General features: G+C 56.4%; 55 protein-coding genes (1 of these 55 running past the window's edge). 35 read left to right on the top strand and 20 right to left on the bottom strand.

What is annotated here, in order from left to right:
- Positions 1–113: 113 nt before the first annotated feature.
- The 7 genes from IPH75_13375 to IPH75_13405 all read right to left on the bottom strand — a co-directional run bounded on the left by IPH75_13375 (position 114) and on the right by IPH75_13405 (position 3,921).
- Positions 114–269 carry a T9SS type A sorting domain-containing protein gene (locus IPH75_13375; protein ID MBK7143058.1) on the bottom strand — a complete coding sequence of 52 codons (156 nt, stop codon included), beginning with the start codon at positions 267–269 and terminating at the stop codon, positions 114–116.
- A complete protein-coding gene (locus IPH75_13380; protein MBK7143059.1) occupies positions 241–564 on the bottom strand; it encodes a hypothetical protein in 324 nt (107 codons plus the stop codon). The genes IPH75_13375 and IPH75_13380 overlap by 29 nt, the downstream gene beginning before the upstream one ends.
- Positions 565–680: 116 nt before the next feature.
- The gene (locus IPH75_13385) at positions 681–935 is read right to left on the bottom strand and encodes a hypothetical protein (protein MBK7143060.1); all 255 of its coding nucleotides are present in this window, start codon (positions 933–935) and stop codon (positions 681–683) included.
- A 57-nt stretch (positions 936–992) separates the two neighbouring features.
- Positions 993–1,175, bottom strand: a complete 183-nt coding sequence (locus tag IPH75_13390) for a hypothetical protein (protein ID MBK7143061.1) — start codon at positions 1,173–1,175, stop codon at positions 993–995.
- 238 nt (positions 1,176–1,413) lie between these two features.
- Positions 1,414–2,136 (bottom strand): hypothetical protein, encoded by a 723-nt coding sequence (locus tag IPH75_13395; GenBank protein ID MBK7143062.1) that lies wholly within the window; start codon positions 2,134–2,136, stop codon positions 1,414–1,416.
- An 841-nt stretch (positions 2,137–2,977) separates the two neighbouring features.
- Positions 2,978–3,271, bottom strand: coding sequence for a hypothetical protein (locus tag IPH75_13400; GenBank protein MBK7143063.1), 294 nt, complete (start codon positions 3,269–3,271; stop codon positions 2,978–2,980).
- Between the two features lie 338 nt (positions 3,272–3,609).
- Positions 3,610–3,921, bottom strand: coding sequence for a hypothetical protein (locus IPH75_13405; protein ID MBK7143064.1), 312 nt, complete (start codon positions 3,919–3,921; stop codon positions 3,610–3,612).
- A 51-nt stretch (positions 3,922–3,972) separates the two neighbouring features.
- Here IPH75_13405 and IPH75_13410 point away from each other — a divergent pair, with 51 nt between their 5' ends.
- Together IPH75_13410 and IPH75_13415 are read left to right on the top strand one after the other, a co-directional pair.
- Positions 3,973–4,431: a hypothetical protein gene (locus tag IPH75_13410; protein MBK7143065.1), complete on the top strand. Its 459-nt coding sequence runs from the start codon at positions 3,973–3,975 to the stop codon at positions 4,429–4,431.
- 78 nt (positions 4,432–4,509) lie between these two features.
- On the top strand, positions 4,510–4,671 hold the full coding sequence (locus IPH75_13415) for a hypothetical protein (GenBank protein ID MBK7143066.1): 162 nt from the start codon (positions 4,510–4,512) through the stop codon (positions 4,669–4,671).
- 83 nt (positions 4,672–4,754) lie between these two features.
- Here IPH75_13415 and IPH75_13420 read toward each other — a convergent pair whose 3' ends face one another.
- On the bottom strand, positions 4,755–5,036 hold the full coding sequence (locus tag IPH75_13420; protein MBK7143067.1) for a hypothetical protein: 282 nt from the start codon (positions 5,034–5,036) through the stop codon (positions 4,755–4,757).
- A 32-nt stretch (positions 5,037–5,068) separates the two neighbouring features.
- Here IPH75_13420 and IPH75_13425 point away from each other — a divergent pair, with 32 nt between their 5' ends.
- Positions 5,069–5,293 (top strand): hypothetical protein, encoded by a 225-nt coding sequence (locus IPH75_13425; protein MBK7143068.1) that lies wholly within the window; start codon positions 5,069–5,071, stop codon positions 5,291–5,293.
- Positions 5,294–5,357: 64 nt separating this feature from the next.
- Here the strand turns inward: IPH75_13425 and IPH75_13430 are convergent, their stop codons facing one another.
- The 4 genes from IPH75_13430 to IPH75_13445 form a co-directional block, all read right to left on the bottom strand.
- Positions 5,358–5,939 (bottom strand): HDOD domain-containing protein, encoded by a 582-nt coding sequence (locus IPH75_13430; GenBank protein ID MBK7143069.1) that lies wholly within the window; start codon positions 5,937–5,939, stop codon positions 5,358–5,360.
- 188 nt (positions 5,940–6,127) lie between these two features.
- The gene (locus IPH75_13435; GenBank protein ID MBK7143070.1) at positions 6,128–7,369 is read right to left on the bottom strand and encodes a ribonuclease H-like domain-containing protein; all 1,242 of its coding nucleotides are present in this window, start codon (positions 7,367–7,369) and stop codon (positions 6,128–6,130) included.
- Complete coding sequence (locus tag IPH75_13440) at positions 7,344–8,288, bottom strand: HEAT repeat domain-containing protein (GenBank protein ID MBK7143071.1); 945 nt, start codon at positions 8,286–8,288, stop codon at positions 7,344–7,346. Before IPH75_13440 ends, IPH75_13435 begins: the two co-directional genes overlap by 26 nt.
- Positions 8,285–10,240, bottom strand: coding sequence for a hypothetical protein (locus tag IPH75_13445; protein ID MBK7143072.1), 1,956 nt, complete (start codon positions 10,238–10,240; stop codon positions 8,285–8,287). Before IPH75_13445 ends, IPH75_13440 begins: the two co-directional genes overlap by 4 nt.
- A 242-nt stretch (positions 10,241–10,482) precedes the next feature.
- On the opposite strand from IPH75_13445, the gene accC reads away from it, so the two are divergent.
- The 5 genes from accC to mce are packed head-to-tail and all read left to right on the top strand — an operon-like array spanning position 10,483 to position 15,018.
- Positions 10,483–12,009 carry an acetyl-CoA carboxylase biotin carboxylase subunit gene (gene accC / locus IPH75_13450; protein MBK7143073.1) on the top strand — a complete coding sequence of 509 codons (1,527 nt, stop codon included), beginning with the start codon at positions 10,483–10,485 and terminating at the stop codon, positions 12,007–12,009.
- Positions 12,009–12,521 (top strand): biotin/lipoyl-binding protein, encoded by a 513-nt coding sequence (locus tag IPH75_13455; protein ID MBK7143074.1) that lies wholly within the window; start codon positions 12,009–12,011, stop codon positions 12,519–12,521. The genes accC and IPH75_13455 overlap by 1 nt, the downstream gene beginning before the upstream one ends.
- Positions 12,521–14,089: a methylmalonyl-CoA mutase gene (locus IPH75_13460; GenBank protein MBK7143075.1), complete on the top strand. Its 1,569-nt coding sequence runs from the start codon at positions 12,521–12,523 to the stop codon at positions 14,087–14,089. The genes IPH75_13455 and IPH75_13460 overlap by 1 nt, the downstream gene beginning before the upstream one ends.
- Entirely contained in the window at positions 14,076–14,591 is a 516-nt protein-coding gene (locus IPH75_13465; GenBank protein MBK7143076.1) for a hypothetical protein, read from the top strand. Before IPH75_13460 ends, IPH75_13465 begins: the two co-directional genes overlap by 14 nt.
- A gap of 1 nt (position 14,592) precedes the next feature.
- Entirely contained in the window at positions 14,593–15,018 is a 426-nt protein-coding gene (gene mce / locus IPH75_13470) for a methylmalonyl-CoA epimerase (protein ID MBK7143077.1), read from the top strand.
- On the opposite strand, the gene IPH75_13475 is transcribed toward mce, so the two are convergent.
- The 4 genes from IPH75_13475 to IPH75_13490 all read right to left on the bottom strand — a co-directional run bounded on the left by IPH75_13475 (position 15,011) and on the right by IPH75_13490 (position 16,967).
- Entirely contained in the window at positions 15,011–15,778 is a 768-nt protein-coding gene (locus IPH75_13475) for a hypothetical protein (protein MBK7143078.1), read from the bottom strand. The two genes, mce and IPH75_13475, sit on opposite strands and share 8 nt — an antisense overlap.
- A 225-nt stretch (positions 15,779–16,003) precedes the next feature.
- A complete protein-coding gene (locus IPH75_13480) occupies positions 16,004–16,315 on the bottom strand; it encodes a BlaI/MecI/CopY family transcriptional regulator (GenBank protein MBK7143079.1) in 312 nt (103 codons plus the stop codon).
- Between the two features lie 17 nt (positions 16,316–16,332).
- Positions 16,333–16,494, bottom strand: a complete 162-nt coding sequence (locus tag IPH75_13485; protein ID MBK7143080.1) for a hypothetical protein — start codon at positions 16,492–16,494, stop codon at positions 16,333–16,335.
- 164 nt (positions 16,495–16,658) lie between these two features.
- Positions 16,659–16,967, bottom strand: a complete 309-nt coding sequence (locus IPH75_13490; protein ID MBK7143081.1) for a PEP-CTERM sorting domain-containing protein — start codon at positions 16,965–16,967, stop codon at positions 16,659–16,661.
- 269 nt (positions 16,968–17,236) lie between these two features.
- On the opposite strand from IPH75_13490, the gene IPH75_13495 reads away from it, so the two are divergent.
- The 12 genes from IPH75_13495 to IPH75_13550 all read left to right on the top strand — a co-directional run bounded on the left by IPH75_13495 (position 17,237) and on the right by IPH75_13550 (position 27,860).
- Positions 17,237–18,736 carry a hypothetical protein gene (locus IPH75_13495; protein ID MBK7143082.1) on the top strand — a complete coding sequence of 500 codons (1,500 nt, stop codon included), beginning with the start codon at positions 17,237–17,239 and terminating at the stop codon, positions 18,734–18,736.
- A complete protein-coding gene (locus tag IPH75_13500; GenBank protein MBK7143083.1) occupies positions 18,733–19,098 on the top strand; it encodes a hypothetical protein in 366 nt (121 codons plus the stop codon). The genes IPH75_13495 and IPH75_13500 overlap by 4 nt, the downstream gene beginning before the upstream one ends.
- A complete protein-coding gene (locus IPH75_13505) occupies positions 19,079–19,498 on the top strand; it encodes a hypothetical protein (GenBank protein MBK7143084.1) in 420 nt (139 codons plus the stop codon). The genes IPH75_13500 and IPH75_13505 overlap by 20 nt, the downstream gene beginning before the upstream one ends.
- A gap of 142 nt (positions 19,499–19,640) precedes the next feature.
- Positions 19,641–20,063 (top strand): hypothetical protein, encoded by a 423-nt coding sequence (locus tag IPH75_13510; GenBank protein ID MBK7143085.1) that lies wholly within the window; start codon positions 19,641–19,643, stop codon positions 20,061–20,063.
- Between the two features lie 190 nt (positions 20,064–20,253).
- Positions 20,254–21,354, top strand: a complete 1,101-nt coding sequence (locus tag IPH75_13515) for a hypothetical protein (GenBank protein MBK7143086.1) — start codon at positions 20,254–20,256, stop codon at positions 21,352–21,354.
- A gap of 255 nt (positions 21,355–21,609) precedes the next feature.
- Entirely contained in the window at positions 21,610–23,025 is a 1,416-nt protein-coding gene (locus IPH75_13520) for a hypothetical protein (GenBank protein ID MBK7143087.1), read from the top strand.
- Between the two features lie 3 nt (positions 23,026–23,028).
- Positions 23,029–23,841 (top strand): hypothetical protein, encoded by an 813-nt coding sequence (locus IPH75_13525; GenBank protein MBK7143088.1) that lies wholly within the window; start codon positions 23,029–23,031, stop codon positions 23,839–23,841.
- A gap of 11 nt (positions 23,842–23,852) precedes the next feature.
- Positions 23,853–24,224: a hypothetical protein gene (locus IPH75_13530; protein MBK7143089.1), complete on the top strand. Its 372-nt coding sequence runs from the start codon at positions 23,853–23,855 to the stop codon at positions 24,222–24,224.
- Between the two features lies 1 nt (position 24,225).
- Positions 24,226–24,492: a hypothetical protein gene (locus IPH75_13535; GenBank protein ID MBK7143090.1), complete on the top strand. Its 267-nt coding sequence runs from the start codon at positions 24,226–24,228 to the stop codon at positions 24,490–24,492.
- Positions 24,489–25,676 carry a hypothetical protein gene (locus tag IPH75_13540; protein MBK7143091.1) on the top strand — a complete coding sequence of 396 codons (1,188 nt, stop codon included), beginning with the start codon at positions 24,489–24,491 and terminating at the stop codon, positions 25,674–25,676. Before IPH75_13535 ends, IPH75_13540 begins: the two co-directional genes overlap by 4 nt.
- Positions 25,677–25,802: 126 nt before the next feature.
- The gene (locus tag IPH75_13545) at positions 25,803–27,269 is read left to right on the top strand and encodes a hypothetical protein (protein MBK7143092.1); all 1,467 of its coding nucleotides are present in this window, start codon (positions 25,803–25,805) and stop codon (positions 27,267–27,269) included.
- Between the two features lie 288 nt (positions 27,270–27,557).
- Positions 27,558–27,860 (top strand): hypothetical protein, encoded by a 303-nt coding sequence (locus IPH75_13550; GenBank protein MBK7143093.1) that lies wholly within the window; start codon positions 27,558–27,560, stop codon positions 27,858–27,860.
- A gap of 215 nt (positions 27,861–28,075) precedes the next feature.
- On the opposite strand, the gene IPH75_13555 is transcribed toward IPH75_13550, so the two are convergent.
- Positions 28,076–30,238 carry a hypothetical protein gene (locus IPH75_13555; protein ID MBK7143094.1) on the bottom strand — a complete coding sequence of 721 codons (2,163 nt, stop codon included), beginning with the start codon at positions 30,236–30,238 and terminating at the stop codon, positions 28,076–28,078.
- 122 nt (positions 30,239–30,360) lie between these two features.
- Between IPH75_13555 and lipA the strand changes: the two genes are divergently transcribed.
- A complete protein-coding gene (gene lipA / locus IPH75_13560; protein MBK7143095.1) occupies positions 30,361–31,242 on the top strand; it encodes a lipoyl synthase in 882 nt (293 codons plus the stop codon).
- A 105-nt stretch (positions 31,243–31,347) separates the two neighbouring features.
- Positions 31,348–32,862: a response regulator gene (locus IPH75_13565; protein MBK7143096.1), complete on the top strand. Its 1,515-nt coding sequence runs from the start codon at positions 31,348–31,350 to the stop codon at positions 32,860–32,862.
- Here the strand turns inward: IPH75_13565 and IPH75_13570 are convergent.
- Both IPH75_13570 and IPH75_13575 read right to left on the bottom strand, forming a co-directional pair.
- On the bottom strand, positions 32,837–33,931 hold the full coding sequence (locus IPH75_13570; GenBank protein MBK7143097.1) for a site-2 protease family protein: 1,095 nt from the start codon (positions 33,929–33,931) through the stop codon (positions 32,837–32,839). The genes IPH75_13565 and IPH75_13570 overlap by 26 nt on opposite strands.
- A 473-nt stretch (positions 33,932–34,404) precedes the next feature.
- Positions 34,405–39,219 carry a PQQ-binding-like beta-propeller repeat protein gene (locus IPH75_13575; GenBank protein ID MBK7143098.1) on the bottom strand — a complete coding sequence of 1,605 codons (4,815 nt, stop codon included), beginning with the start codon at positions 39,217–39,219 and terminating at the stop codon, positions 34,405–34,407.
- A gap of 1,810 nt (positions 39,220–41,029) precedes the next feature.
- Here IPH75_13575 and IPH75_13580 point away from each other — a divergent pair.
- The 7 genes from IPH75_13580 (at position 41,030) to IPH75_13610 (ending at position 50,420) form a co-directional block, all read left to right on the top strand.
- Complete coding sequence (locus tag IPH75_13580; protein ID MBK7143099.1) at positions 41,030–43,441, top strand: SMC family ATPase; 2,412 nt, start codon at positions 41,030–41,032, stop codon at positions 43,439–43,441.
- Complete coding sequence (locus IPH75_13585) at positions 43,425–44,099, top strand: thermonuclease family protein (GenBank protein ID MBK7143100.1); 675 nt, start codon at positions 43,425–43,427, stop codon at positions 44,097–44,099. The genes IPH75_13580 and IPH75_13585 overlap by 17 nt, the downstream gene beginning before the upstream one ends.
- A 185-nt stretch (positions 44,100–44,284) precedes the next feature.
- Positions 44,285–46,597: a hypothetical protein gene (locus tag IPH75_13590; protein ID MBK7143101.1), complete on the top strand. Its 2,313-nt coding sequence runs from the start codon at positions 44,285–44,287 to the stop codon at positions 46,595–46,597.
- A 401-nt stretch (positions 46,598–46,998) separates the two neighbouring features.
- The gene (trpS, locus tag IPH75_13595) at positions 46,999–48,030 is read left to right on the top strand and encodes a tryptophan--tRNA ligase (GenBank protein ID MBK7143102.1); all 1,032 of its coding nucleotides are present in this window, start codon (positions 46,999–47,001) and stop codon (positions 48,028–48,030) included.
- Positions 48,031–48,837: a segregation/condensation protein A gene (locus IPH75_13600; GenBank protein MBK7143103.1), complete on the top strand. Its 807-nt coding sequence runs from the start codon at positions 48,031–48,033 to the stop codon at positions 48,835–48,837.
- Entirely contained in the window at positions 48,834–49,652 is an 819-nt protein-coding gene (gene scpB / locus IPH75_13605; protein MBK7143104.1) for an SMC-Scp complex subunit ScpB, read from the top strand. The genes IPH75_13600 and scpB overlap by 4 nt, the downstream gene beginning before the upstream one ends.
- Before the next feature lie 51 nt (positions 49,653–49,703).
- Entirely contained in the window at positions 49,704–50,420 is a 717-nt protein-coding gene (locus IPH75_13610) for an rRNA pseudouridine synthase (GenBank protein ID MBK7143105.1), read from the top strand.
- Positions 50,421–50,559: 139 nt separating this feature from the next.
- Here the strand turns inward: IPH75_13610 and IPH75_13615 are convergent, their stop codons facing one another.
- A complete protein-coding gene (locus IPH75_13615; protein ID MBK7143106.1) occupies positions 50,560–51,531 on the bottom strand; it encodes a hypothetical protein in 972 nt (323 codons plus the stop codon).
- A gap of 102 nt (positions 51,532–51,633) precedes the next feature.
- Here IPH75_13615 and IPH75_13620 point away from each other — a divergent pair, with 102 nt between their 5' ends.
- The 6 genes in view from IPH75_13620 to metG are tightly spaced (at most 39 nt apart) and all read left to right on the top strand, a layout consistent with a single transcriptional unit that may run on beyond the window.
- A complete protein-coding gene (locus IPH75_13620; GenBank protein ID MBK7143107.1) occupies positions 51,634–52,296 on the top strand; it encodes an ATP-binding cassette domain-containing protein in 663 nt (220 codons plus the stop codon).
- A complete protein-coding gene (locus IPH75_13625; GenBank protein MBK7143108.1) occupies positions 52,293–53,150 on the top strand; it encodes a hypothetical protein in 858 nt (285 codons plus the stop codon). The genes IPH75_13620 and IPH75_13625 overlap by 4 nt, the downstream gene beginning before the upstream one ends.
- Positions 53,147–54,322 (top strand): peptidoglycan DD-metalloendopeptidase family protein, encoded by a 1,176-nt coding sequence (locus IPH75_13630; protein ID MBK7143109.1) that lies wholly within the window; start codon positions 53,147–53,149, stop codon positions 54,320–54,322. Before IPH75_13625 ends, IPH75_13630 begins: the two co-directional genes overlap by 4 nt.
- Positions 54,309–55,427 (top strand): hypothetical protein, encoded by a 1,119-nt coding sequence (locus IPH75_13635; GenBank protein ID MBK7143110.1) that lies wholly within the window; start codon positions 54,309–54,311, stop codon positions 55,425–55,427. The genes IPH75_13630 and IPH75_13635 overlap by 14 nt, the downstream gene beginning before the upstream one ends.
- 39 nt (positions 55,428–55,466) lie before the next feature.
- The gene (locus tag IPH75_13640) at positions 55,467–56,381 is read left to right on the top strand and encodes a hypothetical protein (GenBank protein ID MBK7143111.1); all 915 of its coding nucleotides are present in this window, start codon (positions 55,467–55,469) and stop codon (positions 56,379–56,381) included.
- 18 nt (positions 56,382–56,399) lie between these two features.
- On the top strand, positions 56,400–57,671 hold the 5' portion of the coding sequence (gene metG / locus IPH75_13645; GenBank protein MBK7143112.1) for a methionine--tRNA ligase. The gene runs 675 nt beyond the window's last position; the window shows 1,272 of its 1,947 coding nt (coding positions 1–1,272); it begins with the start codon at positions 56,400–56,402; the stop codon falls past the right edge of the window.

Below are 57,671 nucleotides of genomic sequence, written 5' to 3' on the forward strand. Positions count from 1 at the left end.
CCTACCTCACCTAGCACCATCTTCTTCGTCGGACTGAGATTCCCCCGGATCCAAGGCGATACGAAGTAGATTCCAATACTGACGCCGTTACAGTTCATCCCGCGGCCATCACGTCACCCGATGTTCCCCGCTGACATCATCTCATCAACCAGTCGCGTCACCTGCTGACCAAGCAGATTGTAAACTGTCAGGCGAACATCGGTTCGACTCGGTAATGTGAACGATATCTCAGTCGAGGGATTAAACGGATTTGGATAATTCTGTCTCAGCGCAAAACCAGCAGCCGCGGATCGTCATCATCGACATCAGTCGGCAGATAGAGATAAACATTCCCCAAATCGCCGCGCCGGTCGCGCTCGGGTCAACCAGGTCGCCCGGGCCGTCATGCGAGGCCGCCATCGATGGTGCGCTCATATACTCCGGCGTCGTCACCGAAAACGGCTGACTCGCGGCAAGCGGCGCATACAGATTACTATATATCCGATACCGTAGTTTGACTCCACTCCACTGCGGGCGGTCAGACCATCCGGCCGCCAACTTTGACCCCTGTTCATCGAGAATCAACCGTCGGCTGGAGCTTCGCGGCGGTATTATCGGGAAACCAATGTCGCCACCTGAAGTATCGCGCTCGCGCGGCTGGTGGCCGTCAAATAAAGCTCCTTGGTCACAGTCCGGAGTAGTCAGGCAAACCGATCGCGCTTACGAGTCATTGATTGCCGCCGCCATCTCATCGATATTCGCGCCACCGACGGTCGATGACCGAATTTGGTCCCACCGGCGGTTTTGTCGGCATTTATACCATACCACGGGCGCGTGGCGTGGTGCACGACCATTGTCAGCCAGCAGACATAAAACCGATTCTGCGCATCCCGCCCGACGTGACGTTTGACGATCTGACTATCCGAGGCCGAGGTTGATATCAAAACTCCCGCCATCAATCTGACCGGTGGAGGTCAGCCATCGACCATACGCTTTGCGGCGATGATCCCCGGCTATCTATCCGGGCGACCAAAGCACCGACCGTTTTTCGCCAGCGCGGCGCGCGGCGTCATTTCCATCACCTGTAGAGTTGAATCAGAGATCGTGAACTCATCCGATTTCCGGAATCCCGTAATCAGACAGATATCGAGCAAATACTCGCTGCCCGGCACACCGGAGACCGCGCGCCCGTCCACTAGACAGCTTGATATTCTGCTGCACCGTATCGCCGTCCGCCGCGGAGGTTTCCGACTGGAATTAACGCCGGTCACCATTCAACTTTCGTTTGGCCCCACCGGGTCGCGGTATGCGCGACCAGTTGCGCAATATCGCCCCCATCGTTCCGTCGATCCGCAAACGGAACCAGGTCCGCGCCGATCGGTAACCGAACCACCACCGAGGGTGAACTTGCCGGCACCCCTTGCGTATCGTCATTCAATGTGCGCGGCGAAACCAACGTACATCACCCAGCAAATCAAACTGATGGAAAAGTAGATATCGCATCATCGCGCTGAAGAACTGCAGCGAATCAGCCGCGGAGGGTGGGACGATCGTAAACTCGGCGGCGACAGCAGTCCCCGCGCCGGTATACTGACGAACATAAACATCAGCATCGACCGACCGGTAATCTTCCCACGCGATCAGGTAGCCGGAGTTCGGTTGCACTGCAACCTCTGGCGCCCAATGCGCATTGCTGGCGGCATCAGAATTGACAATCGTCGGCGCGATAACCGAAACACCAGTATTGGAATATATCCGCATCTGAATTGTGTTGCCGCTGATATCGTAATTCTCCCAGACGATCACTAGTCGGCCATCGGGGTAGATATCAACATCATACAGTCCGGCGAACGCACCATTGGTCGTATCATTGACCAGAAACGGCGCCAGATCAACTGCAAGCGCGCTGGTGTAGCGCGAACCATAAAGCAATCCATTGGTGCGATCGCGATAGCATAGAAAAACGCGCCCCGATGTATCTACCGCTATTTTCGGATCAACCGTTTCTGCGCCGACCGTCGACCCGTCATCATCTGATTGACGCCGAGAGTGAACCAAGCGAATCAGGCCAACTGCAGGAATATCTTTCGCCCCATCTCGTTCATCCTGCCAGACCGTCACCCACTGACCGTTTTCATTTTGGCACCGAGACAACATCCTGGGTAAAATGAGCCGGGAGAGCTGATCTCGGAGATCCGAAGGTCAACTGCCGCAGGGAGACGAGACTGGACTGTCCGATTGCGGTAAGGGTGGCGCGACTGTCCGGATTCGGGACGGTGACCTGTTCCCTGATATTTGCCTCGCCCGTTCTGCCGATGAAAGCGCGGCCTGCGTAACCGAGGTATAACCAGAAGAAAGAGGATCAGTTTTCTCCAACCGACATTGACCACCACACCTTTTGCGCCTGGATAATTGTCGTAGGGCACATGCCCCGCTCCCGAAACTCCCGAGGTTTGGCACCAAGCCGTAACTTATTGCGAGGCATCACATAATGGGCTCCAGAACCTCTTCGAGCAAGCTAATAATAGTATCGGCATTGCGGGAGTAAGTTGCAGCGCAATTACTTGGACCCACCTAATTGAATGCCGCGCAAATCTTTGGCGCAACTTTGGCCCCGCCCTGTCGTACTCTAACCTAAAAAGGATAACAGGCGGCTTGCTTTGGCGGCCGCTGGGAAAGTCGATTTGAAACTATGTCGCTGACGGAAAATGTACCATCCTCCGGACCGGAGCAACCCTGGGAGCGGGTCCGGTGATGGAAGAAGGAATAGTCCAGGCATACTGTGAGCATGCGTATTCAAAATCGAGTTGCAGGACAGGGAGTGATTCTGGTTCTCCTCTTCGCGCTGGTAACGCCGGTCGCGATCTGGGCACAACCCGCTCACCGCCGGCCCCTCATTTGAGGAACGCGCTCTAGAAAACTACGCTCGACCGCAGATCGAAAGAGGTCTGCGGATGAATACGCCGATATCCTGGTTGAACTCGACTTTGATCGCCGATTATCTCGAATATCTCTCGGAATCAGATTCCAAAACGATCGCAAGTATCTCGCCAAGCTGGATAATCTCAATGACAATCTCGATCGTCGTCTGTATGAAAGATCGCGACCAGTTGGTGATCGATCTGACGCGCATGTCGAGATCTGGAAAGATCGAGCAGTATATCGAGGAATCGGAGAGATCTTCCCGATTCGCATTCTCCAAACTGGTCAGCAGTTTGGGCGTGATTTCTCCAACATCAATGATCTGTTGCAGGATGATCTGGTGGACCGCCTGGCCGAAGTGCGAAACCAACCAGAGAGATCTCAGGCCACGATCGACGAGTTGCTCGATGGAATGATGGGGAAGAACGCGGCGGCCACCCCGTCGTTGTGACTGTCCCGAGAATCAACGAAAAAGGCGATCCAGGAGATGCGGGAGCAGGCCGAGGCAATGGCGGATCAGGCGGCCAAACTGGCCGAAGAAATCAGCAGGCGAAATCCAAATCCTCCCGCAAAACCAATGAGTCTCCGATCATCATAGATCTTTCATTTCGATGAAAGCGATTTTGTCTGGGCCGGCTCAGGTACCTCCAAAGAGATCGAGGATACCCTTCGGGTCACCAATCCGCGCCTGCCGATCAGGATCAATAATCAACTGGGCGCCGTGACTGTATCGGGCACGACCTCCAAACAGATCGTTACCAATGACCGCCGAGATCTCCGCCGACTCCCGTTCGCCAGGAGAAAAAGCTCCTTTCTGAGATCAACTGAAAGCTGGAATCCGTTCCCGGCGGCTATGCCACTACCGCCACCGCCCCCGACAGGAAGAATCAACAACGACTGCCGCATCATCAGCAATTCGCTCGAAGTCTTTCTGCCTTCGAGCAATCCGGTCGTCGTGAACAGCTCCTTTGGCTCGGTGACGGTCGCCGACCTGAACAGCGGTGTGGAGATCCAGGCCAATTACGCGCCGGTCGAGGTTGATGCTGTCAAGGGAGGCGTGGTCTCAACAACATGGGGCCAGATCGGGCTGATGAACTGCAGCGGGCCGATCCGGGTGAAAAACGGATACGCGCCGATCGTGCTCGAGGCATGCACCGCCAGCTCAGTATTGAAAATTCCTATAGCGAAGTTGGCCTCGATGGTTGCTCCGGTGAAACGGTCGTGCGCAACTCGGGCGTCGTCAAAGTCTCCGACCATACCGGCAATGTGCGCATCAGCAACTCGTTCGGTCCGATCGATGTCGATGGTCTCGCCGGAAATCTGATCGCGGCTAACCAATTCCAGCCCCTCTCCGTTCGCGATATCAAAGGGACGGTCTCAGTCGAGAATGCCAACTCCAATATCGATCTCGCCAATATCAGCGGCCAACTGACCGCCACCACTCACTGCGGTTTGATCCAGGCCGAGGATCTGGCCGGTCGGTCCATCTCAACAACCAGAACGGCAATATCTGTCATGGGAGATGGATGACCGCTTTAAGGGGAGCTCGTGGGTGCAGACCAGCTTCGGCAATGTTGAGCTCATTATTTCCGAGAAACGGATTTCTGGGTGAAAGCCAAGACTACCTTTGGCGAGATCGTCAGTGACATTCCATTCAAACTCGATGATTTCGGCACGGGCAAATCAGGCTCCTTCAAACTTGGTCGGGCGAGCGATTCGCTCACGATCAACGGCCAGAATACCACCATTACCATCAGCGGCTCGAAATAACTCTTCTGATCGATACAATACCATAAAGAAACAGCCGGTCTTGCAACCGGCTGTTTTGATATCTGCCGTGAGGAGAGGTTAACTCAGGCGACCGGCTCTTTGGTCATCGTGGTTTCGAGCTTCTCGAGCTGCTTTTTCAGCTTGGCCTCGATATCCAGAAATACGTCTTCCGCGTGATAGACCGTCGTGTCAAAACTGGCCAGATTCTTGAGCTCTTCCATCACCGAACTGATAGTATTGACGCCGTTAGTGATTATCCCCATGGCCGACCGAAGCTGCCCGGTCTGGTCCTGGATCGTCCCCTTGTTGATCGCGTACTCGATCAACTGTGCCCGCCCGAGAATAGTGGCGGTCGCGTTATTCATGTAATGATTGAATGTCGCCGTGATCGTCTTGAGTGCTCCAGCGCCAGCTTTTTCATCTGGTCGCGGGCGATCTGCTGTTGCATCAGCCGATTTTCGCGCAGCAAGTTTTCGGTCGTGATATACTGCTCGAACAGCAGACGGTTTGCCTCGAACAGAAGTTCGTCGGTCGGCCGATCTCGATCTCCAGGAATTTCGCCTCGGCGATCGTCCAGGTCGGCAACTGCTCTTCGATCCGGTTGAGCGCACTTCAGTCGTGAAAGCCAGCGAGGCCCGCACCGTATCCTTATTTTCATGCGCAACGTCAATTCTTTCGGACGTCCCTCAGCGATCGCAAATCGCGAGATCAAATTGGTCAGGTTGACCCGCCTGGCTCAGGCCGATCTCGCTCCGGTTGGCGGAATCTGGCGGGAATACAGGTGGTGCATTCCGACCGCTTCGCAGAGATCTTGACCGGAATATCTCCACTGCTCCAGCAGGAATTTCCCGACTCGAGCATGGTTCGTCCCCAGAGCTGCTCTTCAGCTCGACCAGATTTTCACCCTGCTGAACCTGCCGCCAGATCTGACGGTACTTTTCGGAAGAGTTTTCGAGTACCAGGATCCCTATGTCATGCAACAGGCCGGCGACAAACGCTTCTTCGGAGGGCTTTTTCCCGAGCGCCTCGTAGATCATCCGGGAACCGATCGCCACCTCCAGCGAGTGACGCCAGAAGCGCGTCCGGTTGATCTGCGTTTTCCAGTCTCCCACCAACTTGTAAACTGAGGAATAGAGGGTCAGCGCGGTGACTGTCCGCATCCCAAGGGTCACCACAGCTTGGGTAACGGTTGAGATATTCCGTCCGGCGCCATAGTAGGGAGAGTTGGCGATACGCAATACCTTGGCAGTCATCGCCGGGTCGCGCATCAATACTTTGGCCAGTTCCTGCGAAGAACTGTCCTCTTCGAGTGCCCGAAGGCCCTCCGCGCCTGCGGGAGCGAGGTCAACTACTTGTGGTCGCTCAGGATCTTGGCAAAAATGTCTGTTTGCATAGCCATAGGTCGATACTGGATATATCGGCCATTATGGCGACTTGTTGAGTCTCTCTTGGGAGGTTATTGGCGGGAAAGCTTTGATTCGATCCGGGCCCGTCGGGTGGAAAGCCTTTCCCTCTCAGACTGGCCAAAGGGACACTGTTTTTCGGCCCGAAGGGTGCATTCCAGGGCCCTTTGCAGCTCTCGTGTCCGATGCTCGTAATAAACCGCCAGTTCGATCGAGGCGCGGTACCCCTCACGACTGTCTGCAACCGACAGCTCCTGCCAGATCGATACCGCCTGCGCCCAATCTCCCGCGCGCTTGAGCGCCGAGGCATGGAAAAGCCGTATCTCCGGAGTCATGTCGCCGACAGACTCATCCGCTATCCGCTTGCACAAACTGAGGACCTGAGGCGTACGGTTGCGACGACGGTATACTCGCGACAGCGAATAAAGATCATCGGTCTGATCCAGCACTCCCCCTTCAGTCGCAAATGCCGACGCAACATGCGCCAGCAGGAAATGAAGACTGACTATATCGTGACGGTTGTGTGTCAGCACATCTCCCATCTTGTCGAGCTGCTCGGTGGCCAGCCATTCGAAATAGACCGAGGGAACCAGATAGCCGGGGATATCATCCTGGCGGTGAAACTCGAACAGCCGACGTTCCACATGCGTCAGGTTGCACTCTTTCAACCGTCGTTTGAATAATCTTCGCGCCGAATGCAACAGGTCGATATGTTCGCCATAGATCACTTCGCGCCCAACCCGGTTGACGATCAGCCGGTCCCGCACCACCGGGATATCAAATGCCGCTCCGTTGTAGGTGACCAAACATTTCTCCGGCCCAAACTCGCTCTGTAATACCTCAAGCATCGCCGCTTCGTCCGAGTAATCCGGGATTAGGTACTGCCGCACCTCAAATCCTCCCTCGACCACCGATCCACAGCCGATCAAGAACGGCACGATCCCGACACCGCCCAACCCGGTTGTTTCAGTATCAAAGTAGAGTACCCGGCTGAGATCGATCTCTCCATCCCGTTCGAGCGCGGTAAATGATGAATGCGGATGCGCCGGGGAGACCAACGTGGAATCAAGCGACACCAGCCCATGCCGGTAATCTATCGGATAAAAGCGTCTCACCAGGACGAACCGTCCGGCGGCATGTTCCACCAGTTCGCCGCCGAGCGTCTGGGCCATGCGGCCGTAACGCTCGGGGATATCGCGCGACTGGCTCTTCTTCGCCGATTTTACTTCGGCGGGGGAGGAGATCAGTCGCTTGACACTCTCTAACTTCTCATTGAGACTTCGGGGCTTGTCCATGGCTGACTGCTTCGATCGCGGATTGTACTTTGAGGCGGGTAAAGCGGTCGGTTTCGGCCGCGAGGAATGGAACTCGAAAATCACACACATCAGCCGTGTCGGCAGTGACGATCGCCACTGCGGCATGGGCCCGACGGAGCGCATCTTCCGACTTTGTCTGTGGCAACAAGGTATGTAATGCCGTATCTGTTTTCATCGATCCTAATATCTGGCAGGCCAGATGACCCAGTTGGCGATTGGCCGATTCCATCGAGTCAATGATCGTCTGCAACACCGTCGCCGTATCAAGCAACGACAGCGCCGCCGCCGCGGTCATCCGGACTCCATAAAACGAATCTCCCAGCAGATGGGTCAATCGCGGTATCGCCTGCTGCAACTTGAGCTGTCCGGACGCGACTGTCGCCGCCTTGCGCACCAGCATGATCGTATCTTCCAGCGCCATCATGATCGCATCAGCCGCGCGAATATCACCGATCCGCCCGAGCGACCCGATCGACTGCTCGCGGACCTGCCACCGCGGATGTTGCGTTACGCCTAATAATCCCATCACTGCCGAGGTATCCTTAATATCACCCAATGCCCACGCGACCCGTTCCACCACCAACCCCTTATTAAATCCGAGCGCTCTGAGCAAATAGGGGACCGCTGGCGCCCCGATCTTTTTCAGGATATTGATGATCGCAAGTCGTTCCCGTGGTGATTTCGTCTCCAGCTTATCGACCAGTATCGGGACAGCATCCGCCCCCAACGCGGCGATAGAATCTTCCGCCGGCTTGACCATCGGCTGAAACTTCACCTCACCCGAGGATGCGATCACAAACAGCGAGTCGATCTTCTTCTCCAGCAACCCCTGCCCGGAGACCGTACCCGCTAACAAGAGTAGCATGGCGGTCGTCAGAATCGGTATCACTTTCTTCATGGTTTGGTCGCCTCCGTGCTGTCCTTGGGATACAACTCGATATCCATGCCGCCCCCCCACCGGGAATCAGTCTTCCAGTAGGAGTTCTCTTTCCCATTGCCGGTATACTGGTCGGCGCCACCAAGATCGATAAAGAGCCCGATCGACCCAAAATCCCGTCGGCTATCCCCAAACCCATGCGTATTCTTCGGGTTCTTGATGAAATACCGGTCGTCCCCTTCGTTGTCGATCTGTATTCCCGCACCATTTGCCGATCCTGCCCCCTGCGAAAGATCATACGCCGTGTAGGTGTCGTTTCCGTGACGGTCCAGCATGATCCCGCATGAATAATCATGGCCGCAGCCATGCATCAGCCCCTTCCCGAAATAAACATCGTGACCATAGTCATCCACCAGAATGCCCAGGGTCATATGTGTCGCCGCTCCCTGCGCATACTGATATGACTGGTAATTGTCGTTGCCGGATGAATCATACAACATCCCGAGCGACCACCAATAGCTGGTCCCCTGGGCGAAAATATCCGAGTAGTAGTTGTCGTTCCCTTTCAGGTCGACCAGGAAACCAAGGCCGCCGGAGGTCCAGGGGCGAAGGCCGTAGCCGAATCCCTGCGACATCGAGAGGTAATGATCGTCGTACCGAAGTACATCTTTGTATTTGCCGCCGGCATAGTACGAATCCGATCCCTCAAAATCATACAGTGTCCCGATCCCTTTGATGAACCCAAACCCCTGGGCATGCAGTGCGCCATTGTAGATATCGCGCCCCGCCTCATCGATGACGATCCCCATACCGTACGTTCCTGCTCCCTGCACATGCGTGTCGCCATCATACCAGTCATTGCCGGCCGCATCATAGAGTAGTCCAAGCCCGAAAAAGCCTGAACCAACACCAAATGATTTCCCGGAATACCGGTCGTCTCCGCCGAAATCAAGGAGCAACCCGACAGAAAAACAGCCGGACGCGATCGCAAAATCCGACTTGGCGTTGTACTGGTCATTCCCGGCAAGATCGATAATGATCACCGGATGCGGATTGGACGGATCGTACGACAGGTCATAAATATCATCCCCGCCGATATCGAGAATGAAAGTGAAATCGCCGGTGTAGACATCGCGCCCTGCGCCGCCAACACGCCACCCCGCTTGTTTGCCCAGATATTTCTCAGTGTTTGTTTTGTCTGGAATATAGCCGACCGAATTAAGCAGCTTGTCACGAGCCGTCCCACCCGAATCAGCGATCTGCCTGAGCATCGTCAACTCCGGCATGATCTCCCGAAGGTAACTTATTCCGGCCGCAAGGATCGGGTCGGTATTGATCTCGGCGCCGAATGTCACCAGCGTGTCGGTATATTTCTCTTCCGCTTTCTCCAGCGAATCGAGTCCTTCGATCGAGAGAAATTCTTCGCTCTCCCGTGTCACCAACAGCTCTTTGAATTCGTTCCGCAGAAATGCGCGCTGCTTTGTGGTCAATCCTGCCATCGCCGACTCAGTCGAACGGGGGAATATGACATGCACATAATTCCCCGACCGCGAGAGTACCTGGTTCATGGTGAAATGACTGTAATAGAGATCATACTGCCGCTTCAGGTCATCGGCAGTCGGGGGATAGGCCCGTCCTCGTTTGGTCTGGTACTCCCCCTGAAGATCCTGAAAGAGGATCCCCGCCAGTATCTCCGGCTGGCCTTTCGCACAGGCCTGTCTGATCTCTTTGCTGTAATTGATCATCCCCAGCGGGTTCTGCATCAGATCCGCCACGATCTTCAGCCGAAACGAATCCGGCTCGGTGTAATCGGAGCGATAAGTAATATCCCCCGGCGACATATTCAGGTATTCCATCAGGTGGACCAGTCCGGCCATTTCGGGCGGAAGGTTCTCTGCTGGTTGCGTCGAATCCTGTGCAGAAACTGAACAGGCCAACAGCGCGATACAAAGTGTTGTCAGGATTGATTTCATGGGTAGCTCAAAGGTGACAGTTTTTGCCCGGGAGGACAACAAGTGCATACAACATCCTCTCCGATTGGATAATCGGCATCCGTGAAGGCTTTCTTTGAGCGGCAGACGACATGAGCGGCAGACGTCCCCGTCTGCCCTTTCGCTAACTCAACCACCCCCCAGAATTCTCTGGTCAATCCCGACCTTTCTTACTACCTTTCCCCGTACCCCCGCCGGGACACAAGTCGGGGAATACCAAAGAGATGACCCATACCATTCGAAAAATACTGATCGCCAACCGCGGGGAGATTGCCGTCCGGATCATCCGGGGATGCCGTGACCTCGGTATCCGCTCCGTTGCCGTCTACTCCGAGGCAGACAAAACCGCCTTCCATGTCCGGATGGCCGATGATGCTATCTGCATCGGCCCGGCCCCTTCCAATCAAAGCTACCTGGTACACGATGCTCTCATCGCCGCGGCCAAAAAGTCCGGCGCGGATGCCATTCATCCCGGATACGGCTTTGTCTCCGAAAACCAGGCGTTTGCCGCTCGTTGCGTCAAAGAAGGGATGATCTTCATCGGCCCACGACCGGAAACCATCGGCCTTCTGGGTGACAAACTGGCCGCCCGCGAAACCGCCATCAAAGCCAAACTGCCGTTGGTGCAGGGCTCGAATATCGATGTTACCAATCTTGCCTCTGCCCGCGAGACTGCCAAAAAGATCGGCTACCCGATTCTCGTCAAAGCCGCCGCCGGCGGTGGCGGAAAAGGGATGCGCGTGGTGAATGCCGATGACCAGTTCGAGGAAGCCCTGCAATCCGCCGCCTCCGAAGCAAAATCAGCTTTTGGCGACAGCCGCGTTTATATCGAAAAATATCTGGCCCGCCCTCGCCATGTAGAGATCCAGATCCTCTGCGACCAACATGGCAACTGCATTCACCTCGGCGAACGCGAGTGCTCTATCCAGCGCCGCCACCAGAAGGTGATCGAGGAATCCCCATCCCCGATCATGACTCCCGAACTTCGCAAGCAGATGGGCTCTGCCGCGGTTGAGATCGCACGCGCCGCCGGTTATGTCGGCGCCGGGACAGTCGAGTTCCTCGTCGATGAACAGAAGAACTTCTATTTCCTCGAGGTCAACACCCGCCTTCAGGTGGAACATCCCGTCACCGAGATGGTCACTGGTGTTGATCTGGTCAAAGAGCAGATCGCCGTTGCCGAAGGAAAAAAGCTGACGCTCCGCCAGGAAGATATCCAGATGCGCGGCCATGCGCTCGAATGCCGCATCTATGCCGAGGACCCGGACAACAACTTCATGCCTTCAACCGGCCTGCTCAAAAGCTATGTCATTCCGGCCGGGCCGGGCGTGCGGGTCGATTCCGGCGTTGTGCTTGGTTCCGAGATCCCGATCTACTATGACCCGATGATCGCCAAACTGGTCGTCTGGGGGAAAGACCGCTCCGAAGCGATCAGCCGGATGAAACGCGCCCTCGAAGAGTACCGGGTCTCCGGAGTCGAAACGACTATCGGCTTTCACCGCGTCATCATGGACAACCCGAAATTCATCAGCGGCGAACTCTCCACCCGTTTTCTCGAGGAAGAGTATCCTGATAACGTCTATCGACATCTGACCGATTTTCTGCGTGAACGCGCCGCCCTCGCCCTGGCGATCGACAGCTATGTCCGCGAGCGCAAGATCGCCGTGGTTGACCAGCCGGCTGCACCGCACTCCAACTGGACTATCTGGCACCGCGCGGGCAACCTCCGTCAGTTCGGAGGGAGCCGCTAATGCCTCGCTATTCGGTCGAAATCGACAACCAGGAATTTGATATCCAACTGGAGTATCGTTCGGAGCGATTTTTCGCCACCGTCAACGGACACCCCTTTGAGGTCCAGCATCAGTGGTTGGGGGAGAGCCGCGCATTGCTTTTCATCGGAGCCGAATCGCTCGAGGTTGATATCCACTCGGTCGGCGGCAATGGCCAGCGAATGATCTTTATGAAAGGGATCGAGATCCCCGCCTTCATCGAAGATCATGCCGTCGCCAAAATGCGGAAAGCCGCCGGGATCAGCCACCATGTCGCCGCGGATTCCTCCCTCAAAGCTCCCATGCCCGGCTTGGTGATAAAGCTTCGCGTCGAACCGGGAGAACGAGTCGCCAAAGGTCAACCGCTGGTGATCATCGAAGCGATGAAGATGGAAAATATCATCAAGGCCCGCACCGACGGTATCATCAAAGAGATAAAGGTCAAAGCGGGCCAATCGGTCGAAAAAGGGGACACCCTGCTGGAGTTTGAGTGATGGCTGACCAGAAAAAAACATCCTCCGGTATTCCGATCCCGCCGTTGGCGGATCAGTCATCCTCGCCGCAACCCACTCTTGGCAAACCGGGCCAGTACCCCTACACTCGCGGCATCTATCCTGATATGTATCGCGGACGCCTCTGGACTATGCGCCAGTATGCCGGATTCGGCACCGCCGCCGAAACCAATCAGCGATTCAAGTATCTGCTCCAGCGCGGTCAAACTGGCCTCTCGGTCGCCTTTGACCTGGCCACCCAGATAGGCTTCGACTCAGATCATCCCATGGCCCATGGTGAGGTCGGGCGAACCGGTGTCGCTATCGACTCACTCGCTGATATGGAGACGCTCTTCGACGGTATCCCGCTCGACAAAGTCTCCACCTCCATGACCATCAACTCCACCGCTGTGGTTCTGCTGGCTATGTATATCGCTGTCGGCAAGAAGCAGTCGGTCTCTCCGGCCAATCTCTCCGGGACAGTGCAGAACGATATCCTCAAAGAGTTCATCGCGCGCGGCACCTATATATTGCCACCCGGCGGCTCGATGCGGATCATCACCGATATTTTCGGCTACGCCAACCAGCACCTCCCGAAATACAACACGATCTCGATCTCCGGTTACCATATCCGCGAGGCAGGGGCGACCGCCGTGCAGGAGGTAGCCTTTACTCTCTCCAACGCGATCGCGTATGTCAAAGCTGCTTTCGATGCCGGCTTGACTGTCGATCAATTCGCCCCCCGACTCTCTTTCTTTTTCGCCTCGCATAACGATCTGTTCGAAGAAGTCGCCAAATTCCGCGCCGCCCGCAAGATCTGGGCGCGCCTCATGAAAGAGCAGTTCGGCGCTACCGATGAACGCTCCATGCTCCTCCGTTTCCACACGCAGACGGGTGGCTCGACCCTCACCGCCCAACAGCCGGAGAATAATATTGTCCGCACCACCATGCAGGCCTTGGCGGCGATCCTGGGCGGCACGCAATCGCTCCACACTAATTCCTTCGATGAAGCACTCGGTTTGCCGACCGAACGCTCCGCCGAGATCGCCCTGCGCACTCAGCAGATAATCGCCTTCGAATCCGGCGCCGCCGATTCCGCCGACCCGCTCGGCGGTTCATATCTGGTTGAGTATATGACGGATGCGATTGAATCGAAGATCACTGACCTGATGGCTCATATCGACCGGCTTGGCGGCTCGGTCCGCTGTATCGAAACCGGCTACTTCCAGGATGAACTGGCCCGCTCCGCCTACGAATACCAGCGGCAGGTCGAAAAGGAAGAAAAGGTCGTTGTCGGCGTCAACAAATTCAAGACCGACCGCTCGGAGATCCCCTCCGTCTTAAAAGTTGACCCGGAACTGGAACGTCGCCAGATTGCGGCAGTACAAAAGGTTCGGAGCCAACGGGACAATCAGGCAGTGCAGTCCTCTCTGGCCGAACTTCGCGAGGCTGCCACCGGCAATCAAAATGTCGTTTATCCGGTGCTGAAAGCTGTTGAACAGTACGCAACCGTAGGAGAGATATCAGATGTCTTTCGCTCAGTCTGGGGTGAATATCATGCGCGCGGCTAAACTATCCGCTCTGCTCGGTCTGCTGGTGATCTTTGCCGGATGCTCCGGCACCGATACCGGCGACTCCACTCAGCCGGTCAGCGAACAGGATGACCGCGCCGCCATTCAGGCATCGCTCTCCGAAACGATCACCCGCTGGCATCACCAGGATAAAGCCGGACTCTATGACAATGAGTTCGATTACCTGAAAGAACGCATGACCTTTGATGCCTATCTCGAAACCAAAGAAATGCGGATGGATGCTGACACGGTGATGGGGATCGAGGTCAAAGACTGCATCTTTTACGGCCGCGACTCTGCCGATGTTGCGGTTGAGATCCTCTTCGAGGGTCCCAAAAAGATCAAGTCCCGCATGCGCGACAGTTTCCGCCTCTATTACTACAAAGACAAATGGATCAGGCCGACGCTCTCCAGCATTGATGCTCAGTTCGAGTATGACAAGATGAAAAAATCATACGAGGAAGCCGTCAAAGCTGAGGAAGAGGAATCAGGCGACAAATAGGATGACTGATCCGCTGATCTCTCATGTCGGTATCGCCGTCGCCGATCTGGAAAAGGCGGTCGCGCTTTACCAGCAATTGACCGGCCTCACCCCGGGCCCGGTCGTCGAGGTCGCCGACCAACAGGTCAAGGTCGTGATGTTCGCCGCGCCGTCCGACCAACCACATCCCGGCGGACGGATCGAACTGGTCGCCGCAACCTCACCAAACTCACCTATCTCCAGATTTATCGAACGCAAGGGGGAAGGGCTGCATCATATCTGCATTTATGTGGATGATATCGAAGCTCGCTTGATTGCGCTCAAATCTGCTGGCGTAAAACTGATTGATGAATCGCCGCGTATCGGCGCCGATGGTGAGAAGATCGCCTTTGTTCATCCCGCCTCTACCGGCGGTGTCCTGCTGGAACTTCAGCAACGCGCTACTTGACCCGACTGACCGGTCGTCCCTGTCCACAGAGATGACAGACCGTATCCCGCTCACGATTTTCCGTCCCACATGAACATTGCCAGCTCGATGGCTTGGTCGCCGCAAGTTTCCCCTTCTGGAACTGACGATACCGTGTCAGGAAATAGATCGCGATGATCAACAGGATCGGCAACCCGAATGTCAGCATCCGATTGCGCGGCGCCATAAACACCTCGTTGCTGTGATCTCCGATAAATCTGAAATCCTGCTGCATGCCGGCCAATGCCTCGGCAAAATGCGGGTAATCCTCAAAACCGGCACGCCCCCAGAGCGTAAAGAGATACTGGTCGCCGTCGGAAAGACGATACAATACCCCCATCATGCGATGTCGCACCACTTCGTCCGCGGCCAGATCCTGCGAGGTAAACTCCAGCACAAACCGGACGTTGTCCCCTTCGTTATATCCGCTCGAGGTCAACAATTTCGACTCGGGCAATGTCAGGATCACCGAATCGATCACCCGATCGACCGACGCCTTCAGCGATGCCTGGTTATCGATAGAACCATCCAACTCGATCGTCGATTTGAAAACCAGCATCTCCGACTCTTTGCCCACCGACATCAGGAGAAAGGGGTAGGAGCTGGTATCGCCGAGCAATTCCCAGCCTTCGGCGACCGGAAGTTCTATCTCGCCGCCGAGACGGATTATCTGAGCCGAAAGCGGCTGAACCGCCAACCCAATGATCAGGGTAACTGCAATAACCAGTATGATTTGACGCATACCGAATATATCGGCATTTAAAAGCGAAACTGTTGTAAGGGAGATTATACGATCAACTTACACAATCTTCCCCTCTCCCTCTGGGAGAGGGTGCCCCGAAGGGGCGGGTGAGGGTCAGAACTTTTGCGTTGTTCCGTCAGGTCCTAGGGCTCGCCAAGCTTCTCAAGCAGAGGCCGACTTCACAATCGCGCGAGCACGAGACCTGACGGCCCTACGCCGATAGACTCAGAACTTCTTCAAACAACTCCTCACCACCGCCACTCGCTCCCGGATAAACTGCTCCCGATCCATCGCCGGTCGATACACAAAATTCCGGCCATCTTTCTCCCGCACCAGCATCCCCTTTTCCGCCAGCCGGGCAAGCACAGTCATCACGGTGGTGTAAGCTCGCTTGTTTTCGCCAAGAAATGTCAGCGCCTTTTTGACTGACAACTCCCCATGTTTCCAGGCAAGTTCCATCAGTCTGGCTTCGGTCGGTCCGAGAAAGACGGTAAGACCGGCCCCCTCGGGATCAAAATAAAATGTCTGATTGGCCACGGGTGGTTTGAATGAATTTACGGGCGTGGCTCACGCTTGGTATGCTTGAAGATCATCGATGCACCCACTGCGATGATCGCGAGCGGCCAAAAATAATCCCACCAGGCGCCCTCGATAATATCCAGTTGCCCCAGCAGGATCAACACCCCCATCAATAAAAGCAGGATCCCAACAAACATCGCGTACTCCCGTGCAGCTATGAAATGATTACCTCTTGATACGATGGTCTGGTCCGCTTGGTTGCGCAAGGATCAAATTCAGCCTACCGGACAAGAAAACGCCTTCCGAGGGAAGGTATCTCGGAAGGCGTAAAGGGAGGAGGAGGGTTGGGGTGTTCTACGGTTTATTTAGAACTCTTCAACTTTCGTGCTACTGCGGCGGCGCCAAGCCCAATGCCCATCAGGATCATTGTCCCCGGCTCCGGAGTGGGAGTCGGTGATGGCTCCGGCTTATCGCCACGATGCTCTGTGTCCGTCTGGTTGTACTGCTTGCCATGGTTCGGTTTCGGGTCTTTCCCTTTGCCGTCACCCGGCTTGTTCGGTACCGTGATGCCGTAGACGTCCGCGAAACTGATCGTCATGACGAGCAGAAACGCGACAACCGCTACAACCCACTTTCCGAATCCCGATTCGTTTCGATGATAGATCTTCATACCTATGCCTCTTGTCGAAGACTATCGACTGTTATTACTGACTCCTACAAAAGCAAAGGTGATGCCAACCCTATACTGAACTGATTCGAGGCCCCCTAATGCGTTGTTATACAACAAGGTAATCTAATGGCGCTTTGCCCGTTTTTGACCCTCTCGATTTCGCCCCGTATGACATCCCTGCAATTCCTTGCACAAATATAGACCGCAACGATTAGCACTCACGGACAGACCCCGGTTTATAGAACCGTTCTCCAACCGCAGGAGTCAGCATGACCAGTCCGCGCGGGCGCTTGGTCGCCCAACTCGATCTTCAAAATCAATCGTCTATCGCCGAACTGATCCCACTCGTCAACCAACGGATCAAACCGCCCACGCCGCTGTCTGAATCAGACCTCTTCATCCGGGCCATGTACATCCTCTCCGACCAAACCAACGCCTATGGTGGCAAATTCCCTGTCGACGAACATGCACGCCTGGCAGAGCTGTTGATTGACTCGCCCGTCCTGGTCGGACATCGACGCGACCTTCTTCCGATCGGACGAACCTTCCATGCCGTCTGTCTCGAACAGGATGGCCGCAACTGGGTGAAAAGCTATTTTTACTGGCTTAAATCCGCCGAGGGTGCGGAAACTCTTCGCGACAACATCGATGCCGGCATTTACAAAGAGTGCTCGATCGGTTTTGTCTACGGACTTCCGGAATGCACGATTTGCGGCAAAGATATCAGGCTCTGCGCGCATCAACCGATGCAGCGCTACTCCATCAACGGCGAATCAACTGAATGCTGTTTCAACTATCGCCAGATCGACCGTGTACTCGAAACCTCTCTCGTCTACCGGGGCGCGATCCCCGACACCTCCATCACTCGTGACCTGGCCATCCGGAAATCGACCGGCACTCCCGAACCGGTCATCCTCTCCGCCCTCTCTCAACTCCCCTCCGCAGACCGCTACCTTGTCACGCCCCGGTACGACGGGATCGATATCAAACTGACCGCTTGTCCGCACGGATGGTCTCTTTCTCGACTGAATGGCGAGTTGGTCGACCTTCCGATTGATCAGCTCGCCGCATCACTCACCCCGGACAAAGACCGCTTCGCGCGTTTGGTCGGCTTCCGCGGCAGAGAGCGTTTTTCGTCTCGTCACCTCGAACGATACCTGGCTGATTCATCCGGCCCGATCTCCCGCACCACTCTCTACATCTACCCGCTCGATGAATCCGAGCTGCAGTCGCTCCAGAAACCGATCGAGTCGCTCGCCTGTCGTTTCATCCGATCCCGCTTTGTCACACCTGATCAACTTGAATCTGCGGTGGCAGAGATCGCCACTCGCGATGGCGCTGAGATCCGTCCGCTCGATCAAACTGCATCCGCCCACTGCTATCTCTATCGCCCGGATACTGGAACTGCTCGTTCATCCGATCCCATCACCCTGGCCCGTCTGGCACATTCCGATGATTGGCTGCTGGATATCCGGCAGGATCAGCATGTGCAGTTCATTATCCGGCAATTTGATCCGGCCAGATTTCGCCAGTCCGCACGCTTTGTCGCCGACCCGATCCTTCCGCCCATGCAGATCCCAACTGATCCCCAGGCGCAACTCACCTGGCGACAGGCCAACCTGACTACCACCGGCCCGTCGCTGACGTTATCAGTTGGAGAAAAACAGGGGGGAGAGCTGCGCCTTCAGCCGATCAGATTGCAGGGGAAACCGCGCTACCTGTTTTATCGGATCGATCAACCCTCGCCCACCGGAAAGGAGCACGCATGATCACCCGACTACCCGAGCGACAGTCAGAGCACCGTCCCCGCACAAGGCGCGATCCCGAAAATTCGCTCTTCCGCTTCAGCGGCCAACTGCTCAACCTGCTGATGATCGCGCTCTCTATCGCCGCCGCATATTTCATGACGATCCAGTCGATCAAGGTCGAACTGGCCGCCAAAGCTGAATCCGCATCGGTCGCCGCGCTTGATCGCAAGCTGGGAATTGTCGAGATCCTCCTCAAAGAGGGCGTCGTTAACAAAGAGGAGTTTTACCGCTTCTCCAGTTCCGTCGACTCCCGCCTCGCTCGTATCGAATACTTTGTCTCAGACCCCGCACAGGAGAGAAACCGTGCCCGCACCCAACCATGATTCTTTCGACCCGACCGAGGGAGCGAGACTGGCCGACCAGCTCGAATCCCGGCAACTTCCGCTTCTCGATTTTGACCGCCTGCGAACCTGGCTTGGCGAAGCATGCGAACAATTCCAACAGATCGCTCGCCAGGCAGAAGACCACCAACGTCTCGCGCAATCTGTCCGGCAGACCGAGCATGAACTGAACCTTTTTCGCGATGATTACCAGGCGCGCATTGCCGGGATGCTCAAAGCGATCGCCATCGCTGATTCATCTCACTCGCGACAGGACTCGCTCGCGGAGATCATCGACTCTCTCGCCGCCATGTCGGCTCTCGAACTGATCTCCTGTTACCGCAAAACATCGGCGATCCTCCGCGACCATTTCCCCAACAGTCTCTCACCCCTCAAACCCTGACGGCAACCGTCGCCACGGCCGATGCATTCAACCACAATTTGCGCGGCAGACGTCCCCGTCTGCCCGACAACAAACCGCCGCGACCCCAAACTCTTGAAAACCGTACCCCACCATTTATGCTGGGCTTTACAAGGAAACCAATATGTCCATCCGCGACCACAACCTCGAATCAATCGCCCCTGTCTTCGCCTCATTCAAGATCCACCAGACCACCGGCGTCGATGACCTCAAAGATGCCAACCTGGGCCAGCCGGTGATGCTGACCGGCAACTCCGAGATCGGCCCTATCACCAATGGCGGCCAGCTCCTCGGAAAACTGATCGCTCTCACTCTCACCGACATCGACACCGGCAAACGCGTCGCCACCGTCCAGATCGGCGGTATCTGCCGCCTGGCGGTTTCAGCAACTGTGCCGGTGATCGGCAACCGTGTTGTCGGCGGCACTGCTGGCACGATCAAACAGGCGCCGGTCTTGGCCGCCTATGATCCGGCCGGCGGCAATATCGCCCGCGGCACCGTCATCGACATCAACGGCACCACCGACTGCTTGATCCTGCTGAACTAGCCAAGATTCACCTCTCGTCTTCGCTCGAGGCGACAGTTACACACTCCGCTTTACCCAAACGCGTACTCCACCCTGGTGGGGAGGGGGGGGGGGGGGGGCGGGGGGGGGGCGGGGACGAGACCCGAACGTTGACATCAAACTTTTCGTCACCCATCCCCACCACTCACGGTGGCCCACCCAAGGAACCCCCATGGACTTCAATTCTTTCCTCACTTCCGCCGCCCTGGCGAACCTCTCCAAAAACAGCGCCGATCCAACCATCTCCGCCAATCTCGACTTCACCCGCGCCGCCGCTCTCGATATCTCCCGCGATAGCTATCTCGAGGCCGAATCGCGCGGCATGACTCTCTCCGAACTGCTCGAATCCGAGGAATACGATCCCTCACCGCATGGCGCACCGCTCGATGCTTTCGAGCGACAGCTCGCTCTCGCCGGTGTCCGTCTCGGCGGCAAACAACCGACCACCGTCGAGCAATTTTACCAGAAAGCGCCTGCCCTGATGCCCGAGTTCATGTTGCGCGAGATCAAGAAAGGACAGCAGATGCGTCCGGAACTCTCCCGCCTGATCGCCTCAAGCACCGTCATCAACTCCAATCGTTACACGCCGTTTTTCGTCGACACCTCAAGCGACAAGAAATTCGCGCTTCGTCCCGTTGGCGAGGGAGCCGAGATTCCGCAACTGATCGTCACCGAACAGACCCATGCCATCACCGTCTCCGATTTCGGCCTGACCCTCAAAACATCCTATCGCGCACTGCGCCACCGCTCGACCGCCCAATTCCGCGTCCTGCTCTGGTACATTGGCTTCAAGATGCAGACTGACAAGATCGGGATGATCGTCAACACGCTCATCAACGGCGATGGCAACTCCAATGCCGCCCGTGTCGTTAATGCCGCCGCCACCGGTACCCTCGCCTATGGCGATCTCGTCAACCTCTGGGCGCAATTCACGCCGTTCGAAATGACCACCCTGATCTGCCACATCGACAAATTGAAAACGATCCTCAACCTGACCGAATTCAAAGACCCGCTCATCGGCTACCGTTTCCAGCAACAGGGTGAACTGATCAGTCCGCTCGGCTCGACCCTCGTTCGCTCCGATGAAGTTCCCACCGACTACATCATCGGCCTGGACAATCGCTTCGCTATCGAAGAAGTCATCGCCCAGCCGCTCATGATCGAATATGACAAAGTGATCGAACAGCGCTTCGAAGAAGCCGTTATCTCCGAGGCCGTCTCGTATGCCAAGGTGGTCAAAGAAGCCGCCGTCATCCTCGACACCGTCTTCTAAACCGTACGTCCGGACATCTCTCTTTCGACCATATGGTCGTTCCGTCAGGTCCTAGCGCTCGCCAGACTTTTCAAGACAACTCTTTCATCTCAACCACGCGAGCGCGAGACCTGACGGCTCCCATAGGTGACTATCATTTACTGAACTTAATCTCCTGCATATGAAAACCGTACCCCACCATTTATGGTGGCCTTCACATGTGCGCGGCAGACGTCCCCGTCTGCCCGCACCCCCAACCCTCAACCCATCCCACCCATGCGCAAGAAACTCTCCGACACCACCGCCCTTTATCCCCTCGGCCACCCGACCGGCCAGCGACTCCTCCGCTTACCCTCCGGCCCTTTCGCCGGACGGCTCGTCGCCATCTACCTGGCCGATGAGGGAGAGCTTCGCCTCGCGTACGCCGACCCTCCCGCCACCACCTGGTCGACGCCGCTGACCATGGCCACCGATATCGCCGACCTCTCTTACGATTGCTGCATCGATCAGCAATGCAATATCCAGATCGCCTATCTCGATCCCATCGCATCGTTCCTCAAAACGCGAAAGCTGACTTACACCAATGGGAGCTGGACAGTCGGCGATCCAATCATTGTTTACAGCTCGCATCCAACCCTCAACCCATCGATCGTCGTTGATCCCTCCGGCATGCTCTGGCTTGCCTTCAACCGACTGATCGATGGCAACTGGTTTGTGCAACTGAAAAAATCTTCCGACCCCGGCGCAACCTGGGGGACAGGCGCCACCGACCCGGGGGAGACGCTCTCCACCGGTTCAACTCAACTCACCACCAAGCTGATCGCCGCACCGGAAACACTTCACGCCTTCATCGCGTATGCCAACAGCAAGATCGTGGCGCGCGCAATGCCCTACTCTACCACACTCTGGTCCGATGAGTTCCTTATCGCCTCCGGGCTTACCGGGTTCGGACATCAATTTGATGCCGCCCTTGGACCCGATGGCCGACTTGCCATCGCCTACAATGACTCGGCGTTTCGCGTCCGCGAATTCGATGGCCTCACCTGGTCCGCTTCGACCACGCTCGATCCATCCGTTCAGCAATCTCCTCAGGTCGTCTTTCGCAACACCACGCCGGTCGTTCTCTGGTTGCAGGGATTCAATTACGAACAGCGACGATTACTCTTCAGCTCTCGACAAACCGGAACCTATTCCGCACCGACTCCGCTTGATCCAAGAGCTGACCTCTTCGATTCAGTGCTGCTCTACAATCATGCGGCCGACACCTATGCTGACCTAACCGCCGCCGCCGCCGATTCAACTTTGTCCGACATCTTTCACCCATCTTCCGGCGCTCTTTTCAAGAATGCCGGCGATTCTCTCTTCGTCGGGATGAATAACCGCTTCCGCTACCTACATCTTCTCCTCGACCAACTCGGAGCAGGGGGGACCGTAACATTCAGCTTCTGGAATGGCCACACCTGGGTTCCTTTCATGCCGTCGAGCGGTACCACACTATTCGACTCCAGCCCGTCCCGCATTGCACTCTGGACTGATTACCAGTCGATTCCCCTCGACTGGCAAATGAAACTGATCGCCAATCACCAGCGCTACTGGGTCCGCATCGAGGTCGCCTCGGAATTCAGCATCGGTCCGATCGCCAGTCAGATCACCGCGATCTCTGAACTGCAAACCCTTATCGCGCGGAGGTAAGAAATGTCCTATGTCACGCTTGATCATCTCCGCCCATGCCTGATCGCCGACTCTCCCGCCACCGAACAGATTTTCGACCAGCCATTTCGTTTCGCCGGTCTGGATTTCCAACGCTTTCATGGCGCCTCGATCGACCCTGCCAGCCTTGTGGTGAAATCCCGTCACGCCACTGCGCTCACACGCGTTCAACTTACTATCGGCCAGTCGCCGGTCACACTCTCCGATTCTCCGATCGTCCCGTACTCTCTGCTGGTCGCCTCAAATGCCTCACTCACTCGCCTCTATCACGAAAATGTCGACTTCACCTATGACTCCGCCAACCGCACTATCGCCCTCAAACCGTCCGGTGCATTACTCCCCGGAACCACTCTGACTATCTGGTTTGAGCCGTTCACCATCTATCAGCCCGGATCGGACTACTCGCTGAATGCCGACCGTGCCGAGATCCGTCGCCTCACTTCCGGTGAGATCGCCGATGGCGAGTCGGTTCTCCTCGACTTCACTCCGCTCTACACCCCTTTCTCCGATGATCTCCTGGAGTGTGCAATCTCTGAGGCCAACGGCCTGATCGAGCGGGAGATCGACCCGGACAAGCAGTTCGGTGCCGATCAGACCCTGATTGCCGCCGCCCGCTCACTCGCGCTCGAGATCATCTGCCGCACTGCCGCGACACGCGAACTCGCCTCTGGACTGGCACTCGACAAGATCGCTCTCGCCTGGAGCGCTCTCGCCGACAACCATGCCTCGCGCGCCGAACGACTCCTCAAATCTTTCCGCCCACCGCTCCTCTCTCCAAAACCACCAACCATCAGATAGGAACCGCCCTCATGTCCACGCTCGAACGAGTCACTGCACGGCGAACCTGGCTTTTGCATGATTTCGCTGTCTGGGGAATCCCCACTCTGGGGGAATTGGATCTCTTGCTCGCTGAATTTCCTTCGTCCAGCGGCGAGCTGTTTTACAGCAAAGCCGATATCGGCGATTCAGCGCAAACAGTCCAGTTTTCCCAACTGACCGACCATCGCGGCAACCCACTCCCTGACACGATCAACACACCGCATATCATTGTTCGCCCCCGTTCATCCGCCGCCGCTTTTCTGGTTGGCCGCGAAACCGACCACTCCTTCCGCATTGCCCATGATCCCGCTGTCGAGGGTCCAGTGATCGTTGACCTCCTGATCACCGAAATGGGGGAGTGACATGCTTCAGGGCTCATACAAAGTCATCAAACCGCTCGTCGATCTGGATAAACTCGACCTCCTCATTGACATCTGTCTCACCGGTCTGATCGACCGCTCCGAGGATACCAAACTCCCGGACTTCGTCAGACTCGTCGAACTGCGCCACCGCATCGAACCACTTCCAAACGAAAAGTCGAACGATCTCGGCCAGATCGATAAGTCGCGCGCCGAACAACTCCCGTGTGGCGATTCTCTCCCCGATAGCGCAGGAGACTCTGCCGAATGACCCGCACACTCCTCATCCTGCTTTGCCTTTGCTCATCCGCATTGAGCCAGACCACCATTTATCATTCCTCCCGATCGAACGAGAAAGAACCTATCTCCGCGTCTTTCCGCCTCTCTGATCTGGCGCAACCGAGCCTCACCAATGTTAGCTTCCAGATGAGCCTCGGCAGCTCTGCCACGCAACAATTTCGACCGATCCTGTCGCTCCAGGATTCCTCCACCGCCATCCTGCAACTGATCCTTGCCGACACTCTGCGTGACTACTCGCTCAAAGAATGCCGCATCGATGACCGCCCCGGCCTCTGGTTTTACTCCGGCGATTCACTCCGCCATCTTTTCTATATTCGCCCCGATGCTTCGCTTGAGTGGGAGATCATACTCGACTCGCCCACCACTGTCCGCCAGTTTACCTTTCCTATCAAGCTCGAAAATCTGATCGCTTACTATCAACCCGAACTGACCGCAACAGAGAAAGCCGAGGGATACCACCGTCCCGATTCAATCGTCGGATCCTACGCCATCTATCGCAGGTCGGGCGGCAAACTGCTCCACATCACGCGCCCGCGCGCCTTTGATGCCGATGGCAACGCTATCTGGTGCGATCTGAAAATCGACTCCCTGCTGACCATCACTATCCCCGAACACTTTCTCGCCACCGCAACTTTCCCGATCAGGATTGACCCTTCGTTTGGCTACAGCACTGCCGGAGCCTCTTCGCTGGCGGCCGCCTCTATCCGATGTTACGGCAATCGCAACAGCAACTACCGCTACACCGCCGGACCCAACCAGCGTGTCGACAGCTTCCGCGTCCATCTGCGCACGCTCACGGGGAATAATGACACTGTCGATGTTGCCCTGTACTCGTGGAACGGCGGTATCCAATCGCGGCTGGACACCGCCGTCTGGGTATTCACTGCCAGCGCCACCGCTTCCTGGGTCAGTTCTGCTCAGGTCGCCCAATTCCTGACAAATGGCACCACTTACACGCTTGCGATTAATCACCACGAGGGTACCCCGCGAATTTCCTACGATGTCGGCTATTCCGGCGACCATGGGTATGACACGGTCGATGACCTCCCGGTTACCTGGACCGAGGATGGCACCGGCACTTATCTCATCTCAATGCAAGCCTGGTATTCAACTATTGCCACTACAAACACCCCCACCCGCCGCCGTCGCCTATAGCCATTGACACAGAGCCTCTAACGCGAAGGAGAATGTGCTATCTCTAGCACTCTTTCTTCCCTTCTCCCTCTGGGAGAGGGTGCCCCGAAGGGGCGGGTGAGGGCCACACACCTCCTTGGAGTATTTATGAAACTTCTTCTTCCTCTAATTCTCATCTTTCTCACCGCTTTCTCCGCCCACGCCTCCACCGCCATTGTCACCAACAACAGCTCGGCAGGGAATGCGGAGGATTCACTCACCCTCACCTTTTTCGTTACCGACACGATCGGCAATTTCGCCCTCGCCGATTCCTTTTACGTCATGCTTTTTTCTCCCACCGGAGATTCGATCTTCGCCGCCGGATACACTACCGCTTCCGCCGAGATCCGCTCGCTCACGCTTGGCACTTCCGGTCGAAAAGGGTATCGATGGACCAAGGAGGTTGCCGAGATCGATGGCTCCTCGCCTCGTTCCGGCACCTATTCCGGCATTCTTATCGCGGTTGATACTCTCGATGGCCCCTCTACCGCCCGGCTCGATCTGGGCTTTACGTTCGCGTTCATTCTCGAGCCGTCCCTCGCGGACCGGATCCCCATCGGCGATACCTGCCGTGACAACAAGCCGGTCAACCTCGCGCAGATCTCCGGTGACCAGACCGCGGCCGATAATCTCGAATCGATGCTTGATAACACTGGCGGGCAGACGCTGAAACTTGGACGACTGGTCATCGATGGTTCCTACGAGGGCGCTGGCTCACTCTTCGTTCGCAATAGTCACGCCGCCGGTATGGCGATGCAGATACTCGGGACCGGCACCGGTATCGATCTTGCCGGAAGCAATGGCGCCGGTCTCTCCATTGCCGGCGGACAACAGGATATCTACCTGCATGGCACCGGCAAACTCCATGGTGCTATCTCTGAATCTCTCCTCGTCGACATGAGCAGCTTCAATGCTTCGCTCGACAATGACAGCTCCCTCATCACTTTCCTGCGTGCCGGGATCGGGGGAGAGGGGGGAGGTAGTTGCGCCGGTTCAGGCGCCTATTCGGTTTTGCTGACCGTAATCGACACCACCAATGATCAAGTCATTCCTGGAGCGCAAATCACTATCCGCAATATTGACCAGTCCGCGCTACTCGCTCTCGTCGAAACCGACAACCTTGGTCACGCCACCGTCCATCTCGATCCTGGCGATGTTGTTTTCATCCCGAGTGCCCCCAATTACATTTTCCCCTCAACTGATACGGTCACTGTCACTGGCTCTATGTCCGCAACTCTCTCCGGCTACCATTTCGACCCGGGACAGCCAACCGCCCCCAACCTCTGCCGTCTGTATGGTTTTCTCTATGGAATTGATGGTCTCCCCGAGGGAGAGGCTACCGTCACCGCCTCACTCCCTTCAGGCGCTGTCCGTTTCAACTCACTGGTCATCTCGCCATTCACTCGCGCGACCACCACAAATGCCGAGGGCTACTTTGCGCTCGACCTGATCCCTTCGGACCTGCTGGATCCTTCCGGCGCAAAATACGAGATTACCATCACTCGCCGCGATGGCACCATCCTCCGCCAACGCCTCAAAATCCCCACCACCCCCACCTGGCCACTCCAATGGTGACATCGACTCTGACACTACTCGCTAACATCGTCATTGCGAGGAAGCCGGCCGGATGATTAGCATTTATGCACCGCCAATCCTCCGGCTGACGAAGCAACCCCCTGCATTCAAGATTTTTGAGCGGCAGACGTCCCCGTCTGCCCTAAATGTTCCGTCAGGTCCTAGCGCTCGCCTGACTTCACAAATCCGTTCTTGCATTTCGATTGCGCGAGCGCGAGACCTGACGGCCTACTTTCGATCTTCAGGCAACCTATTCTCATTCAACCCTAAACCCAACTGGAATCCCCCATGCAACCCACCTTCATCTCCGCCGATTCCTTCCTCGGCATCCTCGGCTCTCTTGGCCTGATGCTCGCTACTTTCCTCGCCAAAAAATACGTCATCCCCTTCTTGCAGGTCGGCAAACGGCAGAAATACGCCGAGTACATCGCCACTATCGCCGATGACCTGATCGACAACCTCCGCCTGAAATATCCTGACAAAACCTGGCTGGAACATCTCGATGAGGTCGTCGACACGCTCGTCGCGATCTGCGGCATCACCCCGGAGATCGCCAAACGCGCTATCCAGGCCTCCGCCGCCCGCAAGTAACCACCCCCATCGTCATTGCGAGGAAGCCGGCCGGATGATTTGCATTCATGCACCATTAAACCTCCGGCTGACGAAGCACCCCCCCACATTCAAGAAGAATTCGTCCTTCATCGTCATTGCAAGTAGCGAAGCAACGAACCAACCCCTTCGCTTCCCACAAAAAAAAGCCCTGCCGATCTCGGCAGGGCTTCTTCTATTCAGCGCTCATCAAAATCTCAATAGCACGGCGCCCCGGCATTCCCTAACAGGAAATTCATGTAATAAACGATATCGCCAATATTGATCACCCCGTCACAATTGGCATCGGCTCGTCCCGACCCACCCGAGGGAGGCGTGCCGCCATCGGTCAAAAAGAGGATCAACAACGACAGATCCGAAAGATTAACCGAGCCATCGCCGTCGTAGTCGCCGGGCCCAAGTGTCCCTTCGCAACTGTAATTCACCAAAATCGCGTCATACCCTTCAAGGCTCGTAGCGTCGACTGCTACTGAACGGAAGAAATAGAGATTATCTTCAGACAATCCCTCCGGCACCCAATTGACCGACCACCCATTTGCGCCGTTCAGATCCATACCGACCGCCTCGCGCGTCGGCGACCAGCCCTTTGCGGTCATGGAGATGGCGATATCGATCGTATGCCAGCTTCCGTTGACATACACTTCGCTGATCGGACCATTCACCCGGATCGACACCGTCTGCGGCGCCCCGCTGTTCACCGGATTGGCGATCACGATCTTGAAACTTCCATCCGGCTGTTCCCACTCGGCGAAACCGTCCACCGCTACCCAGTAGCTCGGCATGCCGCCCAATCCAAGCATCACGACGCGCTGCTCTTCTTCAACCCATGTCCGCAACTGCCAGTAATTGGGCGAGCGGCGCAGCCCGAAATCAAACTCATCACCTTTGGTATAAGCGTACTGCTTCAGCCCGCTGAACAACAACTCGTCGGTTGTCCCGAGATTTGCGCGTGTCTGCATCAACACCGCCAGCGATTCCGCCACCTGAACCATCGTCAGCGTGGTGAAACCGGACCGCATGATGGTCGTAAATCCACGGTCATACCACTTCTTCGCCGCGATCGCGCCGACCGCCGGACCACTGTAGTAATTTCCGAACTCTCCATTCGCGATCGAATTTCCGTCCGAGCCGTTTCCGTTCACATCCCCCAGCATCTGCTGGTGAAGCGTGGTCAGGCCCGATGAATAATTCAGCGCGCCATGTTGCATGAACAGTTGCACGCCCGTCAGATTTTCATCCGTACTCTGCATCAGGACCGACAGCGGCGAACAGAAATCATCACCCGGATCGGGGGAGATGATCCGCGCGATCGGCGGTGTCGGCTCAAGCGTCGCCGCGATCTGCGCCGAAGCTTCCCGACCTAACGTATCTACCGCTCGCGCCCGGATACTCACCGCCCCTTCCGGAACCGATGAAAAATTCCACGCGACACTATATCCGTTGCCTGCCTCGGCGGCGGCGACGCCGCTCCGAAGCGGTCCCGTGCCGTCGTAATCGCGGCCGAATTCTGTCCAGACGCCGTTACGCAGATATTCAAATGAAACATAGTCGATGATCTCTGAGCCGGAGGTTTCATCCGCCCAGACCTCCGATGATCCCATCAGGGTTGACCCATCAACAGGGGAGAGGAGACTGATCGCCGGGGCCGGGTGATTGCCGCCCGATCCACCAGTTATCCCCGCAACCTCCATCGCCAGGCGACCGGGGAAATTATACTCCGAACCAAACTCCGGAGGGAAATTGCAGAGATCCACAAACCCAACCGTCGTATCCCAGATATTGTAGGAATGACACGCCTGCGGATTGTCGTCGATCACGATTGCCGCGCCGACAGTCAGCGTCGAACCAATGAAGAATCCCGCGAAAAATGGCTCATCCATCGCGATCGGCTCATCCAGCGGAATCCAGATATTGTAATACCCCGCCGCCGGAACAGTCACTGTGTAATCGGAAGAGATCGCCAGCATATTTCCCGGTACGCGGCATCCGCCGGTCAGCGTCACCGCTTCCTCGATATCCACCGCCACCGTGACCGTGGTGGCCGCGTCGAAGATCATCGGCATATTGACCGCCGTCACTGTGTATGGATAGGGCGACGCGCAATCCGCCGCCGGATCGATCAGCGCTTTGTACAATTCATTCCCGATCACCCAGCCATCCATGCGATAGACGATCTCGTCTATGCTGGCCGCTGTGCAAGCTTCGGCCGCAGTAAATGACTGCAGCATATGACCTGCTTGAAGTGTGATAAAGTTGCTCGGCTGGACTCGCTCTACCTGTCCCTTTGGACGCGTTGCCGCTGATGCTGCAACCGCCAGGACCAGCACGAGGCACCCGGTGAGGAATGACCGGTTATGCATTGGCTCTCCTTCGCGATGGATACCGTTCTTTCCTTTGATTATCGTTCGATTTTCCGTATACTTGATACTCCTTGCCGCAACGTCACTTAGGCGTCGACAAAGGAACCGAGACTGTGCAGGAAATGAACAGCATGTCGAACCCGGGACCCACTCCTCGTAAACCCGCCTGGCTGACCGTCAAACCGTTTGCCGGCACTGAGTTTAACCGTGTCAGCGCACTCCTCCACGGTCTCGGCCTCCAGACCGTCTGCCAGGAAGCTAACTGCCCCAACCGCGGAGAATGCTTTAATCGCGGCACCGCCGTTTTCCTGATCCTCGGACCCAAATGCACCCGCAATTGCCGCTTCTGCGATGTTACCCCCGGCCTGCCATCACCGGTCGACCCTACCGAACCTTCCCGCGTCGCCGAGGCTTCCTCCCGACTGAATCTCCGCCATGTCGTCATTACGTCGGTGACGCGTGATGATCTCCCCGATGGCGGCGCCGCTCAATTCGCTGAATGTATCACCCGCGTCCGCGATCTTCTGCCGAAAGCAACCATCGAGGTATTAACCCCGGACTTCCGCGGCAACCTCCAGGCGCTGGAACTGGTCCTTGCGCGAACTCCCGATGTTTTCAATCACAATGTCGAAACCGTCCCGCGCCTTTATCCCGCCGTTCGCCCTGCCGCCAACTACCGGCAATCTCTCGAGGTTCTGGCCGCCGCTCATGGGCGCAAAGGGATCTGGGTAAAATCCGGGATCATGGTCGGACTGGGGGAGACAGTCGATGAATTGAAACAACTGTTCGATGATCTGGCGGCATCCTCTGTTTCACTATTGACGATCGGCCAGTATCTCGCTCCATCCGCCGCTCATTATCCGGTCGACCGCTATTTGCACCCCGATGAGTTTGGACATTTGCAAAAACTCGCCGTACAATCCGGTATACCAACCGTTTTCTCCGGACCGCTCGTTCGCTCTTCCTACCTCGCCGACAATATGATAGCGCTTACCCGTTCGTGAACTTTTTCTTCAAGCGCAATTTCTAAACAATAACTCTCTCGTTACTGGACTTTCCGCTCCCACAGCCGAAAACTGGAGGGACGCAAACGTGTAACAGAGGCGCGAATGATTCCTGCATCAAATGCTCGACTCCTGATCGTTGACGACGAGCAGTACATCTGTGATATCATTCAGGAAACCCTCTTAGAGGAGAATTACGAGGTCAGCACCTTCGCTTCTCCCCAGGAGGCGCTCGTCCATTTGCGCAATAATCCGGTCGATCTCGTCCTCACCGACCTGATGATGACCGATATCTCCGGCATCGATATCCTCCAGGCCGCCAAAACCTATCAGAACGATGCCGTCGTCATCCTGATGACCGCCCACCCCACCTTGCAGACCGCCGTCGCGGTCCTCAAACAGGGGGCGTATGATTTCCTGGTCAAGCCGTTCAAACTAGAGATCCTCAAGGCGACCATCAAGCGCGGCCTCGCTCACCAGCGCGTCGTTCGCGATAACCTCCGCCTCAAAGGGCAGGTCGATTTCCTGAAAGCCGCCAGCGCTATCTCCATCGGCGTCGATATCGACAAGTATCTGCACATGGTGCTTTCCTCGGCCCGGACCGAGCTATCCGCCTCTGCCGCCGCCGTCATTGAGATCGATCCCCATTCCAACGAAGTTCTGCGCCGGCTCTCCATCGCCGATGAACCGGAACTCAACCTGCTCGTTCTCGATGAATCGCGCCTCTCCGGATTCGCCGGACATCGCGTCTGCGAGCCGCGTATCGTCAGCGAACCGGTCATTCGCGACGGCGCCCCCATGACCCAGACCACTATCTCCAGCCCGATCTATATTCGCCGGAAATTACACGGCGTCGTGAACCTCGTGCTGTTCGATCGCTTCTATCGCATCAGCCCGGGGCAGATGGATGTCCTCACCATCCTGACCAACTCGGCGGGTTCGGCGATCTCCAATAATCTTCTTTACCACAACCTGCAGACATCCTACCTGCAGGCTATTCGCGCGCTGGCAAACGCTATCGAAGCCCGCGACAACTACACCGCCGGCCATACCGATCGCGTTATCAAACTGGCTGAGAAAGTCGCCCGCTTTATGGGCTGGTCGGACACCCGCATCAATCACCTGATCGTTGGATGCACGCTCCACGACATCGGCAAGATCGGCGTCCCTGATTCCATTCTCAACAAACCGGATCGCCTCACCGATGAAGAGCGCGAGAAGATGCTCAACCACCCCAATGTCGGCCTCCGCATCGTCCGCGATATCGAACTCTTCAAACCGTCGCTCCCCTATATCGCCGCGCACCATGAACGCTTCGATGGCAAGGGTTATCCCAATGGTCTCGCCGGCGAAGCTATCCCGATCGAGGGCCGCTTGCTCGCCGTCGTCGATACCTTCGATGCCATTCTCTCCGATCGTCCCTATCGCAAAGGGGCGACTCTCGAGATCGCATTGCGCGAACTGGTCATCAACAAAGGGAAGCAGTTCGACCCGAAACTGGTCGATATCTTCTTCGATGTTCTCCGTGCGGGATTGATAAACTTCAGGGAATTGTACGAGCGGGACGAAGATATCGCTATCCTCGACGACATCCTTAAGTCTGAATCGGTATTGGTGTAAACGACAACAGCAGTATTATCAGCGCGATTATCCCCATCACCTGCGCAGTTCTCGTCAACGGCTTTTCATCATTCAGTGTTGGCGGATGTTCTACCCGGAATATCAGTCCAAGCGCCGCGAACAACCACCACATCATCGACTGAAACCCCAGCACTACCAGGCAGGCCATCGCCACCCAGCCAAGAATCACCTGTTTCCGTTTCAACAGACTATAGGTGATATGCCCGCCGTCGAGCTGGCCGATCGGCAACATATTCAGCGCCGTCACCAACAGCCCCGCCCATCCGGCAAACGCCGCCTCCGACAAAATGTATACCGAACCTGCCGGTGCATCCCCCGCGGTCCAGATCGCCAGCACCCGGAAGAGTATCGACTCCCCACGTAATGTCCAGGCAAGATCTCCCAGATTGACCGCCGATGTCGCCACTATCATCGAGTGCGACAATCCGTACACCAGCCACCCGATCGCCACTATCCACCCAAAGATCGGCCCGGCCGCGCCGACCTCCATCAAGTCGCGACGGTTCCAGAATGGCGAGCGTGACTTGATCACCGCGCCAAATGTCCCCAGAATATTCGGCGCCGGAATGAAATAGGGCCACGAGGTCGCTATATGCCGACGCCGACTCGCGATAAAATGCCCCATCTCATGCACCAGCAAAATCGAGATCATCGCCACGGTAAAAAGTATCCCGTCCCCGCGCAAGATCGCCGCCTTCATCTGGGGCCAGCTTCCGCCAAGCGCCCAGAATCGGAAAGAGAGCGACACAAAATAAACCGAAACGATCGTCGCCAGAAAGAGCGCGACATTCAACAGTGGAACCCTCAGCTTGCGCCGCGGGTCGAGCGTCAACAGCAATGGCCCATCCGGCGTCTCCGACAGCGTGTAATCATACCCCGCCATCTTCAGCCGTTCCTTGAGAATGACCACCGAGCGACTCCGGTCGAACCGGAATGTCAGGCTTACCTGCCATTTATCCCCATGCGGATACAGAGCGTCGATCAGGAATATATCCCCGACCAACGGCATCAGGATCGCTGACTGTATCTCGGCCTGACTCTGCTGCATGTTGTAGAGTATACACCCAAACAGGGAAGAGGCGACAGCAAAAAAGATGGCGCCGCACTTACAGCGGCAGACAAGCTCGATTTGAAGTGGGAGGGTTTTGTGAGAGAGGAAAGTTTAGTAGGAGCCGAATATCTTTCCCTTCTCCCTTTGGGAGAAGGTGCCCCGCGAAGGCAGGGGGCGGATGAGGGCTTGCACAAATCTCACCACCTCGTCATTGCGAGGAAGCCGGCCCGATCACCTGCATTCATGCACTCACAAACCTCCGGCTGACCCCACAATCACCGCGAACTCGTCCACCCCCTTCCTAACGGGCCACAACCTGATGCCTGCCTCGGCCAAGTTCCGTCAGGTCCCCCACCGTTCAGTCAGGGCAGACGAGGACGTCTGCCGCTCAACCCCCACCCACAAAAAAAGAACGCGGGCGGCTTTCGCCACCCGCGTTCAAAACGCAGACTGTCTACGTTACAGTCAGCTTACTGGATGATGAACTTACCCACCGGGCACGGGCCGTAGTGGAAGTAGTAGTTCACCAGGTAAGTGACGTCAGCACCGTTGATCAGGCCGTCGCCGTCCACATCACCGAGGTGAGCAAACGGAATGGCGCCCGGACCGGAGCCGGCAACGTTGTCAGCCAAAGCAATAATGTCAGCGAGGTTGACCACGCCGTCATTATTGATGTCACCACGACCATAACCAACCCACTTGTTCAGCAGGGTGGCCAACGGAGCGTAGTGCGAAGTGATTTCCGGATCAACAACATTCATCGCGAAGTGGGCGATCGCGAACGAGACGGAATCTCCGCCTGCCGCAAAGCTCTTCTCGACGAACGTCGCAAACACGTCTTGGTCATCCGCAGAGTGCATGCTACCCTGTGAAGAACCGCCGATCGGCTGGTTCATCCAGAAGTAGGACGAATCGGCGAAACCGTTACCGCGAGCGGTACCACCGGTCGAAGGAGAGGTCATGGACTGGGCGCGAGCCAAGGCCTTGACGTTCTTCAGCGGAGTGTACTCGTCGCCGGCGCAACCGCCGCCAAACGGCAGCTTCACCATACCCCAGACCTTCTGAGGAGTAGGCGCAGTGATATCCGCGCCGTAGGTGAAGACCGTCGAGATCGTACGGTCGATACCAGCGGTATCCGGGTTCACGACGTCATAGTCAATACCAACGCCGAACTTCCAGTTATTCAATTCCTGGCCGTTACGGGTCTTGACTTTCATGATTTCAACGGAGACATCATTCAGCATGGTATACGGAGCTGCAACATCAACTGCACCGAACGTGCTCGTCGACACCACAAGACCCATGGTCGAGTCGTTGTCGAAGAACGCCGTTTCAAAGTTCAGCCAGTTCCACGCCGCCGCACCAGCGCCATCCGGATCGAAGACCTGAACGGAGTCAATGTAATCCTTGCAAACCAGGTTACCGGTCAGCGGGATATACGTGATACCGTCAGTCGTGATCGAACCAAGAGAGACGCCAGTCTGGAGAGCCGGCTTGCAATCATCATTGCAACGGTTCTGGTCAGCCTGCATAGACGTCCATGCATCAGCTTCCTCACCACCGCTCCACCAGTCCTGAGAGTTCAGAGCGATACGGCTACGGGTTACGCCGTAAACATATGTGCCCTGATAGAAGGAGGCTGCATCGCCCAGGATCTTGAAGTTACCCGGGGTTGGGCCCCAGTCACCGGTACCCAAACGACCAGAGTTCGCCACGGACTGCAGGTTAGCAGAGCCGGCGCCGAACTTCAGGTGAGTGGTATCGATCAAGCAACCGCCAACGAGGGTCACCATGATCTCGGGATCTGCCGTCACATCGTTCAGGAAGAAGTCCGGATCATCGGTGTCGAACGAAATGTAGAATTTGTTCGGACCACGTGGCAGAATAGCCTGGTTGACATCCAACACGATGTCGAACGTGTCGCCAGGATTCACTGTCAGCGGAAGGGTCGCGGCGCCGTTAATGTACGGCGGCATCGCCAAAGCCGCACGATTCATCGAACGTGAGTTCGCATCCACGCGCAGTTCGTCGTTAGCCGTCACCAGGCCGGATCCTTTGAACGCCTTCGTAGAACGGTCGGTCAACTGATCGGCGATGGAGGCAGCGCGATCGGATACGTCAAAGTCGCTCCACTGGCCGACACCCGGCCCAACGGATCCATTCGACGCGAGGTCGATCGTGTATGTACCGGTCACGGTCGCGCAACCAGTGTTCGTATAGATAGCCGGCAGAGTCACCGGGAAGCTCGGCGCGTTGCCGAACGAAACCGGCGTCGTCGGAGTATAGTCCATGATCTCGAGACGGCCGCGATCCGCGCCTTTTTCAAGGGCGATCATCGAACCGGCAAAGGTACCAAAGACTACGATACCATCCTGCGAGATCGCTCCACCCGCGCCAGCGCTGGTGAAACCAAGTGACAGGTGGTCAATACGACGATGGAAAATTTCGTTGCCGTCGGCGGCATCGAAACAGGAGAGATAACCATCGGAGTTGAACAGGTAGATCTGAGCATTGGTCCCGTCACCTTCGCAGGTCATGAAACCGTTACCCAGAGTGGAGCCGGTCGTCTTCGCCACGCCGCCGTCACTGATCCAGTTGATACCGCCAGTGAAGCGATTGTGCGAAATAACCGTGCCGCCCAGCGGAGTGCTCGTCCAGGTCGAACCACCAGCCACGATGACGGTCGTCGCGTGCATCATGATGTTGGCCGCCGGATTCAATCCGCCGCCCTGATACGTATGCTGAGTCGGGGAGACCGCTACGACATCAAACGTCGCCGCGTCAAGAATGTACAGCAATCCTTCATCGTCAAACACCGGAGTGAAATACGAAGAGGTCACGTACACCTTGCCAGCATACAACGCCAGCTGATCGGCAAACGTCTCGTTGGTCGAACCAAGAGTCGAAGTACCTTCCAGCGGACCATCAACTGACAACTGACGCTGGATAGCGCCGGTCGCCGCGCTGAGCTTGTACACGTCGCCGTCCGGGATTCCCGGAGGAGCCGCGATCGTCGCGGTGTACAGGCTGGCGCCGTCAAACGCCAGGTTACGAACAGGGTTCGAAACCAGCGTGGTACCCCACAGCTTGTTACCAGTCTCAGCGTCAGCCGCTAAGATCTGGGACATCTGAGTACCAAAGAAGACCATGTCGGTGCCGGCAATGTTGGCCACGACAGGGGCAGACCAGTTTGTAAAGCCTGAAGCTACTTCACCAGCGAGATAACCCTTGGCGATCGCGTTGGCTCCGCGGAGATCCCAGAGAACTGGGAAGCCGGGCTCCATCAAGACTGCCATCATCGAGCTACCACCACCATAGAAGAGAACCGGTTTCGGAATGCCGCCCACGTCGATCGTCGCGATCGTCGGGGTCGAGCGAACCAATGACACTGCCACGTAGTACGGGGCAACGTTACCGGTGAAGGACGCCAGCGAAAGGCCGGTGTTCAAGCTGAGAATGTTGATCTTAGAGTTCTGAACGCAAACCACAAACGTATCCCAAATGATCGGAGCGTTCTGCTGAATGGCGCCGCCACCCGCAGTGTTGCTGCCGAAACCAGGATCCGTATAGGTCCACTTGATATTCAGATCGCAATAAGCGTCAGAAAGAGGCACGCCAGAGTGTCCGGTGCGAGCATAATCACCGGCGTTGGTCGGCCAATCCGCCGCTACGCAAGTCCATCCAGGAATGATGACCGAGCAGAAATCAACTTCGATGACCATATTCTCCTGGTCGCCAGGGCCAAAGATATCTTCTGAGCTGAAGTATCCCGGACCAAGCACAGGGACGAGGAAGCGAGCGCCGCCGTTAACGTACGGGCCGGCTCCATCATCTGTGATCATGCGAAGGGTGTCGCCTGCCGCTGTCCCTGACGAGACGTTGGCATAACCGACAAAGAAGTCACCGAGAACCTGGAAACCACCAGGGATTACCACTTCCGTCCACCCAGCCGCATTAGGAGCAAAGTTCGGTGTGATGATGGTATTCCACATCATCGCGCCAGGATCAGCGCCGCCATCGGACATGATCCGGAGATCCATTTGCGGAAGCACTGGGGTAATTGCATCGAGTGTCTTGTTCGTCGCAAGCACGCGGATCTTGTCGACGCGATTGATCACGTCGGCATTAACCTTCTGGTAACCTTCCAGAAGACCGGCAGGACGCATCGTGTACGCCCAGGTCGGTGCGGTCGCGTAGAGAACTTGGCTCTCGCAATTGTAGAATTCGTCCTGACAAGTATAACCACGGATCAAGAAACCAGCATCCGGGAAACCGGCGGAGTCAGCCCAGAAGGAGGCTACGCCAGTACGGGTCCAGGCATCACCAGGGGCGGTGAAATTCAACGACCCGCCGGTTTGAGTCTGGGCACCCCAGTTGTTGGTCGCCCAACGCAGTACGCCGTCGGCCGGAAGATCACTGGTCATTTTCAGAGCCAGGTGATACGGTCCGGAGACAACGAGATTAAACGACGAGAAATCAACATTAATGACCTGCCACTTCGGGCCCGGGCCGGCCGCAAAGCCGCCGTTCGGGAAGAGGCCAATGCCGGCAGGTACATTCACCGTCGCCATCGGAATCCCATCGGGATTGCCGAAGCCATCGTCACCCATCACCATAACATCCACGCCGTTGGTGCTTGAGCCACTATAGACATAGCCCCATGCATCATAAACGAGGTGCTGTAGCTGAACGACCTGCAGAGTCTCGGGGCCGGCGGCCACGAAACGCTGAGCCCATCCATTGAGGGTAGCGCCAAAGAATGTCGGATCCGGGGTATCCCACAGATAAACCGATCCGCCAAACGGCGAATTCAGGTTACACACCGTGTAAACTTCACACTGATGCGGGGACATCCAGTTATCCAACTGGAGACCAAAAGCGGAAAGCATGTCCATCCAGCCCAGGTAGTAGTAGTTCGAACGAACGTTGTTCGAAGGAACACCAGCGCGGAAAGACAGGGAGTCACTGATCACCGCACCCGTACCGTATCCGAGGGATACGTGGTACTTCGGAGCATCGATGGTGACCGGAGTCGTCATCGGGAAAGTGAACCACGTCGCCGCGGACACGTTCGGCAATGCATACTCTTCGCTATAAATGAGGGCATCCGGGAAACCGCCCGCGTCAGACCAAATGCTGACACGAACCGGGAGACCCGGGACCGCCGCTGCGCGCTTCGCGTAACGGATAACGATATCGATTTCGTCAATAATGGCGACGTGGTCCAACTGCTGGGCACCATCGAACATCACTGAGAATTCGTCACCGATATACGCACCAGTCAACGGATCCGCATCATACAGGTTGAGGCGATATGCCGTCGTATTGGTGAGATAATAGTCCTGGTAATAGCAGGCTACGGTATCGACGTCCGACTGACTCGGGCGCGGTCCGACCGGCGTATTATCCGGAACAGGGAGCAGAACACGGCCTGGGGTGCTGATCTCTCGATCACGGAGATTGTTCGCTCTATCGGGGGTTGCACCACCGAGAGGCTGAAGTCTCTCTTTTGAGCACCGGTCGGTCCGATGTCTGAAAATGCTGTACCGTTCAGGGCCAAAATAAGACCCAAAACGAATACCGCGGTTAACAGTCTTTTTAACATTAATTCCTCCTTAAAAAAGGAATAGGTGAAATCGCCTTCTGAAGTCCGGAGCACGGCCTAACCGATATATCGGCCAATTGGACGTTCCCCATAATCTCTTTGTGTCTAGGGAAATGTGAGATCTTAACTTCAGGCCACGAATTCATGTGTTATTCCCATCTTGGAGTCAGGAGCCTCCCGCTTCAGAACTGCCCTACTGGGGAGTGACTCCTAAGTATATAGCCGTGTGAAAATTCGAATCGCTTCTGAATGCTCGATACAGGTAAGAACTGATCGATACCTCCTGCTGATTATCCACTATGGGTTTCATGTTACTGTTGTTGTTGCAGTAAATAGTGGATAGAAGCGGTAGACGCAGGACGATCAAATGGGGTGCACTCGGTTCCGCAGGACTTTCCGATCAATAACAGCAAAACCGTCATCAATGCGGAACCACCCTGCTGAGGGGGTCCGAGATCACGTTATCATTCGTTCGTCTGATATAAGAGAAGGAATCTTTGTCGCAACCAGTTACAATTTTGGCTCTCGAACTAGCTGTGACTTACACACACTCAGCCAGTAAGGTAATCTTTTCCGCTTTTTTGTCAATACCTTATTGATCAACATTTTCCACATTTTCACATTATCTGAACGGGGGAGAAGTACAGCAAAGTACAGAACCCTCCCCCTCCCACAACCTCCCCCCACCACTAGTCCACATATAGAGAGAGTGCTGGAGCATGGTTCAAATGCTCCTTCTATATAATGTACACCCCTCTCACCGGCCTCATCGAAGGGGGGAGGCGTTGCATGTCTGGGGAGGGGGGAGAGTGGTTCAAGTTGCGTCGGGTCCTGCTTCGAAGCCGACTGCCCGCCTCTTCCCTTTGATCGCCGGTAGGGGAGAGCCGTAGGTCGGTGTTGAGGGCGACATCATAGGAACTCTCGACCTATGCTGCCACTCCCCTCAGCCCGAAACCCGACATCTTACTGGATCAGGAGATATGGTAGAAGTTGGATAGGGCTAAGCAAGTTGCGTCGGGTCCTGCTTCGAAGCCGACTGCCTCCTGCTCACCTTTGATTGCCGGTAGACGAGAGCCGCTTCGAAGTGTGACCTGACGCCTCTTACCCGGGAGCACGCTTTCACCGGAGCAGGCTCCGTCAGTTCTCGCGCTCGTTCTTTTGAGAAGACGGGAGCCGCTTGAGAAGTCCAGCGAGCACTAGGAACTGACGGAACTTGTGAAAACAGATGTCATGGATAGGGGCCAAGCTTGTTGCGTCGGGTCCTGCTTCGAAGCCCACTGCTTGCCGCTTGCCGTTGGTCGGCGATATCTGCGACTCGCTTCGAAGTGTGACCCGACGCTCCCCCTCCCATCTTATCCACACATTATAGTAGTCCACATCCCCCGCCCAACCACCCAACTTCGCTTTCCGCCGCGCCTGCCGCAAACTACCGAACCGACCGGACGAAACGTTATTGACTTGGATTCTGAAAGAGCGGTCATTACCGACCAATGCGCCTCAATTCTGTGGAGATCTCCAACTACCGGGTGATCCGACATGCCCGGATCGAACTGGCCGATCAGATGATCGGGATCATCGGACCCAACGGTTCCGGCAAGTCGAGTCTTGTCGAAGCGATCTCGTGGGCGCTGTACGGTCATCAGGTAGCACGCTCCGGCAAGGAAGAGATCAAGTCCGGCTTTGCGTCTGCCTCCGATACCTGCGCGGTCGAACTCTCGTTTGAACTCAAAGGTGAAAGCTACCGCTTGATCCGACGGTTGGTCGGCAAGTCCGAACGCTCCGAGGTTGAGCTGTATCGCGCGGGAGCATCGGAGTCGATCGGCATCGCCGAAACGCGCGGTTATATTGAATCGCTGCTCGGTCTGGATTGGCGCGGCTTCCTCACTTCGTTCCTGGCCCGCCAACAGGAACTGAATGCTTTAACCGACCTTCAGCCATCCAAACGGCGTGAACATCTGGCCGGCATGTTGGGGATCGACCGGATCGATCGGGCCACCGAATCAGCGCGCGATAGCGCCCGCCGCGAAGCCGATCGTCTGCTCCTGCTCAACGAACAGGTTGGCTCCCGCGACACCCTCGCGCAACGGATATCGCAGCTTCGGCAACAGTCGGGAAGCCTGACCGCAGCGGTGGCATCAGCCGCCGGAGCATCGACGATCGCCCAGCAAAATCTGGCCTCGCTGACCGCTCTGCTCCGGGAGCAGCAAGAGCGAGAAACCGCCTGCTCCCGCTGGGAAAACCAGCTCCCGGCGATCGCCCAGTCGGAGCATCTGCTGACCGAATCCCGCGCCCGCTATACCGAGGATCTCGCCACCATTGCCGCGGCCCAATTGCAGATCCCGATGCTTGAATCCGATGTCCAGCGCCTGGCCGAATCCCGCGCCGAACTGATCCAGCTTCGCCAACAACAGACCTCCGAAAGCTACCGTCAGCAATCCCGCCAGCAGCTAGCCTCGGCCAACGAAACAGTCGCGGCCGCCCAACGAACGATTGCTGACCTGACCAACCAGATCGAACTGGTCGACCAACAGCGGTTGAGTATTCCATCCAACCTCGCCGATCTGTTGGATCAGGCGCGCGCCGAACTGGCGGCGTGCCGCGACCGCGTGGTTCAACTGACCACGCAACGCGACGCGCTAACGGCCGCGATCCGCAAGTTGACCAAACAGGCCGGGTCGCTTTCGGAACTTGGACCGGATACAAAATGCGATCGATGCCTCAGACCGCTGACCGCGCATGACCTCGATCAGGTCCGAAGTCATCTAGCCGAAGAACAGGCCGCGGTTGCCGAAGAGATGGCGCAGCTCGAACTCGAACTGCAAAACGGAATCCGAACCCGCACCGAGATTGAAACCCGGTTGACCGGACTTGAACGGTTGTCGCAACAACAGTCCGACCTGATCAACCAACAAACCCGCCTGACCGCCGAACTCGGAAAGCTCGAGCAACAACGCATCGCCGCCGAAGACCAGATCAAGATCGTCACCGCCCAACTTGAGCAGTTCGGGGATCTCTCATTCGACCCGGCCCGGCTGGCACAACTTGAACAGGAGATCCCCCCGCTCGAACTTGCCGAAAGCAAACTGCATCAACTTCGGGCCGATCTGGCGCGACGTGACCGGCTGGAGTCCGACCTTGCCGCCACCGACCAAAAACTGGCTGACCTTCGAACCGAGGCCGAAAAGATACGCGCCGAGATTGCCGCGATCGGTTTTGACCGGACCGCGCTCGACCAGATCCAGCGCGATTGGCATCACGCCAACGAAACGGCCGAGTCGGCCAAGTCAGATCTGATCCGGGCCGAGCATGCCCGCGACCTGGCCAATCAGGAGATAACCCTGACCGAACAACAGCTCGGACAGTTTGAGCAGATCAGCAAAGAGATCGAGCAGAGCCGTCAAGCGCAGTTCCGATCCGAGACCCTGGCGCGCTTGCTGTCGGATTTCAAAAAACATCTGATCGCCCGGATCCGCCCCCGCCTGGCCGAACTGACCGGCCAGTTATTAGCTGACATGACCGATGGCCGCTATACCTTGGTGGCGCTGGATGAAGAGTACCGGCTCCGCCTGAACGACCTCGGGCAGTTCTACGGGATCGAGCGATTCTCCGGCGGCGAGACCGATCTGGCGAATCTCTGCCTCCGGCTTGCCATCTCGCAGGCGCTGACCGAGTCGGCCGGGATGGACCGCTCGTTTGTCATGCTCGATGAAGTCTTCGGCTCGCAGGACGAGGCCCGCCGGGATCTGGTGGTGCAGGGGTTGATCTCATTGCGGGGACGGTTCCCCCAGATGATCCTGATCACCCATTTTGAGGAGCTGAAGCAGAAAGTGGAAATGCTGGTGGAACTGGTCCCGACGAGACACGGATGGTCCGAAGTGAGGGTGAATGGCGCGGTCGCGTAGAAAAGGGAAGAAGCTTCGCAAACTGACCTGGCTGGTCGCCGGGTTGATTGTTGTGTCGGCAGTTTCATACCGTTATGTCGAGCAGGTCGGCCATGACCGACCCGCCCGCGAGTCGACCCGGTTTACAGTCAAAAAAGTGGTCGATGGTGACACGGTCGAACTGACCGGCGGCGACAAGCTGCGGCTTTTGTCTGTTGACACCCCGGAAAAAGGGGAACGGTTCCACGACGAGGCCCGCGACCTACTGGCTCGCCTGACCAAAGATCGGCCCGCCAAAGTGGAATATGCCGATACCCGCCGCGATAAGTACGGACGGTTGCTGGGCTACCTGTATGTCGACGATACGCTGTTTGTGAATCAGGCGCTGGTCGATTCCGGATTCGCTTATGTTTATCTCTTCAAAGATAACGATCGTGACCGAAGTGAGGTGCGCCACCTGATCGAGGCACAGCGACGGGCGATCGAGCGGAAGCAGGCGCTGTTTGGATTGTCGTACGAGCGGGAGGAGTATTATGTCGCGAACGCATCCTCCTTTCGTTTGCACCGTCCGGGGTGCGAATCGGTCAGTGATATCAAGCCGCACAATGTTCGACGGTTCGCCACTCGGGAAGAGGGGATAGGGGAAGGGTTATCCCCCTGCCGCAACTGCAAACCGTAAGCCCGTTCTTCGCTCCACCGATAGGGCAGACGGGGACGTCTGCCGCTCAAAGACAAAAGGCAGCTCATCCATCACGCTCGACTTCATTCCTTGACTATTCTGGTCTATTAGGTATATTTTATCAGTCGCGGGTTTCGACATAACCCACCCAGTCGCCATCCAACATTTTCGGCCAGGAGTTCACAGTGCGCATCCCCCATCGAACGTTTCTGCTCTCATTGCTGTTCTGTGTCATCCTTGCTCTCTCCATTGCGCCGGCAGTCAGTGCCCAGTCCTGCTGTACCGGGACTCGGGGGAATATCACTCAGACTGGTGCGATTGACCTCGCCGATCTGTCGCTTCTGATCGGCTATCTGACTATCCCGGGAGTCAACCTTCCATGCCCGGAGGCGGCCAATGTCACCGGGACCGATATGATCGATCTGGCCGATCTCTCGTTGTTGATCGGATACCTGACCATCCCGGGAGTAACACTTTCGGCATGTCCGGCAGATACCGGCCTGATGGATCCCGTTGCACGTATGGCGGCGGTTGATGCTGTCGAAGGACATATCGATTCTCTTCTCAATCTCCCGACCGCGACCTTCAACCAACGCGTACTCAGTTTTATCCAGGGGCGCCCTGAATTTGAAGCATCGGGGGTGGACTCTTCAGGCAATAACGTCTGGGCACGCTTCACCGATGGCGTGATGTATATGATCGCAGGGAGTTTTGGCCCGTTGGATGATTCCCTCCCCGGCGAAGTTCTCCCTTCGGCTGCGATCCCTGAGGTTCCGCCGCTCACTCCCGAACAACGCACTGCGCTTAGAGAAATGCGTCAAGCCACCGCCAAGCCAGCGGCCTTTGATGATCTTCCGTTCTCCGGTCGCTATCGGGTGATCCAGACAGTCGGGTCGGCATTTGCAGCGGCGGGAACGACGACCAACCGGCTCCGCTCCTGGCTGTCGGCTAATGGCTATGTCAATGCCGGCAGTGGAGCGACTGTCGGTGAGTTGCGCTCGATCGGCGATGAAGGGGTGATCTTTTATGTCGGGCATGGCGCCGGAGGAATACGACAGGATGGCGTACGCGACTACGGTATCTGGTCATCGACACTCCAAAGCCCCGCCAACGACAACGCCTTTGCTGAAGACCTTCGTACCGGTCGACTCTGCCTGATAACCGCTCCCAAAGATACCGCACAGGGCGCGGTCTTTAGTGAAACACATTACAGCATTACCTCCCGATTCATTACCCATTATTGGTGGGACTTTCCTGCGAATGCGATGGTAGTTATCACCGCCTGTGCATCCGATTCTGTGGCGTCATTCCGCAACGCCATTCAGGCCAAGGGGGGGCCCGCCTATTTTGGGTGGACCGCCACACTTAGCTGCAAGGGGGGATGTTACGCGGCAGAATTTCTGTTTGACCGCTTCCTCGGTGCCAACAAGGCATTCCCGCGAGAGAATCCAGAGCAGCGACCCTTTGATGTCTCGAAAGTATTCGCCGACCTGCAGAGCAGAAATTTCCATGTTCAACCGGGTGGCGATGGCGTCAACACGTTCAGTACGACCATGCGTTATCATCCGGGATCATCGAATTTCGGACTGCTGGCGCCGAGCATTCAGTTTATGGATCTCTATGCAGCGGCTGATACGCTGACGATCAACGGCATCTTCGGCGAGGATCCCGGTGACAACGGCAAAGTGACAGTGAATGGAACAGACTTGACGATCGCGTCATGGACCCCGACTGTTATCAAATGCCAGCTTCCGCTGCGCGGACCGGGGTCATCGGGACCAGTGATCGTCCAGAAAAAAGCGCCGAATGGATCAGAGTTCCGCAAAAGCAATGTGGTCAATATCTCGGAGTGGGAAGGGACATTCACGCAAACTCGTGAAGAAGATGGCACCTTGAATCTGACAGTCCACTACGATGTGCGCATCCGGGCAGATATTCACTCACATCGCGATGATCCGGGAGAAATACCGTTTAAGCCGATCACGCCGTATTTCTTCGAGAAAGATGCCACCGCCGATTGGGCGGTCGGTGGCGCGGGACAATGGGTAGATGGTCCCGGGGATATTACCTATGACTACGAGTGGGCCGGCAGCGGCAATATGCCGTTGTACGACTCAACCAATCCGGGGATGATGGTCTTTTTTCAGTATCTCGGTTCGGTCGATGCCGATCAAAAGATGCTGACGCTAGTCATAAATTCGCTGATCTACGGCGGCTGGACGATCACCGAGACCGCGACCAGCGAGAGTGGCACGGATATAATCAGCTACCCCGGGGCATGGGCGACAACTATGGATATTGAGTTGTACGACGATGTTGAGAATTTCTTTTACTACTCGATCTCATTGGATAACGACTACAACATTGCGGCTGGGAGTCGGAGCGCGCAGAATATGCTTCGCATTTCCGACTATGGTCCGATCATTCCGGCGCGACTGAGGCTTGAGTGGCCGACGATCAACGTGCAGTACGCACCAGACCATAACGAAGCGCAGTAAGGGTCGTGTAGACGAGGACGTCTGCGACGCTCAGCAACTGATTCGAGTTTTTGCGCGGCAGACCTCCCGGTCTGCCCGTACTTCGTTCCGGGGGGCAGGGCAGACGAGGACGTCTGCCGCTCAAATCAAGAAGAGGACGTCTGCGACGCTCAGCAACTGATCCGAGTTTTTGCGCGGCAGACCTCCCGGTCTGCCCGTAATTCGTTCCGGGGGTCAGGGCAGACGAGGACGTCTGCCGCTCAAATCAAGAAGAACATGTCTGCGTCGAACCAGTAGAGAAATTAACTTCTATCTTATCCACATCCTCCTCCAAAAAATCCCCGCCAGTCCTCGGTTTTTTAATTGATTTACACAATGCCAAAGGGTACCATTTGCCCCTTACAGGTATAAAAGTAATTGCTATGAATACGACTACGGACACCAAAGCACAGCCGGTTGAAACCGTCACCGCACGCCGGGAGACTATCCTCTCCGGCATGCAACCATCTGGCGCCCTTCATATTGGCAATCTCGAAGGAGCCCTCCGCAACTGGGTCGAGCTGCAGGACAAATACCACATGTTCTGCTGTATTGTCGACTGGCACTCCCTCACCGGCGAACACGAGGATACCTCCAAGCTCAAAGAGCGGATATTCCAGATGGCAGTTGACTGGATGGCGGCCGGACTTGACCCCGAAAAGGTGGCGATCTTCATCCAGTCCGATGTCAAGGAACATGCCGAACTGCATCTGATCTTTTCGATGTTGATCACGGTTCCGACATTGACCCGACTTCCCACTTATCTTGAGAAAAAAGATCAGCTTGATACCTACGGTTTTCTCGGTTACCCGGTGTTGCAGGCGGCCGATATCTGCCTCTACAACGCCAACAAAGTACCGGTCGGTAAAGATCAGGAGAAGCATATCTGGCTGGCGAATGATCTGGCCAAGCGGTTCAATCTGCTTTACGGAAAAACGTTTAACGAACCGGAAGCACTGTTCACCGAGATCCCGCTGATTTTGGGATCTGATGCGCGGAAGATGTCGAAGTCGCTGGATAATCATATCCCGATCGAGTTCACCGATGAACAGACGATCAAGCGGCTGAAGACATTTTTCACCGATCCGCAGAAATTGCGCAAGGGGGATCCGGGGAATCCGGATAAATGTCCGGTCTATCTGCTGCATCGCATCTACACCCCGAATGCAGAGAATGAGATCGCCCCGCCCTGTCGCACCGGCGAGTTGGGGTGTGTTGATTGCAAGATGAAACTGGCGCAGAATCTGAATGATGCGCTTCGTCCGATACGCGAGCGGCGGATCGACCTGGTGAAACACCCGGACAGAGTCTGGGATGTTCTGACCACCGGAGCCGAGCGGGCCCGTTCCCGCGCACAGAATGTCATGGAAAAAGTGCGCGACCGGATGAAAATGAACTACCGAAAGAAGAAATAGATGGAACAGACACTCGACCATCCCACCAATGATTACCGGGTCGATCTGGACGTTTTTAACGGCCCCATGGATCTGCTCCTCTTCCTAATCAAGAAAGAGGAAGTGGACATTTATGATATTCCGATCGCCCGGATCACGCAGCAGTATCTGAGCTATCTCGATCTGATGCGGAACCTCAATCTCGAGGTGGCCGGCGAGTTCATCCTGATGGCCGCGACGCTGATCCATATCAAGGCTCGCCTGCTTCTGCCGCGCGATGAGAACGATCCCGAAGAAGAGGATCCGCGCGAAGAGCTGATCATGGCTCTGCTCGAGTACAAAAAGTACAAAGAGGCAGGGGAGATCCTTCGCGAGCGAGCGCTGCTGGAAGAAACGACGTTTGTTCCGCCGCCGCTATTGGGAGATGTCAAAGGGAAAGTCGATCTCAGCCCGGCGACCACGCTGTTCGACCTGATCGCCGCTTTCAAGTCGGTGCTATCGAGCAGACACGAAGAAGTGGTGCACGAAGTGATCGTCGAAGAGATCACGATCGAAGATCGGATCAAGGCAGTGCTGGTGTCGCTGCAGGATCGCGAATACGCGCCGTTTATCGAGCTGTTCGAGCAGTCGCAAAAACGTATCGTGGCGGTAGTGACATTCATCGCCATTCTCGAATTGGCGCGAACCCGACGGGTGAGCATTCAGCAGACCGCGCCTTTTACTGAGATCCGGCTCTATCGCGGAGAGTATTATCATGTGCCGATCCAGCAAGAGCAGATCGATATCGTTGAAGCGACCGCGATGACCGAGCAGGCGGAGGCAGTGTGAGCGACAGCAGCCAACTCGCCTCGATCGTCGAAGCACTCGTTTTAGCCTCTCCGGAACCATTGCCCGCAAAGCGAATCTCGCAATTACTAGAAAGTGCGACCCCCTCGAAGATCACCGAAGCGGTGGCGACGCTGAATAATCGCTACATGGAGACGGGCAGTTCCTTCCGGATACGGGAGATTGCCGGTGGGTATCAGTTTCATATCCTGCCGGATTTTATCGGATATGTCGAAGAGCTGTTCACACGTCGTCGGAAGATGCGCCTGACGCGCGCCGCGCTGGAGACAGTAGCGATCGTTGCTTACAAACAACCGGTGACCAAAACGGAACTGGAACATATTCGCGGCGTCGCCTCCGATGGCGTTCTGCAGAATATGATGGAAAAGAATATGATCACGATCGTCGGGCGCGCCAGCACAGTCGGGAAACCGCTGCAGTACGGGACGACCGATGAATTCCTGAAGTTTTTCGGATTGTCCGGACTCGATGCGTTACCGAAGATGTCGGAGATCGAAGAACTTCTCGCGGCGGCCCAGGCCCAGGAACAGACCGAACTGGAATTAACCGATGAGACCGCCGCGGCGATCGAGGCAAAACTGAATGTCGCCGATGGAACATATGATCCCTCGCAACACGCGGATGATCGTCCGGTAGATGCCGGTTTGCTGACCGAGACAGTCCGCGAGGTCGCAGGACGACGTTTTGCGATCGGTGAAGATCCCCAGGGCGAGTCATCGTTCCAGTCCGATCTGGAAGAAGCGGTCGACCAGCCAGTTTCCGCGGGCGATCCCGAGCCGAGTGACCGGACCGAGTAGTCCTTTACTTCGGTCCCCCGGTCATAGTATCTTCCCTCAACTGGAGCAACCGTGATACGCATAAATAAGTATCTATCCATGTGCGGGGTTACCTCGCGACGTGGGGCGGAGGGATTGATCGCCGAAGGGCTGGTCACGATCAACGATCGGACAGTCGAAAAGGTCGGCACGATCATCGATGAGGCGAGTGATATCGTCAAGGTCGATGGAGTCGAGGTCAAGCCGGTAGAACATCTGGTCTATGTCATCCTCAACAAGCCGCCGATGGTGATGACCACGTTGTCGGATCCGTTCAAGCGCAAGACAGTCGTCAATTTCCTCAAAAAGCTGGAGCATCGCGTTTACCCTATCGGACGCCTTGATTACGATACCGAAGGGGTATTGCTGCTGACCAACGATGGTGAACTGGCCTATCGATTGGCCCATCCGAAATTCGAAGTCACCAAGGTGTATGAAGCGTTGGTTGATGGGGAGTTCAGCAAAGTGGCGGCCGACCAGATCCAGAAGGGGATAAAGCTCGAGGATGGCGCGATCGGCAGAGCGCGCGTGGATATCCTGGGGTATGTCAAGAAGGCGACGCGAATCCGGCTGACCCTGCATGAAGGACGGAAGCGCGAAGTCAAGCAACTCTGCAAGGCCGTGGGATTCCCGGTAATAAAACTTCGTCGGGTTGAATTTGCCGGCATAACCGCACGCGGGATGAAGACGGGTGAATGGCGCTATCTGACCAGTACGGAGATATCTCGGCTCAGAGCGGTAGGCAAATAAAAAGCCGCACAGGGCGGCTTCTTCACGATTGGTGCGTCGCAGACGTCCACGTCTGCACGAAACAATGAACGGGCAGACCGGGAGGTCTGCCGCGCAAATTATTCTTCTGAGGCAATTTTCTTCAGACTGACCGTTCAGGTCACTCCTTGATCTCTCGAAACAGAATGAATCCACTGGCGCCGACAGCGAAGATGCGCTTGCCGTTGCTGGCGAGATCAGCGAAATCCACCGTCACCGGGAGCGGAACTTCTTTCTTCCAGGTTCTGCCGCCATCGCGGGTAGCCAGGATATGTCCACCGGTGCCGGCCACGAAGCCGAGTGAATCTGAGATCAGGAGCGAGGAGGTGAGAGCAGCTTCGCCTTCCAATGGGACCGAAGTCCAGGTTTTGCCGCGATCGCTGGAGAAAGCGCACATAGCGTCACTGCCGCAGATGATCCCCGTGTTGTTGTAGAACGCGGTGGATCGTCCGGGTTTGCCGCTGACAGTCGCCAGCGATTGCCAGGTGGCCCCCATATCGGTTGAATAGTGCAATTTCCCGTATGACTGAAAACAGACCGGGACCCCCTTGCCGACAAACAGCTCACCAAAACGCATTCCGGTAATATCAAGTTTCTTCCACGTGATCCCGGCATCGGTGCTTCGATACAGAACACCATCCATGTTAGCTCCGGGGGTTAGCCCGGTGGCGAGGGCGATAGAATCCGTCAGGAAAAGCGCGGAGGTGAACCAGGTAGTGGAATCATCTTTGAGGCGACGGTCTTCCCACTGTTTGCCGCCATCAATCGTGCGGTAGATCTGACCGCGTCGACCAACCGCGAGGCCGGTATCATTGGTCCGAAAGAAAACGTCTTCGAGAACGGCTTTATCGGAGATGCTGAAGACGGTCCAGGATTCGCCGCCATCGTAGGTGGCGCCGTACTTTCCGCCGCTGGTGACAACATAGCCGATCTGGGATGACGGGAAGCAGATCCCGGCAATGGTTTCTTCGAGGGGAACCCGTTTGGCTCGCCATTGCGCGGCGGAGAGGTTTCCGGCCGCCAGGCAGAGCAACAGGGTTATCAGGACAAAGGGAGTCCGGTGAAGGCGGTTTTTAGTTTGTCGATTAGTCATCGCTTTTTTACTATCCATATTAGTACAAGATTTCAGGTTATACGCGCCAAAGTACGATGGGCCGAAGCAAATGTCAAACCGGCGCTCAAAAGGTTAAATACTGTGCAAGGATCGCTCGTTCAACTGTCTAATATCCAGGTCCGGACCCAGCGCGGAGAAGAGCTCTTTTCGTCTCTCTCGCTGACGGTTGAGACCGGTCGTTCTGCTGTCATTATCGGCGGCGCCGGCTCCGGCAAGACCACTCTTTTTGAGCTGTTGCTGGGGTCCCAGCGGCCGTTGAGCGGGACTATCGAGCTGTTCGGCGAGCAGTTCTCCAAGCCCTCGGGGCGGCAGATCCGGCGGATCCGCCGCAAGATCGGCGGGGTCGGGGGGCCATTCAGCCTGGTACCCTCGCTGACCGTGACGGAGAATATCCTGATGCCCGCGATCATATCGGGGGAGCGACCGGAACTCCAGCGGGAGCGGATGCTGAAGATCCTGGGTGAGTTTTCGCTCCTCAATCATGCCGGGCAGTATCCCTCGACGCTGACCAGGGTCGAGAATATGCTGGTGCAGATCGCGCGGGCCTCGATCGCTTACCAGCCGCTGATGATCATTGACGAACCCTCGGCGGGTCTTGATTCCAGAACCTATTTGCGGGTGCTGGACTACCTGGTGCAGGCCTCGCGGTCGGGGAGATCGCTTATTCTGCTGACCTCGGAGAAGCCGCCGATCGAAATTCCAAACAGCGACACCTATGAGATCGCCGGTGGGGGGCTGAAATGACGCGGCTACGATTTGTCATTCGCGAATCAGCGAAAACGATCATGCGACACCCGGGCGTGGCGCTCGGTTCGCTGTTGTCCTTGAGCCTGATCTTTCTGCTGTTTAATATTTTCTGGGTGACGGCGCTCTCAACCAATCGCTTTTACGCCGACCTTCTGCAACAACTCAAAATGGAAGTTTTCATCGCCGAAGCAGTGTCAGATAGCTCACTGGCAGCGCTGTCTACTCGGATCCAGGGGATCGATGGTATTGCCTCGCTGGAGTCGATCAGCAAGGACCAGGCACGGCAGGAGCTGGCGCGGATGGTCGGGATCGATCTGCTGGTCGGATACGATACACTCAATCCGTTGCCGCGGTCAATGGTGTTGACGCTCAAACCGGAAATGCTGACAGTCTCGGATATGCAACGGATCGAACAGCAGATCAGCGGGAGCGACGGCGTGGAAGATGTGCTGTACAGTCGCGACTGGCTGGTCAAAGCGGAACATACCCGGACAGTGGTCAGCACGGTCGGATGGGCGATCGGATTGTTGATCCTGCTGACAGCGGTGATCACATCATCAAACTCGATTCGCCTCATGACCAGGGCACGAGGGCTGGGGTTCCACCAGATGATTTTGATGGGGGCGGGGAGGTTTTTTGTGGCCGCGCCGTTTCTGCTGGAAGGAATCCTGTTGGCGGGGTCATCGGCACTGTTGGGGTGGGGAGTGGTCTGGTATGCGCACAGCAAATTTGAGTTTACTCAGTTTCCGATCGTGCTGCCATCGGGGATGTTGATCCTCTATTTCTGTCTGGCAGCCGCAGCCGTGGGGGGGATCTCCGGTCTGCTGGGGATCCGTAAATTGCTCTCATGATCAGGCGACTGACATTGGTGGTCCTCGCGCTGCTGCTGATCGGGCAGGCGATGCCCGTGGCGGCACAGGAGTCCGAGGATGTCAAACAGCAGCGCAAAGAGCTGGAGAAGATCCAGAAGGATGTCAGCCGGAGCCGCCAAAAGCTGGATTCATTGCGTCAGGAAGAAGCGCGCGTTCAAAAAGCGCTGACCGATTATGATAAACGTTTGGCCAAAGAACAGCAGACCCTGACGAAATTGGGGCGCGACCTGACGCGACTGCAGAAAAATATCAAGGATGCGGAGTCCCAGTTCAGTTCGCGACAGCAATCGCTTGATCTGACGCGCCGCCGCTTTCTGGGATCACTCCGCCAATTCTACCTGACAACACCGCGGCTCGCCGCCGACCTGGTGAATCATCCTTCAACAGAATATCAGACCAACCGGAAATTGATCTACCTGACGGCGTTGGTCAATTTTGAGCAGGGGAATTTGGCGCAGGCCTCGCAGATATTCGATCAGTCGTTGCAGGAACTGGAGAAGCTCTCCAGCCAGCAGGGGAAAGTAACCAAACAAAAGAAGCGTCGCGAGTCGACGGTGGCGCTGGAGAAATCCCGCAAGCAGAAACAGGAAAAGGCGCTCGACCGGCTGGTGCAAATGAAGCAACAGGAAGCCGATCGTATTACCATGCTGCAACAGGCGGCTAAGGAGATGGAGTCGATTGTCGCCCGTCTCGAGGCCAAGCAGAAGAAAAAGGCGGAGGAATCTCCGGAGACGCAGTACGAGCCGACAGTCGACTTTGCGGTTTTGCAGGGGGCATTGCGCGCGCCTTACAAAGGGACTATCACCGTTCGCTACGGCAGTTCGGTTGATGCGACCACCAAGCTGAAATCGTTCTCGCCGGGGATCACGATTCAGGGGGATCCGGGAGGGAGTGTGGCGGCGGTGGCGGCCGGGCAGGTGGCGTACACCGGGAATTTGCGCGGGTACGGGAATTTCGTTATTATCAATCACGATAACGAGCATTACACCACCTATGCCGGGTTGTCGCAGATCTTGGTCACCACCGACCAGGTGATCCGCGCGGGAGATCTGGTTGGATCGGCGAATGCCGAAGGGGTGGTGAAATTTGAATTGCGCCGGGGGAAACAGTCGCTGAACCCGGCGGACTGGATTCGCAGTGATACTTTCTGATATCAGACTGATACAACCAAAAGCCTGGGAGTTGCTGGCACGCTCGGTCGGTTCGGGGCGGGTAGCCTCGACCTATCTGTTGTCCGGCAAAGAGGGGCTGGGGCATTGGCCGCTGGCGATCTCATTTGCCGCGTTATTGAACTGCCCGGACCGTCGAGAACTCGACGGCGTACTGGTACCGTGTGGCGAGTGTGGATCGTGCCGACATATTGCATCGCTGAACGCCGGATTGCTTCAAATCGTTCTTCCTATCCCTTCGCATAAAGATCTCAAAGAGGGAATCGACCTGACGAATGAGTCTCTGGAGATCAAGCGGTCCGAGCCATTCGCGGTGCTGAGCTCCGGCTCGCAGTTGACCGTGCCGATCGATATGGCGCGCGAAGTAAAAAAGCGGCTTTCCCTCAAGGGAGATCAGGGGGAGACGCGCATCGCGCTTTTCTACCAGATGGAAAAGATGCTGACCGCTTCAGCGGATGCGCTCTTGAAACTGATCGAAGAACCGCCGACCGATACCGTGATCCTGATGACGGCCGAGAAGGCGGAGAATCTGCTTCCGACAATCCGTTCCCGTTCGCAGTTGATCCGACTCGAGCGGATCAATACCACCGTCTGCGCGAATTATCTTGTCGGCAAGTATGGTCTGACCGCCGAAAAGGCGATGTTGTACGCGCAGGTGACGGACGGGAATCTTGGGCGGGCGGTGGAGCTGGCGTCGGATGACGACGATGCCGAACTGTCGCAGCGCGCGACCGGGTTTCTGCTGTTTAAGTCGCTGTTTGTAGAGCCTGCCCCGGAGGCGGTGTCGCGGGCGCTTGAGTTTACGCATGACCGGGGGGAAGCGGAGCGCTTGCTGCTCTTCTGGGGATCGTTGATCCGCGACTGCGCCAACTATGCGGTCTCAGGAGATGAAGCACAGATCATCAATCGCGATTATACGGCGGATATTGTGCGGTTGTCGCAGCCATTTGTCGACCCGGAAGTGGCTCCGGCGATGACTTCGGTGATCAAAAACGGACTTGCCGACATACGGCTGAACGTGCATATTCAGCCTTTGGTGGCCGCTCTCGCGCTTCGACTTGGCGCGGCCATTCGAACAGCCCGATAGACGGTTTCGGAGAGTGTTTCCCAACGGAGAACAACGGCCATGGCCGAGATATATCTGGTCGAATTCAAAGGCTCCCGCAAAGAGTACTTTTACAATAGCTACCATCACACCCTGAAGCTGCGCGAATATGTGATCGTCCAGGCCGAGCAGGGGGAAGATATCGGTCTGCTTTCCAAACTGATCGACAAGCAGGCGAAATTCGGCGAAAGCAACCGTCCGCGGTCGATCCTTCGGCCCGCCGGCAAAGAAGATCGCGTGCGTCGCGAGGACCTGGTCCGCAAAGAGCTGGATTGCCGCAAAGAGTTCTACCAACTGATCCGGAAACATGGGCTACCGATGAAGGTGGTTGATGTCGAATGCCAGTTCGACGGAAACAAGATCACGTTCTTCTTTACCGCGGATCACCGGGTTGATTTCCGCTCCCTGGTGCGCGATCTGGCATCGCGATTCCGGACGAGAATAGAACTTCGCCAGATCGGTGTGCGGGATGAAGCCCGCCGCAACGACGGTTACGGGATCTGCGGGCAGCGCCAATGTTGCAACACCTTCATTCGTGATTTTGCGCCGATCTCGACCAGCCATGCGCGCGAGCAGGACCTTTCGTTGAATCCATCGAAGATATCAGGCAACTGCGGGCGACTGCTTTGTTGTTTGCGCTACGAGGTTGACGGCTATATCGAAAACAAAAAGAAATTCCCGCCGGTTGGGGCGATCGTCACCACCAAAAACGGTACGGGACTGCTCCAGCGGATCGACTATTTCCATGAAGAGATGGTGATCATGCCGGAGGACGGCATCCCGGTGCGCGCGAAAGCGGATGAACTGATCTCGGTCGATCGAATGCCGACCGGCAAGGGAGCCGCGCAGGCGACACAAGCCTCCGGTATGGAAGAGCCGATGAATCAGCGAGACAAGGAAGAGTTGAGGAATCTCGACGACCTGGAACGTGAGTAAACAGAGAAAGACAGTACGGTGCCACAACCATTCTATATAACGACCCCGATCTACTACGTGAACGACCGACCGCATATCGGTCATGCCTATACGACCATCGCAGCCGACCTGCTGACCCGGTTTCACCGGATGGAAGAGCGCGATGCGTTTTTCATGACCGGAACGGATGAGCATGGGACGAAAGTCGCCGAAGCGGCGGCCGCGGCCGGATTGACCCCGCAGGAATTCTGCGATCGGACCGTGCAGACATTCAAGACTGCCTGGAAAAATCTTGATATCCAGTACGATCATTTCATCCGGACGACCGAAGAGCGGCATATTGTCGGCGTGCACAAGATCCTGGATGCGATGCGCGCGGCAAAAACCGAGGATGGCCGCGAGGTCATCTATTCGAGTTACTACGAAGGGCTGTATTGCACCGGCTGCGAAAAGTTTCTGACCGAAAAGGATCTGGTCAACGGGCTTTGCCCTGACCATAAGCGGGCGCCGGAGAAACTTCGCGAGAAAAACTATTTCTTCCGCCTCTCGGCCTATGTGCAGAAGATCAAGGAGCGGATAGAAAGCGGCGAACTGCAGATCCTTCCGGAAGAGCGCCGCAACGAAGTGCTCGGATTGATCGGACAGGATGTTCCGGATTTCTCCGTCTCGCGCGAGCGCGTGAAATGGGGGATCCCGTTGTCGTTCGACCGGACGCAGGTGGCCTATGTCTGGGTCGATGCGCTCTCTAATTACATCACCGGTATCGGATACGGCGACAATCCTCAGTCATTCAACAAGTGGTGGAATGAGGGGGAAGTCGTGCATTTGATGGGGAAGGATATCCTCAAGTTCCATTGCCTGTATTGGCCGGCGATGCTGATGGCGGCGGGACTGAAAGTGCCGGAGACGATCTTCCTGCATGGATTCTTTACGATCGACGGCGAGAAGATGTCGAAGTCGCTCGGGAATATGATCGATCCGAACGATATGGTGAAGCAGTTCGGTCCGGATGGGACACGGTATTTGCTGTTGACGCAGTATCCGTTCGGGATCGATGGCGATGTACAGGCGAAGCGGTTTGTGACGCAGTACAATTCCGATCTGGCGAATGATCTGGGGAATCTGGTCTCGCGCGTCACCAAGATGGTGATGGCGGATTTTGACGGTAAACTGCCGCAGCCGTATCGGAATATCGAGGGATTGGATCAATTGATGCTGTTGTCCGAGCAGTTGCCGGATGCAGCGTATTCGCATATCAAGCACTTCCGTTTGACGAACGCGATCGCGGACGCCCTCAATCTGGTGCGGGCC

It is taken from the genome of bacterium (assembly GCA_016708025.1).
Taxonomy (GTDB): domain Bacteria; phylum Zixibacteria; class MSB-5A5; order GN15; family FEB-12; genus FEB-12.

Coding starts and splice junctions, on each gene's coding strand:
- IPH75_13385 (MBK7143060.1), bottom strand. CDS start 935: ATGGCGGGAGTTTTGATATCAACCTCGGCCTCGGATAGTCAGATCGTC.
- IPH75_13395 (MBK7143062.1), bottom strand. CDS start 2,136: ATGTTGTCTCGGTGCCAAAATGAAAACGGTCAGTGGGTGACGGTCTGG.
- IPH75_13410 (MBK7143065.1), top strand. CDS start 3,973: ATGGGGCCAGATCGGGCTGATGAACTGCAGCGGGCCGATCCGGGTGAA.
- IPH75_13420 (MBK7143067.1), bottom strand. CDS start 5,036: ATGAATAACGCGACCGCCACTATTCTCGGGCGGGCACAGTTGATCGAG.
- IPH75_13430 (MBK7143069.1), bottom strand. CDS start 5,939: ATGCGCGACCCGGCGATGACTGCCAAGGTATTGCGTATCGCCAACTCT.
- IPH75_13435 (MBK7143070.1), bottom strand. CDS start 7,369: ATGGACAAGCCCCGAAGTCTCAATGAGAAGTTAGAGAGTGTCAAGCGA.
- IPH75_13440 (MBK7143071.1), bottom strand. CDS start 8,288: ATGAAGAAAGTGATACCGATTCTGACGACCGCCATGCTACTCTTGTTA.
- IPH75_13445 (MBK7143072.1), bottom strand. CDS start 10,240: ATGAAATCAATCCTGACAACACTTTGTATCGCGCTGTTGGCCTGTTCA.
- accC (MBK7143073.1), top strand. CDS start 10,483: ATGACCCATACCATTCGAAAAATACTGATCGCCAACCGCGGGGAGATT.
- IPH75_13455 (MBK7143074.1), top strand. CDS start 12,009: ATGCCTCGCTATTCGGTCGAAATCGACAACCAGGAATTTGATATCCAA.
- IPH75_13460 (MBK7143075.1), top strand. CDS start 12,521: ATGGCTGACCAGAAAAAAACATCCTCCGGTATTCCGATCCCGCCGTTG.
- IPH75_13465 (MBK7143076.1), top strand. CDS start 14,076: ATGCGCGCGGCTAAACTATCCGCTCTGCTCGGTCTGCTGGTGATCTTT.
- mce (MBK7143077.1), top strand. CDS start 14,593: ATGACTGATCCGCTGATCTCTCATGTCGGTATCGCCGTCGCCGATCTG.
- IPH75_13475 (MBK7143078.1), bottom strand. CDS start 15,778: ATGCGTCAAATCATACTGGTTATTGCAGTTACCCTGATCATTGGGTTG.
- IPH75_13485 (MBK7143080.1), bottom strand. CDS start 16,494: ATGTTTGTTGGGATCCTGCTTTTATTGATGGGGGTGTTGATCCTGCTG.
- IPH75_13490 (MBK7143081.1), bottom strand. CDS start 16,967: ATGAAGATCTATCATCGAAACGAATCGGGATTCGGAAAGTGGGTTGTA.
- IPH75_13495 (MBK7143082.1), top strand. CDS start 17,237: ATGACCAGTCCGCGCGGGCGCTTGGTCGCCCAACTCGATCTTCAAAAT.
- IPH75_13500 (MBK7143083.1), top strand. CDS start 18,733: ATGATCACCCGACTACCCGAGCGACAGTCAGAGCACCGTCCCCGCACA.
- IPH75_13510 (MBK7143085.1), top strand. CDS start 19,641: ATGTCCATCCGCGACCACAACCTCGAATCAATCGCCCCTGTCTTCGCC.
- IPH75_13515 (MBK7143086.1), top strand. CDS start 20,254: ATGGACTTCAATTCTTTCCTCACTTCCGCCGCCCTGGCGAACCTCTCC.
- IPH75_13520 (MBK7143087.1), top strand. CDS start 21,610: ATGCGCAAGAAACTCTCCGACACCACCGCCCTTTATCCCCTCGGCCAC.
- IPH75_13525 (MBK7143088.1), top strand. CDS start 23,029: ATGTCCTATGTCACGCTTGATCATCTCCGCCCATGCCTGATCGCCGAC.
- IPH75_13530 (MBK7143089.1), top strand. CDS start 23,853: ATGTCCACGCTCGAACGAGTCACTGCACGGCGAACCTGGCTTTTGCAT.
- IPH75_13535 (MBK7143090.1), top strand. CDS start 24,226: ATGCTTCAGGGCTCATACAAAGTCATCAAACCGCTCGTCGATCTGGAT.
- IPH75_13540 (MBK7143091.1), top strand. CDS start 24,489: ATGACCCGCACACTCCTCATCCTGCTTTGCCTTTGCTCATCCGCATTG.
- IPH75_13545 (MBK7143092.1), top strand. CDS start 25,803: ATGAAACTTCTTCTTCCTCTAATTCTCATCTTTCTCACCGCTTTCTCC.
- IPH75_13550 (MBK7143093.1), top strand. CDS start 27,558: ATGCAACCCACCTTCATCTCCGCCGATTCCTTCCTCGGCATCCTCGGC.
- IPH75_13555 (MBK7143094.1), bottom strand. CDS start 30,238: ATGCATAACCGGTCATTCCTCACCGGGTGCCTCGTGCTGGTCCTGGCG.
- lipA (MBK7143095.1), top strand. CDS start 30,361: ATGAACAGCATGTCGAACCCGGGACCCACTCCTCGTAAACCCGCCTGG.
- IPH75_13565 (MBK7143096.1), top strand. CDS start 31,348: ATGATTCCTGCATCAAATGCTCGACTCCTGATCGTTGACGACGAGCAG.
- IPH75_13570 (MBK7143097.1), bottom strand. CDS start 33,931: ATGCAGCAGAGTCAGGCCGAGATACAGTCAGCGATCCTGATGCCGTTG.
- IPH75_13580 (MBK7143099.1), top strand. CDS start 41,030: ATGCGCCTCAATTCTGTGGAGATCTCCAACTACCGGGTGATCCGACAT.
- IPH75_13585 (MBK7143100.1), top strand. CDS start 43,425: ATGGCGCGGTCGCGTAGAAAAGGGAAGAAGCTTCGCAAACTGACCTGG.
- trpS (MBK7143102.1), top strand. CDS start 46,999: ATGAATACGACTACGGACACCAAAGCACAGCCGGTTGAAACCGTCACC.
- IPH75_13600 (MBK7143103.1), top strand. CDS start 48,031: ATGGAACAGACACTCGACCATCCCACCAATGATTACCGGGTCGATCTG.
- IPH75_13615 (MBK7143106.1), bottom strand. CDS start 51,531: ATGACTAATCGACAAACTAAAAACCGCCTTCACCGGACTCCCTTTGTC.
- IPH75_13625 (MBK7143108.1), top strand. CDS start 52,293: ATGACGCGGCTACGATTTGTCATTCGCGAATCAGCGAAAACGATCATG.
- IPH75_13630 (MBK7143109.1), top strand. CDS start 53,147: ATGATCAGGCGACTGACATTGGTGGTCCTCGCGCTGCTGCTGATCGGG.
- IPH75_13640 (MBK7143111.1), top strand. CDS start 55,467: ATGGCCGAGATATATCTGGTCGAATTCAAAGGCTCCCGCAAAGAGTAC.